This is a genomic window from Streptomyces sp. CA2R106, from assembly GCF_037034245.1.
GTDB lineage: Bacteria > Actinomycetota > Actinomycetes > Streptomycetales > Streptomycetaceae > Actinacidiphila.
In genome coordinates this window covers 227,284-284,954 of sequence record NZ_JBAGKC010000007.1, presented here as the reverse complement: position 1 = coordinate 284,954, position 57,671 = coordinate 227,284, and the positions used below count along the sequence as shown (strand labels likewise).

Genomic DNA, 57,671 nt, shown 5'->3' with positions numbered 1-57,671 from the left:
ATTCCCCGGCACGGCGAGCACAGGACCGGCGCCCGCGGCCGAGACGGCGGGCGCGGTGGGAGTCGGAGCGGCGGACGGCCGGCCCTTCCGGCTCGGCTTCCTGCTCCACCTCGACTCCGATCTCGCCCCCGCCGCGGCGTACCGCCAGGCCATCGACCTGTTCGTCGCCGCCGAACGGCTCGGGTACGACTCGGGCTGGGTCATCCACCGCCACTTCCGCCAGGGGAACGAGCATGTCTCCGCCCCGCTCGTCCTGCTGGCCGCGATCGCCGAGCACACCACCCGGATCAGGCTCGGCACCGGCGTGCTGGTCCTGCCGCTCGCGGACCCCTTGACCGTCGCCGAGGACGCCGCCGTGGTCGACGAGCTCAGCGGCGGGAGGCTCGAACTCGGGGTCGGCTCGGGTCCGTTCCCGACCGCCTGGGAGGCGTTCGGCCGCGACCTGGAGGACCGGTACCGGCTGTTCGAGGAGAGCGTGGCGAGGCTGCACGGGGTCCTCGAAGGGCATCCGGTCAACAGTGCCGGAGAGGTGCTGCACCCCCCGGGGGCCGGTGTGCGGCGGCGGCTGTGGCAGGCGACCACGAGCGAGCCGACGCGGGCCGTCGGCGCGGCCGTCGCCGCCGCGCGGGCCGGCGACGGCTTGCAGCTGTCCCGGGCCGGCGACTGGCCCGGACGGCAGAGCGTCCAGCGGCAGGCGGAGATCGTCGCCGCGTACCGCGCCGCCGCCGCCGAGGCGGGGTACGACCCGCGCGTGCAGATCTCGCGCGCGGTCTACCCGCATCCCGACCGCGCCGCGGCGATCCGCGCCGTCGCACCAGGCGTGCGCCGCTGGCAGTCCTGGGCATCCCCGGGCGGTGGCGTCGCCGAACTCGGCATCGAGGAGTACCTGGAGCGCGACCGGTCACTGCTCGGGCCGTCCGAGGCCGTCGCCGAGTCCCTCGCCGCCGACCCGTCCCTCGCCGGGGCCACCGAACTGCTCGTCAGTTTCGTCCCCGGCGTGCCCGAGTACGGCGAGCACCTCCGCCTGCTCGCCGCCACCGCCCGGGAGGTCGCGCCGCTGCTCGGCTGGCGCCCCCGTAGGTGAACGGCGGTGGCCGGCACTGTCGCGACGGACCCGGTCCCGGGAGCGCAGGCTGCCGCCCCCCGTTGCGGAATCAGGCGGCGACGACGGTGTGCTGACGTGCGGTCAGCGCGGCGGAGAAGGCGTCGGCGACCCGGTAGACCTCGCCGGCGGTGTCCTCCTGCACGGTGACGGTGCCGTCCGCCGCGACGGTGATGTGCTTGTCGACCACGAACCAGCCGGGCAGCACATGGTCCGCGCCCATGGAGGTGAGCACCGGCCGCAGGGCGTAGTCCAGGGACAGGACGTGGGCGGGGCTGCCGCCGGTGGCCAGCGGAAGCACCGCCTTGCCGGCGAGCGCGTACTGGGGCAGCAGGTCCAGGAGGGTCTTGAGCAGACCGGAGTACGCGGACTTGTAGATGGGCGTGCCGATCAGCACGCCGTCGGCCTCTTCGAACAGCCGGGCCGCGGCCTGGATCGCGGGGTGCCCGGGGTCGGCGCCCAACAGCGCCTCGGCGGGCAGCGTGCGCACGTCGAGCGGGACCACGTGGTGGCCCTGCCGGGTCAGGCGCGCGTCGAGGTGGCGCAGCAGGCGGCCGGTGCGCGAGGTCGGGGACGGGCTTCCCGAGACGGAGAGCACGGTGGGCATGGGAGCTCCTTCACAGCGGGCAGGGCAGAGCAGGGCGGCGGCCCGCGCCGGAACACCGGACACGGGCGATGGCGATTGAGCGGAGGAGGAAGGCCGGACCGACGGGACGTCAGGAGGAGAGCCGGGCAGCCGGCACCTGAGAGTCACTCACGACGGGTCGCGACGAAGGAGAACGCGCGGAGGAAGGCCCGCTCAGCGGGCGGCGCGGGACGAACAGAGACCGCTGGACACACGCACGAGATCGACGTGGCGTCGACGCGTGAGGCCCTTGCGCTGGTTCATGTACAGGATTCAATCAGCTAGCGGGCCATCGGTCGAGTGCGCCCCCGCCGTGATCTCGACCACGTCGCCGCCGACCGCGGGGACGTGTACGGGTTGGCGGGGCGCTGGGGCGATCATGCCTCCAGGTTATCGTTGGGTGCCGAACCGGTCTTGGACGCCGGCGTCGTACGGCGCGAGCATGGACCCATGAACCTTGATCCACGGGTCGGTTGTCACGACCTCATCGAATCATCCGCATCGGTCGGCCACGCCGACCAGTACCCTGTGGGCATCGAAACGACGGGGGCGTCGTGGTGAGCGGCATGTCCGGGAAGGTCGGGCTGGTCACCGGCGCGGGCAGCGGGATCGGCCGTGCGACGGCGATCGAGCTGGCCCGGTGCGGCGCGTCGGTCGCCGTACTCGACATCGACGAGAACACCGCGGCCGAGACCGCCGAGATGATCGCCGCCGAGGGCGGGACCGCGTTCGCCGCCAGCGTCGACATCGCCGACGAGGACTCCGTACGGGCCGCCGTCGAGCGCACGACCGCCGCGTTCGGCGGTCTCGACTTCGCCGTGAACAACGCCGGCATGTCCTCGCACCAGAAGCTCGACCGGACGAGCCTGGCCGAGTTCGAGCGGGTGGTCCGCGTCAACCTGGCGGGCACCTTCCTGTGCATGAAGTACGAGCTGCCCGCACTCGGCGGCGGAGGGTCGGTCGTCAACATCGCCTCCAACGGCGGCCTGTACGCGATCCCGCAGGCCACCGCCTACGTGGCTGCCAAGCACGGCATCGTCGGCCTCACCAAGGTCGCCGCGGTCGACTACGCGAACGAGGGCATCCGGGTCAACGCCGTCTGCCCCGGGCCGACCCGCACGCCGGGGTTCGAGCAGTTCGCGGGCGAGACCGACATGATCGCGCGTCAGGAGGCGATCACGCCGCTCGGCCGGCTGGCGACGCCGGACGAGGTCGCCGCGGCGGCGGTCTGGCTGTGCTCGGACGCCGCGTCCTACGTCACCGGGATCGCCTTGTCGGTCGACGGAGGGCGGCGCGCGTGAGGGTCATCGCGATGGAGGAGGCGTTCGCCATCCCCCGGCTCCAGGCCAGGTTCCCGGTGCCCAGGACCGGGACCGCCGCGGGCTGGATCAGGGACTGGGGACAGCGGCTGGCCGACTTCACCGCCTACCGGCTGCCCGACATGGACGAGCACGGCATCGACATCCAGGTGCTGTCCCTGACCGCCCCCGGCATCCAGGGCCTGACGGACGCCCGGCAGGCGGTCGCCGATGCCCGGGCGGCCAACGACCAGTTGGCCGAGGTGATCGCCGGACACCCCGACCGCTTCCGCGGCCTGGCCGCCCTGCCCTTGCAGGAACCCGAGGCGGCGGTGGCCGAACTCCACCGCGCCGTGGCCGGACTCGGGCTCAGCGGGGCCCTCGTCAACGACCACACCGCGGGCACGTACCTCGACGATCCGCGCCACGAACCGGTGTGGGCGGCACTCGAGGAGCTGGACGTGCCGCTCTACCTGCACCCGGGCGCACCCCCGGCCGAGCCGTGGCGCGTGCTCCAGGGTCGCCCCGAGCTCCAGGGGCCCTTGTGGAGCTGGGGCGCGGAGACCGGCGGACACGCCCTGCGGATCGTCCTCGGCGGGGTCTTCGACCGGCATCCGCGCGCCCGGCTCATCCTCGGCCACATGGGGGAGTTCCTGCCCTTCCAGCTCGCACGCCTCGACTCCCGCTACGCCCGGCAGGAACACCGGCCGCTCGCCCGGAAGCCGTCGGCGTACTTCGGCGGCAACATCCTGATCACCACCAGCGGGGTCTGCTCCCCGGCCGCGCTCGCCGGCGCGGTTCTCGCCATCGGCGCCGACGCCGTGATGTTCGCCGTCGACTACCCCTTCGAAGACACCGCCGAGGCCGTCCGGTTCCTCGAGCAGGCGCCGGTCAGCGACGCCGACCGGGCCAAGATCAGCCACGGCAACGCGGAACGGCTGCTGCGTCTGGAGCCGTGACCCGGCCTGCGCTTTCCGGCCCCCGGCCCGGCTCAGCCACCGCCTCGACGCGAGCCGGGAACGGGGGAGCGGGGGAGCGGAACGAGCGGTCCCGGGCCGGCCATCGCCCAGGAGATCGCCACCCCGCACGGCCGGCGCAGCACTCTGCCGCGCGCCCGACCGGCTGACCGGCGCCGGCCGCTGTCCTTGCCGCGAGGACCCGCCGCCGCCCCGGTTCGGTTGCCCCGGCTCAGCCGCTGCCGGGGCGGGCGAGCCCCTGGTCGTAGGCGAAGATCACCGCCTGGACGCGGTCGCGGGCGCCGATCTTGGCGAGGACCCGGCCGACGTGCGTCTTCACGGTGGACTCGCTGACCACGAAGCGGGTGGCGATCTCGCCGTTGGTCCAGCCCTTGCCGATGGCCACGAGGATCTCCCGCTCGCGTTCGGTGAGTGCCGCCAGTCGCGGGTCCTCGCCCTGGCCGGGCGTTCTGAACGGCACATGCCGGGTGTACTCGTCCAGGATGCGGCGGGTGAGGGCCGGCGCGATCACCGCGTCGCCCTCGGCGACGGCCCGGATGCCGGCGAGGAGTTCCTCGGGGCGGGCGTCCTTGAGGAGGAAACCGCTGGCGCCGGCCCGCAGCGCGGCGTGCACGTACTCGTCGACGTCGAAGGTGGTCAGCACCAGGACCCGGGAACGCCCCCCGGCCTCGGCGATCCGCCGCGTCGCCTCGATGCCGTCCATTCCGGGCATCCGCACGTCCATCAGCACCACGTCAGGACGCAGTTCGGCGGTCCTGCGGACGGCCTCGACCCCGTTCGCGGCCTCGCCGACCACCTCCGTCTCGGGGAGGGAGTCGAGGAGCACCCGGAAGCCGTAGCGCTGCAACTGCTGGTCGTCGACGACGAGCACCGTGGTCACGCGGCGCCTCCCTGGGGTGCCACGTCGAGCGTGGCCTCCACGACCCATCCCCCGTCGGATGCGGGACCGGCGTCGACGGTCCCTCCGTACAGCGCCGCCCGCTCGCGCATGCCCACCAGTCCGTGTCCTTCCTCGTTGCCCGGTCCTGGGTTTTCGGCTTGGCCGTTGTCCCGGATGCGCAGGACGAGCCGTTCGTCGTCCACGATGACCGACAAGGCCACCCGGGTGCCGGTCCCGGCGTGCTTCAGGGTGTTCGTCAGGGCTTCCTGGACGATCCGGTAGACGGTCAGCTGCACGCCCCGGTCCAGCGTCCCCGTCTCGCCGACCGTCCGGTAGACGACCTCCAGGCCGGCGCCGCGCACGCTGTCGCACAGCGCCTCGACGTCCGCCAGACCCGGCTGCGGGCTGAGCTCGACCACCTGGCGGGCGCCGTCCGACGCCTCCCGCAGGACGCCCAGCACCCGGCGCAGCTCGCTCAGGGCCGTCCGCCCGGTGTCGCCGATCAGCCGGAGCGCCTCCTTCCCGCGTGCGGGAGCCGTCTCGGCGGCGTACATGCCGGCATCGGCGAGGGTGATGATGACGGACAGGTTGTGGCCCACGATGTCGTGCATCTCCCGTGCCACCCGGGCGCGTTCCGTCGCGGTCGCGAGCCTGATGCGCTGGTCGCGTTCCGTCTCCAGCCGCGCTGCCCGCTCCCGCAGCCCCGCGAGCTGTGCGCGGCGGGTCCGCACCATCAGGCCGACGGCGAGGGCCGCGATCACCGTGCTCAGCAGGAAGAACAGGGTGTCCCACACGGACACCGCCGGCGAGATCCGCACCGCCACCAGCACCATCCCCGCCGCCATGCCCCCGCAGGCCCAGGGCAGCAGCCGCAGCCGCCCGTGCAGGGCCAGGCTGTACAGGGCCACGAACAGGGCGACGTCCGCGCGCAGCGCGGCATCCAGCGACCACTGGAGGACGAAGACGACGCCGATGGCGACGAAGGCCGCCATGGGCCGGCGCCGCCGCCACAGGAGCGGCAGCACCAGACCGGCCTGCAGGAGCAGCACCGCCGCCAGCGGCAGCTGGGTGAAGGAGAACTGGAACCGGTGCTGCTCGTCCCCGTCGCCGTCCCCCGCGCCGCCGTGGTGCAGCAGGTCCGGCAGGCAGAACACGAGGTAGACGACCACCACCACCGCGGTGTCCAGGACCCACGGGTGCGCCCGGTCCGCCTGCCGGAGCCGCTGGCCGGCCCGGGCGAACCGGGCGGCCAGCGGTCCCATCCCGCCGAGGTCGCCGGTGTCCGTGGTGGTGGTCAAGGTCGTCACCTGCCCATGGTGCAGGTGGTCAGACGTCGCTGCGCACCAGCCGGTACGCCGCCCCCGCGAGCGCGAGCGCCGTCCAGCCGAGGAAGACCAGCAACCCGGCGCCCGGTGACAGGGCGGTCGCGTCGTGGGTCAATGCGAACATCGACTCGCCCGCGTTGCTCGGGAGGTAGGGGCTGATGTTGTCCTGCCAGGAGCTGGGCAGGAGGGAGATCAGCCCCGGGACCAGCATCAGGGAGGCCACCAGGACCGAGATGCCGCCGGCCACCGAGCGCAGCAGCGCGCCCAGCGCGGTCCCGATCACGCCGACCAGCCCGAGGTAGAGGCCGGCGCCCAGCAGGCTGCGGAGGACCCCGGTGTGCGTGAAGCCCATGGCGGCGGGGGTGCCGGAGACGATGCCGCTGCCGAACCCGAAAGCGACGAACGCGCCGAGGGTGGCGACCACCAGGGCGACCAGTCCGAACACGGCCGCCTTGGACCACAGCACGGGCAGGCGGCGGGGCACGGCCGCGAGCGTCGAGCGGATCATCCCGGTGGAGTACTCACCCGCGGTGACCAGGACCCCGAGCACACCGAGGGCCAGCTGGGCGAAGTTGGTGCCGAAGAGGGACAGGCTCACCGCCGTCGCGGTGGCGAAGTCCTTGTCCTGGTGCGGGGAGCCGACGCCGGACTTGTAGTGCTCCGCGGCGATGAGCCCGAAGGCGACGAGGAAGAGCAGGCCGAGGCCCAGGGTGATCCAGGTGGAACGCAGGGACCACAGTTTGGCCCACTCCGAGGCGAGCACGCGCCGCCCGGTCACCCGGTAGGCGGGGCGGGCCGGAACCGACGTGGGCGCCTCGACGGTCGTGGTGAGCGTGCTCATGCGGGCCTCCCGACGGTGGCAAGGGACTCGACGGTCGTGGTGCCGTGGTACTCCACGGCATCCCGGGTCAGGTTCATGAACGCCTCCTCCAGCGACACCGTCCGTGCCGTCAGTTCGAACAGCGCGATCCCGTGCTCGGCCGCCTTCAGGCCGATCTCGCGGGCACTCGCCCCCGTCACCCGCAGTTCCTCGGAGCCGGCCCGGCCGGTGATGTCGACCCCGGGCCCGGCCAGGACCTCCCGCAGCCGCGCCGGCTCCGGGGTGGCCACTTGCACCGTGTCCCCGCCGGCATCGCGTACGAGGTCCGCCACCGTGGTGTCGGCCAGCAGGCGCCCGCGCCCCACGATGATCAGGTGGTCCGCGACCAGGGCCATCTCGCTCATCAGATGGGACGACACGAACACGGTCCGGCCCTCGGCGGCGAGGCCCTTCAGCAGGTTGCGGATCCACAGGACGCCCTCCGGGTCGAGCCCGTTGACCGGTTCGTCCAGCATCACCGTCTGCGGATCACCCAGCAGCGCCGCCGCGATGCCGAGCCGCTGCCCCATCCCGAGGGAGAAGGCCCCCGCCCGGTTCCTCGCCGCGCTGCCCAGCCCCGCCATCTCGATGACCTCGTCGACCCGGCGGCGGGGAATCCCGTGCGTCAGGGCGAGCGCCAGCAGGTGGTTGTAGGCCGAGCGGCCCGGGTGGATGGACTTCGCCTCCAGCAGCGCCCCCACCTCCTGGAGCGGCGCCTCGTGACGGGCGTACTGCTTCCCGTTCACCGTCACGGAGCCGGCCGTCGGTGCGTCGAGCCCGACGATCATGCGCATGGTCGTGGACTTTCCCGCGCCGTTGGGCCCGAGGAAGCCGGTCACCGTACCCGGCCGCACGGCGAAGTCCAGCCCGCCCACAGCCGTCTTCTCGCCGTACCTCTTGGTCAACTGCTGTGCGTCGATCATGCGCGTCTCTTCCTGTTCGGAGCCGGCGCCCGCCGGCCGCTCTGGACGCCTCACCGACAACGCTAGAAGCCCGAACCCCCTGATCCGGTGGTACCGCGGACCGATCCGCGCCCCCCGGGTCGTACCGCGGTACTACGCGCTACTGCGACCCCGGTCGCACCGTCCGGGCCGCGTCCGCGTCCGGGCCCGGCCTGCCGACGCGGTGGGCTTCCGCATCACCGACGACGGCGCGCCGCCGCCCTCTTCGCCGGCCGGCAGCGGCCTCACCGGCATGCGGGAACGCGTCGCGATGTTCGACGGCGACCTGGGCGCCGCGACCGGTATCCGTGCGGTCGAGGCCGCGCCCGCAGGCAACGCCCCGACGTGGTCCTGATGGACGCGCGCACGTCCGGCATGGACGGGATCGAGGCGACCGCCTCACTGTTGAGGCGACCTCCTCCCGCGTCCTCCTCCCGACCACGTTCGACATGGACGCCTACGCGTTCGCGGAGCTGCGCGCGGGCGTAGCTGGAGGTAGCTGCGGGGCAGGGTTCGGGCGGGCCGACGAGCCGGGCAAGGGGCGTGCTCCCCATGGTCCTCGGTGCCGCACTGGCAGTCGCCCTACCGGCACTTCGCCCTGACGGCGTCGGCGACTTCGTCCGCCTCGGCGCTACCTCGGGGGTACGACAACGCCGTTCGCGGTTCGCCGCGCCCGTCGAGCGCGCGTTCGGCCTCCTGCCGGGGATGGCGGCGTCACACAGAGACCGTATTGACAGGTCCATGACCGTCGAAGATTCTGAATTGCCGCGCCACGTCCCGCGCACGACCAAAGGCCGGCGGTTTGAGCATCCTGCACCCCCCACGAAGGAGCCAGCATGCGCAGATTCCTGATAGGCGTCGCCACCCTCGCGGCTGCGGCGGCCTTTGCCGCTCCGGCCGCGCCGGCCACCGCGGCGGCGGCCGCACCGGGACTGTCCTTCCGCCCCTTGCACTACAACATCAACGGCTACAACTGGGGCGGATACGCCGCCACCGGCAGCGGCTTCACCTCGGTGTCGGCCGCCTGGACCGAAGCGAACGCGACCTGCAACTCCACCAACGACCTCTACGCCCCCTGGGTCGGCATCGACGGGTACGGCTCGTCCACCGTGGAGCAGACAGGCGTGGAGACCGACTGCTCCAGCGGCAGCCCCGTTCACCAAGCCTGGTACGAGATGTACCCCGCCAACCCGGTCTACCTCAGCCGCACTTCGTACCCGGTCTCGGCCGGTGACCACATCACCGCCTCGGTGACCAACACCAGCGGCAGCACGTACGCCCTGAAGCTGACCGACTCCACGCGCGGCTGGACCTACAGCACGAACAAGTCCCTCTCCTCCCAACGGGCCAGCGCCGAGGTCATCATCGAGTCGCCGACCGGGGCCTACCCGAACTTCGGCACCCTCAACTTCACCTCGGCCACCGTCAACGGGAACTCCCTCGGCTCCTACGGCCCGACCGCGCTCGACCCGTCGAACGGCGCGTACGAGGCCCGGACCAGCGCGCTCGGCTCCAGCGGCACCAGCTTCAGCGAAACGTACCTGCGGGAGTAGCCGCGCCGGCGCTGGGGCGGCACCCCGCCCCAGCGCACCCGCCTGGCCGCGGTCCCGGACGCCCCCACCGCGGCACCCGGCCACCGTGCAGCGGTCCGGAGTGAACGGGCGGTTCGACCCCCGAGGGGCGCACGGTGGACTTGTCGCAGCATGACCTACCTCGCCTGCTTGAGTCACCACTGCTTCCGGCTGCGCGCCTCCGCTTGGTGATCTCGTTCAGGAATCGGGCGATTGATCAACCATCCCGTCTTCTGCCTCCCCGCGCCACCGAGTGAGGTTTTCACGGACCGTGAGACTCGCCGGATGATCGGGGCCGAGGACGCGTTCGACATCGGTCAGCAGTTCGGCGAGCGTGGTGGCGGCGCCGGCCGCGTCCCCCGCCTCCCCTTGCGAGGTTGCGAGGCCGATGCGGGTGGCGAGGGTATCGACGTGGTCGGGCCCGAGGACCCGTTCCTGGTCGGTCAGTAGGTCGGCGAACGCGGTAACGGCGCCGCGGGCGTCCCCCGTCCTTCCTCGCCATAAGGCGAGGTTGCTGCGGACGGTGAGGGTGGTGGGGTGGTCCGGGCCGAGGATTCGCTCGACGTCGGTCAGGAGGCCGGCGAACGCCGTAACGGCGCCGGGGGCGTCTCCCGCTGCCCCTCGCCAGGTGGCGAGGTTGTTGCGGCTGGTCAGGGTGTCGGGGTGGTCGGGTCCGAGGAGCCGTTCGCGGTCGGTCAGCAGTTCGGCGAACGCTCTGGCGGCGCCGGCCGCGTCGCCGGCCTCCCCTCGCCAGGTGGCGAGGCTGTTGCGGCTGGACAAGGTGTCCGGGTGATCCGGGCCAAGGACGTGCAGAGCGTGCTGCAGCAGTTCGGCGAAGGCTCCGGCGGCGCCGGCCGCGTCGCCCGCCTTGCCACGCCACAGGGCGGCGTTGTTCCGAATGGCCAAAGTGTCGGGGTGGTCAGGACCGAAGGTCCGTTCGACATCGGGCAGCAGGTCGTCGTAGGCGGTGGCGGCGCCGGCCGCGTCGCCGGCCTCCCCCAACCACCGAGCCACGTTGTTCCGGACGTTGATGGTCATCCGGTGCTCGGGCCCCAGCACCCGCAACGCGCGCTCCAGCAACTCTTGGTGGGCGGTGGCGGCGCCGACCGGGTCCCCCGCCTGCCCTCGCCATAGGGCAAGGTTGTGCTGGACGGTGAGGGTGGTGGGGTGGTCGGGGCCGAGGATTCGCTCGACGTCGGTCAGTAGCTCGGCGAACGTGGTGGCGGCGCCGGCCGCGTCCCCCGCCTCTCCCAGGTAACTGGCGAGGTTGTTCCGGGTGGCCAGGGTGTCGGGGTGGCGCTTTCCGAGAACCCGTTCCCGGTCGGCCAGCAGTTCGGCGAAGGCGGTGGCAGCGCCCGCCGCGTCACCTGCTTTCCCTCGACAGGTGGCGAGGTTTGCCCGTGCGGCCAGCGTCGTGGGGTTGCCCGGGCCCAGGCGATCCGTCGCAGTGCTGACTACATGCTCGAAGTGGTCCACGGCGGCTGCTACTTGGCCGGTGCGGGCGAGGCTGAGGCCGAGGTGGTGGAGCACAGGATGCGTCCTGTCCTTCTGGTACAGGGTGTCTTCGCTGTGGTGGGTGAGTGCGGCGGCGTTCATGCGCAGGGCCCGCGCCAGGACGATGTCGCGCTCGTCTTCGGGCCAGACCGTGGTGAGGGCGTCAGCGGTGGCACTGCCCAGTTGACTGCGCTGTCGCGAGGTGAGGGCGTCGCGGGTTGTGCGCTGGATGAGTTGGTGGACGCGAACTTCTCCAGCGGTGGGGGCGTGGTCGATCAGGCTCAGCCGGTGCAGGGCCTGCAGCGTGCTGACTGCCTCGTCGGCCGTGGCCGCTACCGGCTTGCGGTGCTGCCGTGCTGTCCACCAGCGCGCCCTGCGCGGCGTTGCGAGGTGGGCTTGACTGCGGTGTTCGGTGAGATAGGCCAGTGCGGGTGTGCTGGTGAGAACCGAAGTGGGGATGCCGTTGGGGTCGAGGAAGGCGGCCAGTTCGAGCATGGGGCGGGCCAGGCCCACCGGGCGGGCCTGGTTGGCGCGTTCGATGGACAGGGACCAGGTGGCAGCAACGGTGGCGGTCTGGTCGTCGGGTAGTGCGCCGGGCTCCGGCAGCAAGTCGGCCAGCTTCCTGATTCGGTCGGCCAGCAGCTCGCGGTAGGAGGCACAGGTCAGGTCCGCGTCGATGATGTAGGCGGCAGCCTGGGCCAAGGCGAGGGGCAGGTGTCCCAGGCCGGCGGCGAGACCGGTGATCTGGTCGGTTGGCTCGTGGCGGTCGTGCGCGGCGAGTACGGCGGTGACGTAGGCGGCGGCTTCCTGCGGGGTGAATGAGCCCACGGCCACCAGGCGTCGGCCAGCCCCGGTCAGTGCGGCCTCGCGGCGGCGCGTGGTGGCCAGGACACGGCCGTGCGGGCTGGCGGGCGGCCACCAGCCGCGGATGTCGGCAGGGTCTGCGACGTCATCCAGTACGATCAGCCACCGGCACGGCTGCTGGCCGGCTTTGGGCTCCAGCCAGGCCAGGAACGCCCGGGCGGCGCGATCCGGGTCGCTGGGGTCGGCGGCAAGAACCTCCACGCCGGCCTGCGCGTACCCGGCTGTGATCGCTGAGCGGCTGCTCGCACTGATCCACACCAATACGTCGACCTCGCCGCCGTGCCAAGCGGTGCGGGCGTAGTCGGCCGCCAGCTGCGTCTTGCCCACCCCGCCGGTGCCGGCCAGGACCTGGCCGAGCACCGTGGCACCCCCGCCGTCGGCCGCCATCCGCAATTGGTCCACCTCGGACCGGTGCTGGAAGGACAAGGCGCGAGGCGGGAGCACGCCGACCTGGTGCGGCCAGGCGGCTGGTGTGCGCGGTGCAGCGTGGTGGTGGACTTGCCCGGCGTAGCCGACGGCGATGCTGCCGTGGTCGGCGAAGATGCCGCTGATGTGGTGAGGCGGCGCGGCCGGGACGGCACCGGGTGCGCTCAGTCCTGGTACGGACCCGGCTGCGAAGGGTTTCCCAGGGTCACATGCCCCATGGTCACTGCGGCAGCGGACCCGTGGTCGGCCCGGACGTCCACGTCTCCGCCGATGGCCAGACCGCTCGGGCCGGCCGACACACTGCTGTGGGAGGCCTGCTGGGCCAGCAGGGTGCGCAGCTCATCCGCGACCCGGGCCCGCTCAATGTCCTCAAGACTCTCCAGCAACGCCTCGATCCGGCCCTGCCACGCCGCCTCCTGACGGATACGCACCCGCTCCACCTCGGTCGGCCGAGCCGCCTGCAGCTCGCCCGCGGTCTGATCGAGGCGCTCCAGCTCGGCGTGCTCGCGCTGCGGATTCCCCCGGCCGAACCAACGGGCCACCTGTTGGCGTACCGCTGTCCAAGCGTCTGTGCCTGCGGCCTGCACCACCGCAGTGCCTCCCGCCGCGGCCAGCGCAGCCATTGCCTCCGGCAGCATCCTCGCCCTTCCCCCCCTGAGACATCAGTCCGGAACTGGGGCACGCACTACACCAGTGCCTTCACCACGTCCACTCCATCAGACACCGCCGCAGTTGTCTCTGGTTCCGGCAGGAGAACGTCTGGCTCTGTGGGTGAGTTCCGTTCGGGAAACGTCTGGGTCGGCACCCACGTCATCCCGGCCTTCAGCCGCTGACGCCGTCTCGGTCACCGGCGGGAACACGGCTCGCCGGGGCGCCGTGCAGGGGGGCGGCGGTGCGGGCGGCGACCTCGGCCGCGCTGACGCCCGGGGCCGTCTCGACCAGGGCGAAACCGGCCGGTGTGACGTCCAGGACACCGAGGTCGGTGATGACGCGGTGCACGCACGCCCGGCCGGTCAGCGGCAGGGTGCAGTGGTCGAGGAGCTTGGGGCCGCCGTCCTTCGCGGTGTGCCGCATGAGCACGATCACCCGCCGGGCGCCGTGCACCAGGTCCATGGCGCCGCCCATGCCCTTGACCAGCCTGCCGGGGACGGCCCAGTTGGCGAGGTCGCCGCCGGCGGAGACCTGCATGGCGCCGAGCACCGCGGTGTCGATGTGGCCGCCGCGGATCATGCCGAAGGAGAGCGCCGAGTCGAAGAAGGAGGCGCCGGGCAGCGCGGTGACGGTCTCCTTGCCGGCGTTGATCAGGTCCGGGTCGACCTCGTGCTCGCGCGGGTAGGGGCCGGTGCCGAGGATGCCGTTCTCGGAGTGGAGGGTGACGCGCACGCCCGGCGGCAGGTGGCCGGGGATCGTGGTGGGCAGGCCGATGCCGAGGTTGACGTAGGAGCCGTCGGCCAGTTCCGCGGCCGCGCGGGCCGCCATCTCGTCGCGGGTCCAGGCCATCAGCGTCGTACCGTCCTCTTCTCGATCGTCTTGGCGGCCGCCTGCTCGCGGGTGAGGGCGACGACCCGCTGCACGAACACGCCGGGCAGGTGCACCTGTCCGGGGGCCAACTCGCCCGGCTCGACCAGCTCCTCGACCTCCGCGACGGTGATCCGGCCGGCCATCGCGGCCGGCGGATTGAAGTTGGCGGCCGCCTGCCGGAAGACCAGGTTGCCGTCGCGGTCCCCGCGCCAGGCCCGGACCAGCGCGAAGTCGGTGGTGATGCCGTGCTCCAGGACGCAGGTGCGGTCGCCGAAGGTCCGGCGCTCCTTGACCGGCGAGGCGAGCGCGACGGCACCGTCCGGGCCGTAGCGCCAGGGCAGCCCGCCGTCGGCGACCTGCGTGCCCACGCCCGCCGGGGTGTAGAACGCCGGAATGCCGCAGCCGCCGGCCCTCAGCCGCTCGGCGAGGGTGCCCTGCGGCACGAGTTCGACTTCCAGTTCCCCGGCGAGGTACTGCCGGGCGAACTCCTTGTTCTCACCGACGTAGGAGCCGGTGACCCGGGCGATGCGGTGGGCGGCGAGCAGGACGCCGAGCCCGGCTCCGTCGACGCCGCAGTTGTTGGAGACGACCGACAGCCCGGTGGCGCCCTGGTCGTACAGCGCGTCGATCACCACGTTCGGCACGCCGCTGAGACCGAAGCCGCCGACCGCCAGGGACGAGCCGTCGGTGATGTCGTGGACCGCCGCGGCGGCGTCGGCGCAGACCTTGTTCACGGTGCGGGCTCCCTGTCCGGGACGGGCGCGCTCGGCGCGGGGACGGCGAAGAGGCGTAGTTGGAGGGCCAGCAGGGCGTAGTAGCCGACCAGGGTGGACAGTTCGAACAGGGCCCGTTCGCCGAGGGCGGCGCGGGCGGCGGCGTACCAGGCGTCGTCCAGCGGCCGCGGGGGTGCGGCCAGGGTGCGGGCGGCCTGCCAGGCGGCGCGTTCGAAGGGGTCGGTGAAGCCCGGGTCGCCCTCCTCGCGCAGCGCGCGCAGTTCGTCCCCGGTCAGTCCGGCGGCCCGGCCGACCGCCTCGTGGGCGTACCGCTCGAAGTCGCTGTCCCAGACGGCGGCCACGACCAGGATCGCGGTCTCGCGCACCCGGGGCGGAAGGGAGGTGGCGAAGCGGATCGCCGCACCGAGGGCTTGGACGGCGCCGCCCAGCCGGGGGCTGGCCAGCAGGGCGTTGAACGGCCCGTTGAGGCGGCCGTCGGTGTCGGTGAGGGCGAAGAGCTGGGGGCCGTCGGCGCGCGGACCGCCGGTGATCTCGTCGTACAGGGCGCGCTGTTCGGGGGAGAGGCGGTCCGGGGTGGGGCGGGGCAGCCGGCCGCCGTGGACGGGGGCGGCGGTCATCGCTGCGGGCCCGCCTCGTCCGCGGCCTCGCGGGCCAGCGCGGCGAGGTCGGCGTCGGTGAGCAGCCGGCCCTCGCGCGCCATGGCGGCGCGGGCCCGTCGCAGTACCTCGTCCACCAGGGCGGGTGTGGTGTCGACACCCAGCGCGGCGAGCTTGTCGGCGAGGGTGTAGGGCCCGCTGTCGGGGGTGAAGGGCACCACGCGGGTGTTGCCGACGAGGGTGGGCTCCAGGCAGTTGTGCAGCAGCGGGTCGACGGCCGTCTCCTGGGTGATGATGTCCAGGCCGCCCCAGCAGAAGGCGCTGGTGCCGGTCACCGGGTGGTTCCAGCCGACGCGGTAGCCGGTCAGCTCCTCGCCGGCGCGCGCGAGTCCGGTCAGCTGCCGGGTCTCGATGCCGGTGTCCACGCCGTACAGGGTCTCGAACGCCATGGCGGTGGCGGCCAGGTCGGCGTTGCCGGGGCCGCCGCAGTAGCCGTTGACGGACAGCTCGACGACGTCCGCGCCGGCCTTGACCGCGGCGACCGCGCAACCGACCGCCAGCCCGAAGGTGTTGTGCGGGTGCAGGCCGACCTCGACGCCGGGGGCCGCCTCCTTGGTGCGGGCGACGAGGTGGCCGTACGCTTCGGGGCTCAGCGCGCCCGGGCCGTCGAAAAGCGTGAGTTCGGCGGCGCCGGCTTCCGTGAGCACGGCGACCGACTCCTGGAGCACCTCCTCGGTCAGGTAGGAGACCATCAGCATCGGCACGACCACGTGCAGGCCGCGGTCGCGGGCGTGGCGGATCAGCGGGACGGCGCGGGCCAGCACCTCGGCGCGGCTGCGGGCCGGGCCCGCGGTGCGCCAGTCCTGCCCGCGCCACGCCTGCTGGTAGACGAGCGGCTGGTAGATGAGCGACGCCTCGCCCAGGCCCTGCACCCAGATCTGCACGCCGTCGTAGCCGGCGTCGGCGGCCCGGTCGATGTCCTCGGTGGTGCGCAGCAGCGGCAGTAGGGCGCGGCAGTCGGCGTTCTCGCCCTTGATGACCTCGACCTCGGTGCGCAGTGCCTTGTCGTCCCGGCCGGCCAGCCCCGCGGTGACGACCTCGCGGACGCCCGCGCCGACGAGTTGCCGCAGGTACGCCTCCTTGGCCGCGGTGGAGGCGACGACGCCGGGCAGTGTCTCCACCGACCGCAGGGTGGCGTCGCGCAGCCGCACCGACGGCGGCATCGGCCCGCGCACGTCCGGGCGGCGGTTGAGCGGGCTCACCGACCAGCGCCCGGGCGCATGGGCGCCGGGGACGCGTTTTCCGGCCAACTCGGCACGGAAACGGGCGATCTCCTCGTCGGTGAACACGGCCGGCTTGTCCATGGGCCCTCCGGGCGGCTGTCTGCGCGGGCGGTTTCCTGCACCGTCATTGAACCATCACCACCCGTTCTCTGTCGACACTAGAGACGTCGCCGCTCAGAGGAAGGCGGGTCGAAGTGCAAATATTTCGAACGGTGTTTACTTTCTGTCGACACTAAGTGAAACTCTCCGGCAGTCGGCACGCACCACCCGAACCGAGGGAGACCAACCGTGACCCACGATGAGCCCCCTGCGCGGCCCGGCCGCCTGGCCGGGCGGACCGCCGTCATCAGCGGTGCCGGCAGTGTCGGCCCCGGCTGGGGCAACGGGCGCGCCACCGCCGTGATCTTCGCCCGCGAGGGCGCCACCGTGTACCTGACCGACCGGGACGAGGAGTCCCTTGAGGTCACCGCCCGGCAGGTCCGGGAGGAGGGCGGTACCGCGCACACCCGCCTGCTGGACGTCACCGAACCGGACGCCGTACGGGCCTGCTTCGCGCGCGTCGCGCAGGCCGCCGGCCGGATCGACGTCCTGGTCAACAACGTCGGCGGCTCCCGCGCCGGGGGAGTGGCCGAACTGCCCCTGGCGGACTGGGAGGACCAGCTGCGGACCAACCTCACCAGTGCCTTCCTCGCCTGCAAGGAGGTGGTGCCGGTGATGCGCCGCGGCGGCGGGGGAGTCATCGTCAACACCGCCTCGGCGTCCGGGCTGCGCTGGACCGGGGCCGCACAGGTCGGCTACGCGGCGGCCAAGGCCGCGGTCATCCAGCTCTCCCGGGTCACCGCCGTCCAGTACGCGCCCGACGGCATCCGGGTCAACACCGTGGTGCCCGGCCAGCTGCACACCCCGATGGTCGAGGCGCGGCTGGCCGGCCAGCGGGCGGGCGGCGACGTGGCGAAGCTGCTCGCCCAGCGGCAGGCGCGCATCCCGCTGGGGTTCATGGGCGACGGCCGGGACGCGGCGTACGCGGCGCTGTTCCTGGCGTCGGACGAGGCGCGCTTCGTCACCGGCACCGAGATCGTCGTCGACGGCGGAATGACGGCCCGCTGTGACTGAGCCCGTCCTCCACCCCGCCGCCGCCCGGCCCTCGCCCGGCTGTCCGCCGCCGCACCCCGCGCCCCGCCGGCCCGCCCTGCCGCTGCCGCCCGGCGCCTGCGACGCGCACTGCCACATCCTCGGCCCGGCCGGGGTCTTCCCCTACGCGCCCGAGCGCACCTTCACTCCGGTCGACGCCCCCAAGGAGCAGGTGGCCGCCCTCCACGCGCACCTGGGCCTGAGCCGGGCCGTGGTCGTGCAGTCCTCCTGCAACGGCTCCGACCACCGCACGCTGCTGGACGCGCTGGCCGCGGCCGGCGGCCGGATGCGGGGGGTCGCGCTGGTCGGCGAGACGACCACCAGAGCGCAGATCGAGGAGCTGCACCGGGCGGGGGTGCGCGGCTTCCGGCTCAACTTCCTGCCGCACCTGCGGGCCGCGCCCACCCGCGAGGAGATCGACTCCGTGCTGGAGCGCGTCGACGGCCTGGGCTGGAGCGTGGAACTCCACGTCACCGGCAGCGAGGTCGCCGACTACGAGTCCCTCATCCGCGCACTGCCCGGCCCGGTGGTGGTCGACCACCTGGCGCGGGTCGACCTCGCCGACGGCCCGCACAGCCCGGCGCTGCGGGCCCTGCGCCGTCTGCTGGACTCCGGGAACGTCTGGCTGAAGGTCAGCGGCGTGGACCGGGTCTCCCGGCAGGGGCCGCCCTACGCCGACGCGGTCGGCCTCGCCGCGTCCCTGGTGGCGCAGGCGCCCGAGCGGGTCGTGTGGGGCACCGACTACCCGCACGTGAACATCGACGGCGCCGCCCCCGACGACGGCCTGCTGGTCGACCTGCTGGCCGAGATCGCCCCCGAACCCGCCCTGCTGCGCCGGCTGATGGTCGACAACCCGGCGGAGCTGTTCGACTTCCCGGCGCTGCCCGCGCCGGAATAGTGTCGACAGAATGCCGAAATTAAGGCCATACGGACCCTTGACCTTCAATTTCTGTCGACAGTAACGTCACCTCAGTCCACACCACCGAAGGAGCCGCAGTTGTCCAGGCCATCCGATCAGCGCCCTGCCCAGAGTATGCGCGCCCGTGTGATCCGCCGCGGTGACGCGGACTACGAGCAGGCCCGCCTCGACGCGGTGTGGAACGCCCGCAAGCCCGACCGCTACCCCGACGCCATCGTCCTGGCCGAGAACGGGCAGCAGGTCGCGGCCGCCGTACGCCAGGCCCGCGCGGAGGGCCAACGGGTCTCGGTCCGCTCCGGCGGACACAGCTGGGTCGGCAACGGGGTGCGCGACGGCGGCCTGCTCATCGACCTCTCCCGGCTCCAGGAGATCACCGTCGACCCCGGGGCCCGCACGGTGGCCGTCGGACCGTCCGCCAAGGGCCCGGCCCTCCAGCAGGCCCTCGCCGGACACGGGCTGTTCTTCCCCACCGGCCACGCCCCGACCGTCGGCATCGGAGGGTTCATCCTCGGCGGCGGCTACGGCTGGAACTCCCGGCACCTGGGCCCCGCCTGCCTGAGCATCCGCGCGATCGACGTCGTCCTCGCCGACGGCACCCTCGTGCACGCCACCGACGCGACCCACCCCGACCTGCTGTGGGCCGCGCGGGGCGCCGGCCCCGGCTTCTTCGGCATCGTCACCCGCTTCCACCTCACCGCCCACCCCCGCCCCGAGGCGATCGTGCGGACGGTGCACAGCTACCCGGTCGACCTGCGCGACGAGGTGCTGGCCTGGTCCTACGACACCCTCCCCGCGCTGCCGACGAACGTCGAGTTCTCCGCCAAGGTCGGCTTCACCCCCGGCCTGGACACCCACACCGTCTCGCTGACCGCCACCGCCTTCTGCACCCCCGAGCACGGCGCGGAAGCGCTCGCCGTACTGGAGCAGGCGCCCTTCCGGGACCGGGCCGTGCGCGCGGTGGTCGGCCAGCAGACCACCATGGACGAGCTGTACGACGTCGCCGACCGGCTCAACCCGGCCGGGCTGCGCTGGGCCGTGGACGGGGTGTGGGTCGAGGGCCCGGCCGAGGAGATCCTCACCGCCGCGGCGCCGGTCCTCGACACCATCCCGGACGGCAACAGCTTCGTGCTGTGGATGCTCTGGGGCCACTACCCGACGCGCGACGACGCCTGCTGGTCCACCCAGGCCGCCGCGTACCTCTCGCCCAACGCGGGCTGGCGCGACCCGGACCAGGACCTCGCCCGCGAGAACTGGGCGCACGGCTTGCTGGCCGCGGTGCAGCACCTCTCCAAGGGCCTGCAGTTCTCCGACAACAACCTCGCCGACCGCTACGACCTGGGCCTGAGCGCCGAGAACGCCGAACGCCTGGAGGCGGTCCGCGCCGCCTACGACCCCGACGGGCTCTTCCGCAGCTACATGGCCCCCGCCGAGTCCACCACCGCCTACGCCGCCGCCCGCCGCTGATCGCTCCGCCCGCCGATCCCGCCGCTGATCGGTCCGCCGTCCCCGCGCCACCACTTCAGGCATCCCGAGCCGCAGACACCGTGCAAAGGAGCACAACCCCTCATGCCGAAGCACACCAGAACCACGCTGCGCCGTACCCCCGTCGCCCTGGTGATCCTCGCCGTCGCCGCCCCGGTCGCCGCCTGCGGCTCGAACTCCTCCTCCGCGTCCAGCGACGGCAAGGCCGAGATCACCGTGCTCCGCTCCAACAGCGCCCTGTTCGAACCGCTGTACATCGCCCAGCAGCAGGGCTACTTCACCGCCGCCGGACTCGACGTCACCATCAAGGCCGGCGCGCAGGACACCTCCCAGAACGCGCCCTCCGTCCTCAACGGCGAGGCGCAGTTCGCGATGACGGACTGCTCCGGGTTCCTCAAGGGCGCCGCCAAGAACATGCCGATCCGGATCGCCACCGGCCTGGAGTCCGCCACCACCAGGACCGAGCCCACCGACGGGCTGCTGGTGAAGGACAACAGCGCCATCAAGTCCTTCGCCGACCTGGAGGGCAAGACCGTCGGGCTGACCGCGCTGGGCGGCACCATCCAGTTCATCGTGGAGTACCTGATCGAGAAGGAGGGCGGCGACCCGACCAAGGTCAAGTACGTCGCGCTGCCGACCAGTTCCCTCACCGACGCCGCCACCAGCGGCAAGACCGACGCCGTCTACTCCTTCGGCGCCTTCTACTCGGCCGGCAAGCAGGCCGGGCTGCGCTCCATCGGCAACGGCATGAACGACCTGCCCGGCATCGCCCAGGGCGTCCTCTTCTCCAGCAAGAAGTACCTGTCCGCCAACGCCGCCACCGCCCAGAAGTTCACCGCCGCGATCGCCAAGGCCATCACCTACGCCGACGCGCACCCCGAAGCCGTGCGGGCCGTGGACAAGAAGTACACGCAGCTGTCGGCGGACTACATCGACAAGGCACCGGTCTCCTACTACGACAAGAACATCAACACGTCCGTCATGCGCACCGTCATCACCAAGATGCACGCGTACGGCCTGCTCAGCGCGACACCCCAGGACGACGCCATCTACTGGGACAAGGCCCCGACCGTCAGCGGCAGCTGACCGGACGGAAGAGGTGACAACCATGGCTACTTCCACCACCGGCCGCCGCCCGCCCCCGACCCGCACCCGCCCGGCCCGCAGGGCCGCCCCCGGGCGGGTGCACGGCCGCGGACTGCTCCTGCTGCGGCTGGCCGCGTTCGCCGCCGTGCTGCTGGTGTGGGCCGGCGCCGCCGCGTCCGGCGCCGTCAGCGCCACCGCGCTGCCCGGCCCGGTGTCGGTGGGCAGGGCGTTCCCGGGCCTGTTCGGCAGCGGCGCGTACTGGCAGGCGGTGGGTGACACGCTGCGCGGCGCCGTGACCGGATTCGTCGTCGCCGGCGTCGTCGGGGTGCCGCTGGGGCTCGCGACCGGCACGTACGCCGCCGCCGAGCAGTCCTCGCGGCTGCTGGTGGACGTGCTGCGCTCGTTCCCCGTGATCGCACTGCTGCCGGTGTTCCTGCTGGTCCAGGGGTCCACACCGACGATGAAGTCCACCGTGGTCTTCCTCGCCTGCGTCTTCCCGGTCTTCCTCCAGGCCCAGTACGGCGCCCGGTCGGTCACCCCGATGATCGCGGAGACCGTGCACAGCTACCGGATACCGCGCCTCCTGCGCTTCTGGCGGGTGATCCTGCCCAGCGCCACGCCCTCGATCATGACCGGGATACGACTGGCGGCCACCACGTCGGTGCTCGTGGCGATCGGCGTCGAGGTGCTCACCACGCTGCCCGGCATCGGCCACGAGGTGGTGCAGGCGCAGCAGGGCGGGGCGTCCGCCCGGGCGTACGCCTACATCCTCACCGCGGGCGCGATCGGCTACGCGATCACCCTGCTGTCCCAGTTCGCCGAGCGACGGCTGCTGCGCTGGCGCCCGCCGGCGCAGACCGACTGAAGGGGGCGGACCGACCATGTCCCTGAACCGCAAGGGCCCGCGGGCCTTCTGGACCTCCGCGCTGCGGCAGCTGTGGCTGCCCGTCGTGGTGCTCGCCGTGCTGCTGCTGGCCACCGCCGGCAGCACCAGCTTCTACTTCCCGCCGGCCACCGAGGTCCTGGCCACCCTGTGGCGGCAGCTCGTCCACGAGGGCCTGGCGGGCGACCTGCTGTACTCCCTGAAGAACATCGTGCTGGGCCTGCTCGCCGCCACCGCGGTCGGCGTCGGCGCCGGACTGCTCATCGGCGAGGTGCCGCTGCTGCGGCAGGCGGTCGGCCCGCTGCTCGACTTCGCCCGCGCCACCCCGACGGTGGCGTTCGTCCCCGTCATCATCCTCACCCTCGGCATCGGCTCGGGCCCCAAGATCTTCCTGATCGCCCTCGGCTCGCTGTGGCCGATCCTGCTCAACACCGTCAGCGGCGTGCAGTCCGTCAACCCGGCCGTCCACGAGACCGCCCGCAGCTACCGGGTGCCGCTGCGACTGCGCCTGCTGAAGGTGGTGCTGCCCGGGGCGCTGCCGCAGATCTTCGCCGGGGTCCGCGTGGCGCTGTCGATCGCGGTGGTCCTCATGGTCGTCAGCGAGATCTACGGCTCGCCGGTGGGCCTGGGCCACTTCATCCTGCAGTCCGGTTCGGACTTCGCCGTGCCCGAGACCTGGGCCGGCACCGTACTCATCGGCATCCTCGGGTACGGCCTGAGCGTGTTGCTCCTCGCGGCCGAGTACGCGCTGCTCGGCTGGTACCACCAGCGCCCGCCCCGCACCCGGCGGGCCACGCCCCAGCCCCGGAACGAGGTCACACCGTGAACACACGTGGATACAGCCTGATCGTCGAGGACGTCTGCAAGTCGTTCGGCCACGGCGCGGACGAGCACCGGGTGATCGAGGGCCTGTCGCTGCGGGTCGACCCGGGCGAGTTCGTCTGCGTGGTCGGACCCTCCGGAGCGGGCAAGACCACCCTGCTGCGCTGCCTGTCCGGCCTGGCCCGCCCGACCTCCGGCACCGTGCGCTACGGCGACGAGCAGGTCACCCGGCCGCTCGCCGACATCGCGGTGGTCTTCCAGGACTACCGCGGCTCCCTCATGCCCTGGATGCGGGTGCGGGAGAACGTGGCGTTCCCGCTCCAGGGGACCGGGGTGCGCAAGGCGGAGCGGACCGAGCGCGCCGAGGAGTGCCTGGCCGCCGTCGGCCTGGACGGCGTCGGCGACAAGTACCCGTGGCAGCTGTCGGGCGGTATGCAGCAGCGGGTGGCCATCGCCCGCGGCCTGGCCTACAACGCGCCGGTGCTGCTGATGGACGAGCCGTTCGGGTCGGTCGACGCGCAGTCCCGCTTCGACCTGGAGGACCTGACGCTGTCGCTGCGCGCACGGCTCGGCATCACCGTCGTCGTGGTCACCCACGACATCGACGAGGCCGTCTACCTCGGCGACCGCGTCGTCGTCCTCGGCGGCAGCCCCACCACGGTCGTGGACAACCTCACCGTCGGCCTCGGCGCCGAACGCGACCAGATCACCACTCGCGCCGACGCCCGCTTCACCGAACTGCGCAGCCGCGTCCTGACCTTGATCCGCGCGGCCCAGCACCCGGCCCCAGGAGAGCAGGCCGGGGGCGCGGGGCCCGCGAAGCGCCGGGGCACCCGGGCGGTGCTCCGCGGATGACGACGCGCTTCGACCACGTGGGCGTCTCGGTGCCGGACCTGGCGGCGGCCACCGCCTGGTACTGCGCGACGCTCGGCCTCAGCGCCGCCCCGCCGTTCGCGGTCCCGGGCACCGACCTGAGCGGGGTGATGCTGCTGCACCCCAGCGGCTACCGCATTGAGTTGCTGCACCGCCCCTCCGCGCGCCCGGGCGCCGCCGCGCCCACCGCGCTGGAGGCGGCCGGCACCCACGGCTACGGGCACATCTGCCTGTGCGTCCCGGACGTGGACGCGGAGTTCGCCCGGCTGGTGGCGGCCGGCGCCGCGCAGAGCATGCCGCCGTGCGCCTCGCCGCGCCCCGGTGCGCGGATGGCGTTCGTGGCCGACCCGTTCGGCAACCTGATCGAGCTGCTGGACCGCGCGTAGCGCCGGCCGGTAGCGGCGAAGCGGCCCCGGGGACGTCCCCGGGGCCGCTTCGCCGCTACCGGCCGCGGTCAGGCGCCGATCATGTTGTAGCCGCCGTCGGCGACCAGGAACCCGCCGGTGATGTGGTGGGCGTCCTGCGTGGCCAGGAACAGCGCGGCGCCGGCCAGTTCGGCCGGCCCCGGGATACGGCCCATGGGCGTCATCTTCCGCAGCTGGTCGCCGCGCCCGCTCCGCCAGTCCTCGCGGCCCAGCGTGGCCTCGGTCTCGATGAACCCCGGGGCGAAGACGTTCACGCGCACCGCGGGGGCCAGTGCGTGGGCGTAGGACTTGGTGAGGCCGATGATGCCGTATTTGGCGGCGGCGTACTGGGGCGCGCGGGCGCTGCCGCGGGCCACCACGGTGGAGCCGATGTTGACGATGGCGCCGCCGCCGTCCTGCTCCAGCATCCGCGCGCCGAACTCGTGCGTGCACAGCAGTGTGCCCTTCACGTCGACGGCCAGGACGTGGTCGACGGACTCCTCGGTGACGTCGCGCCAGGACATCTGCTCGCGCGCCTCGCCGACGTTGTTGACCGCGACGTCGAGCCGGCCGAAGCGGCTCCACACCTCGTCGGCCAGGTGCTTGATCTGGTCGTGCTCGGCGATGTCGGCCCGGACCACGAACGCCTTGCGGCCCAGGGCCGTGACGCGCTCCGCGGTCGCCTCGGCGCCGGCGCGGGAACTGCGGTAGTGGACGGCGACGTCGGCGCCCTCCTGGGCGGCGCGCACCGCGATCTCGGCGCCGAAGCCGGTGCCGGCCCCGGTGACGAGCACCGTCTTTCCGGTGAATCGCTGGAACACGGTCATGGGAACTCCGTTTCTGTGCTGCGGGCTGTGCTGCGGGCTGCGGTTCGGGTCGTGCCTGGGCCGTGCGGGTCAGACGAGAGTGCGGCCGCCGTCCGCGTAGAGCACCTGGCCGGTGACGAAGGCGGACGCGTCCGAGGCGAGGAAGAGGGTGGGGCCGACCAGGTCCTCCGGTGTGCCGAGGCGGCCGGCCGGGACCAGCGCCTCCATGGACGCGCGCACGCCCGGCCGGGCCAGGTAGGCGCGGGTGAGGCCGGTCTCGGTGTAGCCGGGGGCGACGGCGTTGACGGTGACGCCGTGTGGCGCCCACTCGCGGGCCATCACCCGCATCAGCTGGTTGACGCCGCCCTTGGTGGCCGCGTAGGGCGCGTGGTCGCGGTGGGCGAGCAGGCCCGACACGGACGACAGGTAGACGATCCGGCCGTGTCCGGCGGGCACCATGAGGGCGCCCACCGCCCTCCCGAGCCAGAACGCGCTGCCGAGGTTGACCGCGGCGATCCGGTCCCACAGCTCGTCCGGGGTCTCCAGCACCGGGCGGCGGTCGTTCATGCCGACGGCGTGCACGAACACCTCGATCCGGCCGCCGAGCAGCTCCGCGGCGCCGGCGACAGCCTCTCGGCAGGCGCTCGCGGAGGTGAGATCGGCGCTGTGCCCGCGGACCCGTCCGGCAGTGGCGGTGCCGGCCAGTTCGTCCAGGCGGACGGGGTCCCGGTCCAGGGCGATCACGTCGGCCCCGGCATGTGCCAGCGCCCGGGCCACGGCGCCGCCGATACCGCCGGCGCCGGCTACCAGCGCCCGGGCGCCGGCGAAGTTCCACATCGTCTCCATGCGGGGGACCGTAGCCGACACGGATTCAAGGTGTCCACACTTTGCCAGGGTGTTGACGCGGATATCGGATAGAGGCAGGCTGAGTGTCGACAGTTAATGACTTGTTGTCGGGCGCTGAAGGCCCGGAGGACGCGGAGGACCTGATGAAGCTGGTGACGTTCGACGACGGCCCGGAGGCCGGACTCGTGGGCCGCCTGGACGGCGACACCGTGGTCGGACTCGACGTGCCGACCACCCAGGAGTACTTCGCACGCGCGGGCCGCGTCGCCGAGACCGGCCGCACCCACGCCCTCGCCGACGTACGGCTGCGCGCCCCGATCGTGCCGAAGAAGTTCTTCCACACCGCCGGCAACTTCCGGGAGCACCACGAGGACCTGGCCCGCGTGGACTGGTCCCACCCGGTCAACAAGGGCATCGTGTTCTTCCAGAACGTCGACGCGGTCATCGGCCCCGAGGACGACATCGTCTACCCGGCCAACCTGACCCGGGAGCTGGACTACGAGCTCGAACTCGCGGTGGTCATCGGCACCCCCGGCAAGTTCTTCACCGCCGAGCAGGCCGCCGAGCACATCGCCGGATACCTGGTCTTCAACGACATCACCGCCCGCGACATCCAGCGCAAGGAGATGGAGTCCGGCGTCTTCTCCTTCTCCAAGGCCATCGACACCTTCTGCCCGATCGGCCCGTGGATCGTCACCGCCGACGAGGTCGGCGACCCGCACGACCTGGACATGGAACTGCGCGTCAACGGCGATGTCCGGCAGAAGTCGAACACCTCCCGCATGTCGGTGTCGATCCCGCAACTGGTCGCCTACCACTCGCCGCAGACCTACAGCGCCGGCGACATCATCACCACCGGCACCATCGCGGGCGTGGCTGCCAGCACCGCGGACCCGTTCACGAACTACCTCAAGCCCGGCGACGTCGTGGAGGCCGAGATCGAGAAGCTCGGCGTCCTCCGCAACCGGGTCGTCTCCTGGCAGGACGCGTACGGCACCCCCGAACCCCCGGCCGGCTGGTCGCCCGCCCCCGGCGCCGGGGCCTGACGGCATGCGCATCGCCAACCTCGCGGGCCGGCTCGCCCTGCTGACCGGGAACGGCGCCGTCGACGTGGCCGACGGCGGCTTCGACCCGGACCCGGCCGCCGTCTTCGACCAGTGGGACGCCCTGCTGCGCTGGTCCGCCGGCGTCGACCCGGCCGCTGCCGCCCCGTACGACGAGGCCGACCTGCGCGCACCGGTGCCCGAGCCCCGGCAGGTCTTCGCCGTCGCGCTCAACTACCGGCCGCACGCCGCCGAGGCCGGCTACGAGGACCCGGACCAGCCGCTGGTCTTCACCAAGTTCCCCAGCTGCGTCACCGGGCCCGGCGGCACCGTCGACCTGCCGCCCGGCCACGTCGACTGGGAGGTCGAACTGGTCGCCGTCATCGGCAGGCCCGCCCACCGCGTCCCGGAGGAGCACGGCTGGGACCCGGTCGTCGCCCTCACCGTGGGACAGGACCTGTCCGAGCGGATCACCCAACTCGCCGGCCGTCCCGCGCAGTTCTCCCTGGGAAAGTCCTTCCCCGGCTTCGGCCCGACCGGACCGGCACTGGTCTCCCTCGACGACCTCCCCGACCCCGGCGACCTCGAACTCACCTGCACCCTCGACGGGGAGGTCGTCCAGCACGACCGCACCTCCCGCATGATCTTCCCCGTGCCGCGGCTGGTCGCCCACCTCAGCGCGATCTGCCCGCTGCGCCCCGGCGACCTGGTCTTCACCGGCACCCCCGCAGGCGTGGGCAACCGCCGCACCCCGCAGCGCTTCATAGGTCCCGGTGACACCCTCGTGAGCAGGATCGAGGGACTGGGCGAGATGCGGCACACCTTCAGGAGCGCACCATGAGCAACCACGGCGAAGCCACCGTCTTCACCGACGTCCAGGTCTTCGACGGCACCGGCAGCGACCCGTTCCCCGCCGAGGTCCTGGTGGAGGGCAACCGGATCACCAAGGTCGCCGACCGCATCCCCCTGGCCCGGCTCACCCGGGCCCGCGTGATCGACGGAGGCGGCGGCACCCTCATCCCCGGCCTGGTCGACGCGCACACCCACCTCGGCTTCGGCTCGACCACCGAGCACACCTCCCGCCGCCGGGACGAACCCGACGAGGAGAAGGCGCTGCTCGTCGCGCACGCCGGCCGCGTCATGCTCGACCACGGCTTCACCAGTGCCTACTCCGGCGGCAACCGGCTGCCGCGCACCGAGGTCGCCGCCCGCAAGGCGTTCGCCGAGGGCTGGATGCCCGGGCCGCGCTACAAGGCCGCCTCATGGGAGGGCACCGCCGGCATGCGCGAGCCGGGCGTCTACACCTTCCCCGGCACCGAGGGCCGCCCCTCCGACCCGCGGTCGGTTAGCCGGTTCGTCGACGAGATGGCCGACGTCGGCGTGGACATCGTCAAACTCTCGCTGTCCGGCGAGAGCGCCGTCGTGCAGGGCACCTCGCGGATCGTGCAGTTCACCGACGAGGAGGTGGCCGCCGCCGCGGCCACCGCCCGCGCCCGCGGGGTCTGGCTCACCGCCCACGCGCACGCCGCCGAGTCCGTGAAGATGGCGGTACGCCACGGCATCCGGGCGGTCTACCACTGCACCTTCGCCGACGAGGAGGCCCTCGACCTGCTCGCCGCGGCCCGCGACCGGCTGTTCGTCGCCCCGACTCCCGGCATCATCCACGCCAACCTGTACGAGGCCGGCAGCGAACCCGAACCCGGCATGGAGGTCGAGGCCACCGCGAAGGCGGTCCGGCAGGTCGTGCCCGAACTGGTCTCGCGCGGCATCCGCGTCGTCCCGGGCGGCGACTACGGCTTCGCCTGGAACCCGGTCGGCCGCAACGCCCGCGACCTCGAACTGTTCGTCGACTGGTTCGGCTTCACCCCGGCCGAGGCACTGCGCGCAGCGACGTACCTCGGCGGCCAGGTGATGGACATGGGCGGCGAACTCGGCCTGGTCCGCGAGGGTTTCCTCGCCGACCTGGTGCTGGTCGACGGCGACCCGCTCGAGGACATCCGCATCCTCCAGCACGCCGACCGGCTCACGGCCGTCATGAAGGACGGCGCCTTGCACAAGGCGCCCGCGTGAGCCGCCGGCCGCCGCCCCGCGCCCGGACCCGCGGCGGGCGGCTGGTGGGGGAGTGGGACCGCGGCCCGACGCCCCGGCCCCGCGTCCCGGTCGCCGCCTTCCGCGGCATCCCCTTCGCCGCGCCCCCGGTCGGCGACCTGCGGTGGCGCCCGCCGCGACCGGCCGAACCCTGGGACGGGGAGCGCCGCGCGACCGACTTCGGGCCCGCGCCCCTCCAGCCGCAGCCACCCGCCGACTCGGTCATGTACCGCGCCAACTTCGCCGACCGGCGGGCCCTGGTGATGAGCGAGGACTGCCTCTACCTCAACGTGTGGACCCCCGAGCCGACTCCCGGCAGCGGACTGCCGGTCATGGTGTGGGTGCACGGCGGCGGCAACCGCTACGGCCACGGCTCCCAGGACATCCACGACGGCCGCGCCATGGCCGCCCGCGGCCTGGTCGTCGTCACCCTCAACCACCGCCTGGGCGCCCTCGGCTTCCTCGCCCACCCCGGACTGGCCGCCGAGGACGCGTCCGGCGCGTCGGGCAACTACGGGCTGTACGACATCGCCGCCGCGCTCGCCTGGGTGCACGGCAACATCGCGGCCCTCGGCGGCGACCCCGGGCGGATCACCCTCGCGGGCAACTCCGCCGGCGCCGCCCACATCTGCCACCTGATGGCCGCCCGCGCCGCCCGCGGCCACTTCCGCGCCGCCATCGGGCAGAGCGCCTCGGGCGTCGGCCGCGCCGAGGGCCCGCTGCCCGCCCAGGACGACGCCCAGCGGCTCGGCGTCGCCTACGCGGACGCGTTCGGCGCGAAGGACCCCGCAGCGCTGCGCCGCATCTCAGGGGTCGAACTGGTCGTCCGCGGCCACTTCGGGCCGGTCGTCGACGGCCGGCTGCTCACCGAGCCCACCGACGACGTCTTCGCCGCCGGCCGCCAGCACGCGGTCCCGCTGCTGCTCGGCACCAACCGGGACGAGGGCACCGTGTACGCCCGGCCCGGCGAGGACCCCGCGGCGGTCGGCGACGCCCGCTTCGTGGGCCCGGTGTGGCAGTGGGCCCGGCAGCACCACGCGGCCGGCGCGCCCACCTGGGTGTACCGCTTCGAGCACCGGCCGCCACTGCCGCCCGGCCTGCCCGACCTCGGCGTCCACCACACCGCCGAACTCCCCTACGCACTGGACAACCTGGCCCAGCGCCCCGGCTGGCCGTGGCGGGACGCCGACCGCCGGCTGGCCGCCGCCATGGCCGGCGCCTGGGCCCGCTTCGTCGCCTCCGGCGACCCGGCCGGCCCCGGAGAACCGCCCTGGCCGCGCTTCAGCGGACCCGGCACCACGCGCGCCATGGTCTTCGGCGACACCGTGCACGAGGACGCGCTGACCGCGCCCGCCCACCCCTCCTGACAGACCAGAAAGGACGACCCGTGGCACGACTGACGGGTACCGACGGCAGCGGCCAGGTCGCGGACCGCATCCGCGCCCGGCGCGGCGGCACGCTGCGCCCCCTGGACCGCATGCTCCTGCACAGCCCGCCCGTCGCGGACGGCTGGAACAGCCTGCTCGGCGCGATCCGGCAGCGCACCGCGCTGCCCGCCGACATCCGGGAGCTGGCGATCCTGCGGATCGCCGTGCTCAACCGGGCCAGGTACGAGTGGGTCGCCCACGAGGGCGAGGCCCGCGCCGCCGGACTGACCGGCGCCCACCTCGACGCACTGCGCGACGAGCACGCCGCGGACCACCGCGCCCTGGACGAGCGGCAGCGCCGGGCGGTCGCCTACACCGACGCCATGACCCGGCACGTGCACGTGCCCGACGCGGTGTTCGACGCGCTGCACGGCCACTTCACGCCGGCGGAGGTGGTGGAGCTGACCGCCACGATCGCCGCCTACGGCATGGTGTCCCGGTTCCTGGTCGCGCTCCAGGTGGAACTGCCCGCACCGGCCGCCGACCCTGTCGCCGAACCCGCCGCCGGTCCCGCGGCAACCGATCCCGAAGCCGGCCCCGAACCCGCCGCCGGCCTCGCCACCGAACCCGCCGCCGAACCCGCCCCCAGGAGGACGACATGACGACCCCCAGCCGTACCCGTACCGGCCGGCTGGCCGGCAAGGTGGTCCTGGTCACCGGCGCGGGCGCCGGCATCGGGCAGGGCTGCGCGCTGCTCTGCGCCGAGCAGGGCGCCACCGTGGCCGGCTGCGACATCGACCCCGCGGCGGCCGAACGCACCCGCACGCTCGCCGCCGAGCGCGGACTCGACCTCGACGTCGCCGCCCCGCTCGACATGACCGACCCGGCCGACGCCCGGCGCTTCGCCGACGAGGCGCGGCAGCGGCACGGCCGGATCGACGCGCTGGTCACCGCGGGCGCCATCGCCCCGCACATGGCCACCGCCGCCGAGATGGACTTCCGGCACGAGTGGACCCCGACCATGCGGGGGGAGGTCGACGTGGTCTTCCTGCCCGTGCAGGCGGCCTGGCCGCACCTGGTGGCGTCCGGGGGCGGCTCGATCGTCAACTTCGCCTCGGTGAACGCCTTCCGCGGCAGCGGGAACTTCGGCATGGTCGCGCACTGCGCCGGAAAGGCCGCGGTGCTCGGTCTGACCCGGCAGCTCGCGGTGGAGGGCGGCCCCCGGGGCATCCGGGCGAACACCATCTCACCGGGCATGGTCCGCACACCGGCCACCGAGTCGGCCGGCGCGCACGAGGGCGCCACGCAGCGGGCGCTGCTGGACCGCATCCCGCTGGGGCGGGTCGGACGGCCCGAGGACATCGCCTGGTGCGCGGTCTACCTGATATCGGACGAGTCCACCTGGGTCACCGGCGGCAACTTCCCCGTGGACGGCGGGGTGCTCGCCAAGTAGCCGCGCGCCCGCGGGCGTCGGGGCCGGCGCGGGCCGGTCAGGCGCTCGCGCGGCGCTTGCGCGGCGGTTTCCGGCCGGCCCCCGCCTCCTGCGCGATCTGCTCCTCCACCGCGCGCAGGGCCCGTACGGTCGCGCCCGCGATCAGTGCGGAGGCCAGCTCGCCGTCCCGTTCCTCGCACGCCTGGATCAGCCGTTCCTGGTCGTCGACGCTGAAGGCGAGCCGGCCCGGGCGGGTCAGGCTCAGGTGCCGCAGCATGAGCGTCCGCAGCGCCAGGGAGTCCAGGATCTGCTTGAGCGTGCTGTTGCCGACGATCTCGGTCATCCGCTCCTGGAGCTGCACATGGCCCCAGAAGTACGCGTCCACATCACCGGCGTCGGCCAGCTCGCGCATCGCGGCGACCCGCGCGCGCAGCTCGGCGAGCTCGTCGTCGGTGGCCCGCTCGACCAGCAGCCCGGCCAGCATCGACAGCAGGTGTCGGCGTACCTGGTAGGTGTCCCGGATGTCGCCGAGGGTGGGCGCGGCGACCCTCGGGCGGCGCCGGGCCTTCATCTCGACCAGGCCCTCCTGCTCCAGGAGCATCAGCGCCTCGCGCACGGGGGTGCGGCTGGTGTCGAAGCGCCGGGACAGCTCGACGCTGTTGAGGTCCTGCCCCGGCTCCAGCCGGCCTTCGATGATGCCGCCGGCGACCCACCCGGCGATCTGCGCGACCAGCGGTTCGCGCCGGTCCTTCAGCCGCAGCAGGCGTTCGAGCACCAGGTCCATGTCCTGACCGGCCATGCGCCGTGTCCCCTTGATCGGTCCGAGTCCCACAGACTTTGGAACGGTGTCGACACTATCGCATGTGTGCTCGATCCAGCGCCCGGATGCTCGGTCCATTGTCGACACCTTGCCGAGCGAACGAGTCGGCCCGGGGCGTTGCTACCCGCCCCGGGCCGACTCACGCACAGGTCATCCCACGGTCAGGGTGAGGGCGCCGGTGTAGGTGGTGCCGGCCTTGATCGCGGTGGGCGTGCCGTCGACGGTCAGCCGCACCTTCTTGCCGCGCGGCGCCGTGACGGCGGCGTCGGCGGCCAGGGTCAGCGAGCTGAGGTACGACGTGCCGGTGACCGTCCAGGTGGAGCGGGCGCCGAGGGTGACGATGACGCCGTTGTTGACGACGTCGCCCGGGGTGTTGGCGACCTCGCTGATCTGGCGGTACTCGTCGATGGTGATGGTGGCCACGCGGTGCCGGGTGCTGGTCGCGGAGATGACGCCCCTGACGGTGGAGCGGGTGAAGTCCAGCACCAGGTTCTGGCCCTGCAGGCTCGCGTTGCCGCCGCCGCGGACGGCGTTGTAGAAGTCGCCCGCCAGGTCGATGTCGGTGAACGCGGCCCTGGCGTCGGTGCTCTGGGCGGTGGTGGTGTCCCAGGTCGCGGACCTGGTGGGGGCGGTGGTCGGCTCGGTGTAGGTGCCGAGCATCTCGGTCGACCACGGCTTGCCGGTCACCGCCACGCTGCTGGGCCGGTCGGTGTCCATCAGCTGGAAGATGACGCCGTTGCCCGGGGTGAGGCGGGCGCCGCGGGAGCCGTCGACGGTGACGTTCGCGGCGACCGCCTTGCACATGAACGTCGTCTCGCCGGTGTCGACCTGGGTTCCGCCGTCGACGAGGACCGAGCCGGCGGCGTACCACAGCACCATGAACCGGCCGGCCCTGATGGTCGTCGCCCGCTCCGGCAGGCGGCGCAACTCGCTCGCGGTCAGGCCGAGTTCCAGCGACTCGTTGAGCGCGGCGACCGCCGCCCGGGTGCTGTCGCCGTAGTGCGCGGAGGCGCCCCAGTGGATCAGCGCGTAGTCGCCGACGTCGTAGGTGCAGCCGAGGATGTTCTCGGTGACGTTGCCGATCGCGTAGGAGCCGTAGCCCTGGCCGCCGGTGTTCGCGACGCGGCTGTTGATCGCCGTCAGGGTGCAGTTGCTGCCGCCGTCGACGGACAGCGCGCCCCATTTCTCCGAGGAGATCGAGGAGTTGATGTACGACGCGCGGGTGCTCGCGCCGAGCAGGTTGGTGGCCCGGACGTTGCCCGAGATGCCCAGCATCCAGGGGACGGTGATCATGTAGCGGGTGTCGCCGCTGCCGCTGGCCGGGTACTCGGCGGGCACGTGGTCGCCGTCGGCGCAGTGGATGGTGGAGTTCTTCACGACGACGTTGGCGGTGGCGTCGGCGATCACCGCGGTGCGGACGACGCCCTCGTTCCTGATGGTGGCGCCGTCGATGACGAGGTTGGTGCCCGCGCCGGTGCCGACCACGGCGGCGCCGTACCCGACGAAGTCGCAGCGGCCGTTGCCCTGGAAGGCGATGTCCGGCCGGGTGAGCCGGTAGGTGGCGCCGCCGGTGACGTAGACGCCGTTGAACGCCTCGCCGTTCGACCGCAGGGTGATGTCGCGGGCCTCGTCGTCGGTGACGGTGCCGCCGCGTACGTCGGAGGGCACGGAGCGGCTCTCGTCGACGCCGTCGGCGTCCACGTAGACGGCCTGCCGGAACGGGAAGGACATCGCGTCGTAGGTGACGTCGTTGGCCGCGGCGACGTCGAGGACCACCGTGCCGCGGTAGGTGCCCGCCGTGATGGCGGTGGCCACGCCCCCGTCGCCGTCGGTGAGCCGGCCCAGCTTGCTGCCGGTCTCCACGCCGTTGACGGTAAGGGTGAGGCGGGTGCCGTCCGGGGCGGAGATGGCGCCGCCCTCGGCGATGGTGAGTTCGGTGACGGTGGTCGTGGCGGTGAGCTCCAGGGTCTCCCCGGACCGCACCGTGAGGGTCCGGCCGCTGCCGCCGCGGCCCCCGCCTTTGTGTGCGCTCTCGGCGACGGCGGGGGTGGCCAGCGCCGGTGCGAGCACCAGGCCGCCGACCGCGACCAGCAGTGCCCGGTTGCGGGCCCGGTAGCTGACCTCGCGGTCCAATGTGCCGGTGCCGGCGGGGCGGTCGGTGTCCGTACTGCGTGTGCGTACCACTGCGAACTCCCTTGTCTTCCAGTGCATTCGGGCATGGCCGACCGGCACCGCCACGACCTGGGTGCGGCGGAGGAGGACGGCGGGCTGGTGGACTGAAGGGACTTTACTGTCGACACTTACTGCGCCTCAAGAGGTCGTGCGTGCCCATTTATCGCAACTCTGCCGACACTCCTGAGTGGACCGCGCATGCGTCGACCGTGTGTGCACGATCGCGGCGCGGCAACCGAGGCGCGGGTCGCGTCAAGCCGGGCCGTGTCAGCGCGCAACACGTCCGCTGCGTGGGAGGGTTCCGCGATCCACCGTGTCGGACCGGACCAGCACAACGACAACGATGAGCGGACCCGAAATCCGACCGAGTCCTACCGTTCGCTTCGCGGTCCCGGGCCGCCGAGGAACAGCCGCGATTCGGGCAGATGGATATGCGAGCGTCGCTCATCATCGGGCGCGGCGTGTGCTCCGCGGTCGGTCCCCAGAACTTCCGTCCGACGGTGCACTGGGCGTTGGCTGTTCGCCGTGTGTGGGTCGTCGAAACCTTATATCTGCGTGCTGCGTTTCGGGTGCCCCAGAGGTCGGTGGCCGGGTGGTCGCCGTCAGTTGGCTCCACGCAAGCGGTTGCGGATGCGGCGGATCTGGGGGTTGTCGGTGAGGGAGTGCAGGATGCGCCGGCCGGTGCCGGTTTCGTGGGCGGGCCCTTCGGTGCGGAGTACGGTGCCGTCGCGGACGACGACATACGCGAGGGGGGCGTCCGTTTTGGGGAGGGTGACGGGGTGGCGGCCGGCGGGGAGTGCGAGGCGGGCGGGCAGCCGCAGGTGGGCGGTGGTCCCGTCGGGAGCGGGGACCAGGTGGGCGGTGACTGTCACCGTGGCCACTGTGACCTTGAGGGGGACCGGCGTCGCGGACGCGGTCGCCGCGACGTACGGCAGCGGGAACCACCGGCCGCCGCGCGCGTCGTTGGCGGCGGCGGCCTTCGCTGTGTCCGGGCCGAGCTTGCGCAGCCGCTCGCCTAGGTCGAGGGTGAGCTGGCCCGGGCCCTTCGTCCAGTACGGCAGCGCGATCCGCCCGCCGGTCAGGGCGGGGCCCGCGGCGGGGGCGCCGGGGGCGGCCGGGTCGGTGAGCCGGACCATCCGGTCGATGCCCAGGAACTGGACGAACGCCCACGCCTCGTAGACTCCGCGGTCGAGCGGCCGGCCGCCTGCCAGCCGTTCCGGGTCGATACGCAGCCGGCCCGAGGCGACGATGCGGGAGCGCCCTGGGCCGGTTGGCAGGAGCCGCAGGTCGAGGTCCCCCTCCGGGTACCACCAGTCGTCGCGGTCGCGGTCCTTCACGACCAGTTCCGCGGACGCCAGCCGGAACGGGTCGCGGATCTCCCAACCGTCCTCCGTGCCCGGCACGCCGGCCAGCAGGGCGGGGTCCAGGTACTGCCTGCCGTCGCGTTCGACCAGGGCGAGCGGTTCGCCGTCGCCGCGCCGCAGTTCCAGGGTGACGTCGGTGACCAGACAGCCGTCCTCCCAGCGGGGCGGGCTCACCTCGCCGTGGGCCTTGACGTCCCGGACGCGCTCGGCGAAGGCGAGTGCCCCGTCGTAGTCGCCGCGTTCCAGCAGTTCGGCCCTGAGCCGGGATACCGCGGGCAGCCCCTCGCGTACGGCCGGGGGGAATTCCTCCAGCGCTGCCTGGCGGGCGGCCTCGAATCGGGGGCGCTGCCGGTCCGGATCTTCCCGCAGGATCTCGGGCTCGCGGGCCCGGGAGAGGACCTCCACGTGGTAGAGGCGGTGCAGCAGCCGGTTCTGGAGTGCGTCGATGTCGTCGGAGGGGGCGGTGCCGTCCTTGATCTGGCGCACTATGGTGCGCAGGTTGCCCCAGAAGTCGTGCCGCGGGTCGAACCGCTGACCGGTGTTGTTACCGCCGTCGTCCCGCTTGAGCCAGTAGTAGCAGGGGTAGTCCGCGAGGACGGATATGCGGTCGGCTTTGAGGTAGGCGGCGCTGACGAAGGCGATGTCCTCCATGATCCACGGCCCTTCCGGAAACCGCAGCCCGTGCTCCTCTATGAAGGCGCGCCGGAACATCTTGTGCGGGGCCAGGGCCTGCATCAGCTCGTCGTTCTCGACGGTGCAGACATCCACGGTGTGCCGGAACAGGCGCCTGGGGCGCGCCATCGTGGTGGACAGCTTGCCTATGACGATGTCCGAGTTGTTGCGCCGGGCGTGCGCGTACAACCGCTCCAGTGCCTGGCTGCCGAGCATGTCGTCGTGATCGACGAACTGGACGTACTCGCCGCGGGCGTGCCGGATGCCGAGGTTGCGGGGGCCACCCGGCCAGCCCGAGTTGGGCTGGGTGTGCACCTGCACGTTGGGGTGGGCCGCCGCGATCTCCTTCAGGCGGTTCGGTGTGTCGTCGGTCGAACCATCGTCGACGTAGATGACCTCGTACTCGTCCTCGGGCAGACTCTGCCCGAGGAGTGAGGGCGCGCACTCGGCGAGGTACTTCCCGGTGTTGTACACGGGGACGATGACGCTGACCTTGACCTTCGACATGTCACGGACACTACCCCGCCCCATCGGATGCCGGCCGCGCCCGGTGATTCCTCACCTGGGTGCGGTGCTATGCCAGCGGCCTACCAATCAGCGACTACATTTCCTGACTGCACGGTTTCGGTGCGCGTTTGGAGTTCTGGCAGGAATTCACTTATGGCGGCGGCGTCGGGGTGCCCCGAGGTGCGCTCCATGAGCTCGGTTCGGCTGATGATCGCGCCGTAGTGGGACACTTCGCAGGGGCAAACGGCGATCTGTTCGGTTCCGTCGTCGTCGGTGACGATGTACAAGCCTGGGTTGTCCGCGGGCTCGGCCTGTATGAGGCGCCGTACGTCTTCTGCGGTGATGTGCAGGGGCATGCCCGCACGCTAGGCGATGCTGGTTTCGCTTGTCGAGGCGATCGGTCGCCGAGGGTTCCTCGCTATCGCGTGCGCATGTCCGGGTGGTGCCGGCGGGCGCTCGTCCAGACGGCCTGGCGCGCCCTGTTCACCTCTTCCTTCCCCGTCGCCAGGGGTGTCGGGTTCCACGGCTCGCTTCGCGGCTCGCCGATCGTGCCAGGACCTGGCCGAACGCCCGTACGCCAGGACTGTGCGGAGTTGCTGCAGGGCGCCGGCCTGCGTGCGATGGGTGGCCCTGTGCGGTGGGCGCCTCCGCGGGGCCTGCTTCCGGGCGGTTCACGTGCGTGAGCGGGCGGGCGGGGCGTCCCTACCTGCTGCGATGCGGGGTGCGGCTCTTTCAGTTCTCGTGGCGGTTTTCGGTACTGCGCTTGGGTGTTGGAAGACTGGCTCTTGACTTGTACACGCGTGGTGACTGTAAGCTCCATCGACTTGTGAAGATCCTGTGACTCCGGGGTGGGGGCTTTGGAGCGGGGCGGGGACGGGAGTTGAACGCGGTGCTGCGCGGACGTGTACGCGGTGTGTTGGTCGCAGGGGTGGTCGCCGCCGTTCTGGCTGGTGTCGGTGTTCCGGTGGGCCTGGGAAGTGCGGCGGTCGCCGCGCCGAGAACGGCGCCGGCCGACGGGACCGGAGCGGCGAAGGCCGGAACGGGCAAGCCGACGGCGCTGACGGAGGACGCCGCGGTGTCCAAGGCCGTATCGACCGGTCAGGACGTGGAGATCACCTCGCTGCGTGCGGAGTCGAGCGAGACGTACGCGACCGCGGACGGCCGGCTGGAGACCGTGCAGCATCTGCGGCCGGTGCGGGCCCGCGTGGATGGCGGCTGGAAGGACGTCGACAACACCCTCGCGGCCGGCGCCGGCGGGCGGGTCGCGCCGAAGGTGTCCACGGTCGGCATGACGTTCTCCGGCGGGGGCAGCGGTCCGTTGGTGTCCCTGGAGACCGCGGGCAAGGAGCTCTCCTACACGTGGCCGACGGCGCTGCCTGCGCCCCAGCTGGACGGCGACACCGCCACGTACAAGGACGTGCTGCCCGATGTGGACCTGCAGATGCGGTCCGACACCGACGGGTTCCACCAGTTGCTGGTGGTCAACACCGCGACCGCGGCACAGAACCCGGCGCTGGCGCAGCTCAAGCTCGCGGTCTCGGGCACGGGGCTGAAGCTGGCCGAGTCCCCGGACGGCGGGCTTCAGGCCCGGGACGAGGCCGGCGGCGGTCTGGCCTTCGAAGCCCCCACGCCGGTGATGTGGGACTCCGGCACGGACACCGCCACCACAGAGTCCGCGACCACGGCGAAAACACGGTCGGCGCAGGCGCAGACGGAGGCCGCCGCGGCCGACGGCCAGGGACCCGGTGACGCCTCGAAGATCGTCCCGATCGGGGTGGACGTCAGTAGCGACGGCAGCCAACTCCAGCTGACGCCCGATCAGGAGATGCTGTCCGCGGCGGATACCCGCTTCCCGGTGTACCTCGACCCCGAGACGTACACGCCGAAGGCGTCGTCCTGGACGATGGCCTCCCGCTACTGGGCCTCCACCCCGCAGTGGCGGTTCAACGGCGACGCGGACGCGGGCGTCGGCTACTGCGGGTGGGACTACTGCGCCCCCTACGACCTGAAGCGGCTGTTCTACCAGTTCCCCGCCTCGACGTTCGCGGGCAAGACCATCCTGAGCGCGACGTTCGTGGCGCACGAGACGCACTCGGCCAGCTGTGACGCCCGGCCGGTCGAGCTGTGGCGGACGAAGGCCATCTCGTCGTCGACGACGTGGAACTCGCAGAACAACGACGCGTTCTGGCTGAACAAGCTCTCGACCGCGAACGTCGCCCACGGGGGCGGGACGTCGTGCCCGGCCGGTGACGTGGAGTTCGACGCGAAGTCGGCCGTCCAGGTCGCCGCGAACGTCGGCTCCTCCACGGCGACGTTCGGGCTCAGGGCGAGCGACGAGGACGACAAGTACGGGTGGAAGCGGTTCTCCGACGACGCCTACCTGCGGGTGAAGTACAACCGCCCGCCCGGGCAGATCCCGATGGCGCACCTGTCGATGAACCCGGGCGGGCTGTGCAAGAAGCCCGCCGACAAGGTGTCGGTGCGTATCCGGCCCTCGGTGAGCGCGGTCGACGTCACCGACCCGGACAAGGACCAGGTCAGTGTCCAGTTCCAGGCGTACTGGGACGCCGGTGACGGCAAGGGCATGGTCGCGCACTGGACGTCGGCGAAGATCGGTCCGAAGGCGTCCGGCTCCGACTTCTCCACCACGCTGCCCACCAGCGTGCCGGAAGGCAAGACCGTCGCGTGGGCCGCCCGCTCGGTCGACTACGACCAGGGCGCCTACTACAGCTACTCGCCGTGGTCCCAGACCGGTTCAGCCACCGCCTGCTACTTCGTCTACGACAGCCACGTCCCGGCCAGCCCGCAGCTTGCCTCCGACGAGTACCCCGCAGTCGACGACACCGACCCCGACGACCCCTCCTACGACGGTGTCGGCCGCTACGGCACCTTCACGATCACCTCCGGCGACTCGTCCGTCACCGGCTACGAGTACGGCGTCAACGCCGATCCGTCCTCGGGCAACACGGTTACCACCACCGCCGGTGCGGCGAAGACGATCCGGTTCCGCCCGACGAGGTCGGGCACGAACTTCATCACGGCGCTGACCATGACCGCCTCCGGTGTGCGGAGCGCCCCCGCCACCTACGAGTTCAAGGTGAAGGCGGGCCAGCCGGCGCGCGCCGAGTGGAACCTCGACGACGCCGAAGGATCAGCCGCGGCTGCCGGGACCGCGGGGGAGCGGACCTTGGACATCCACGGCAACCCGGTCCTGGGCGACCCCGGAGCGGTGGGCAGCGCCGTCACGTTCGACGGCTCGGACGACTACCTGCAGTCCGACCTGCCGACCGTGGACACCTCGCTGGGCTTCTCCGTCGCCGCGTGGGTGAAGCTTTCGGCCATGCCGTCCGCGGCGGCGGTCGTCGCCACCCAGCCCGGCAACAACAGCCCCGGCTTCGAGCTGTACTACTCCAAGGCACTGGACCGGTGGGCGTTCAACCAGTACACCGCCGACACCGCCACCGCCACCCCGGTCCGGGCCATGCAGGCATCCGCCGGCGGCGTCCAGGCCGGCCAGTGGGTCCACCTCACCGGCACCTACAGCGCGGCGGCCGGACAGCTCTCGCTGTACGTCAACGGCACGTTGGCCGGTACGGCGGCGTACACCAACGCCTGGGACGCCCGCCGGGGGCTGCAGATCGGCGCCGGACTGTACGAGGGGGTGCCGGCCTCGTACTTCCCCGGTTCCATCGACGACGTCCGCATCTACGACAAGCCCCTCGTCGCCGCAGACGTGACGCGCCTGTACAACAAGCAGCCCATCGGCACGGGCCGCCCGGCCCGCGCGGTCTTCCCGCTCGACGAGCCGGCCACCGACGACGCCAGCAACCCCACCACCCAGCTCTCCGGCCGCGCCGACGTCGAGGACGCCACACTGAAGAACGGGGCCGAACTCGGGCAGCCGGGCGTCGACCACCACGCACTCACCCTCGACGGCGTCGACGACTACGCCACCACCACCTCACCGCACGTCAACAACCAGGCGAGCTTCTCCGTCGTGGCCTGGGCGAAGCTGAGCGAGAAACCCAACCACGCAGCGATCATCGCCACCCAGACCGGCACCAACCGGCCCGGCTTCGAGCTGTACTACTCCGCCACCTACGGCTGGACGTTCAACCAGTACGTCTCCGACAGCGACGACTCGACCGCCGTGCGCGCCACCCAGGGCAACACGACCCAGTCACCAGCCGGCGTATGGACCCAGCTCATCGGCTCCTACGACGCCGTCGCCGATCAGCTGCAACTGTTCGTCAACGGCTCGCTCGTGCAGACCACCGCATTCGCCGCGCCCTTCTACGGCGGCGGACCGGTCCAGATCGGAGCTGGCTCCTACGACGGCGCCCCCGACTCCTTCTTCCCCGGCCAGATCGACCAGGTCCAGCTCTACGACCGGGCCCTATCCGCACCGGAAGCCTCCGACCTGTACCAGGCCCGGCCGCTCGTCGAGGGCCGCTGGCGACTGGACACGTCCACTGGCACCACCCCGGCCGTCTCACCGGACGACATCGCAGCCACCACCGACCAGCACCCGATGATCCTCGGCCCCGGCGCCGCCATCGACACCACCGGCAACAGCAACCTCGTCGGCACCGGCGGCCTGTCCCTCACCGGAGACGGCAGCTACGCCGCCACTGCCACCTCCCCGATCCGCACCGACACCAGCTTCACCGCCAGCGCATGGGTCACCACCCCCGGTCGGCCCACCAGACCCATGACGGTCATGAGCCAAGCCGGAACCAACACCAGCAGCTTCGCCGTCCGCTACGTCCCCGACCCGGACGACCCGGACAATGCCGGCGCCTGGCAACTGGACCTGGCAGGTACGGACAGCGCCACCGCCACGCACACCATGGCCGAACACACCAATTTCCAGGACAACGGCTACTGGAACAACATCACCGTTGTCTACGACGCCTTCGCCACCCAGATGCGCCTGTACGTCGACGGTGATCTCCGTGAGACCTTGTGCGCCGACGACGATGACGACGGCACCCCCAACGACCCGAACTGCACCGAAAAGGTCTCCTGGAACTCCGACGCCCACGCATTCGACGCGACCGGCGGCCTCCAACTGGGCCGCTCCCGTACCGCGGCGGGCAGCTTCGGCGACTACCTGTCCGGGGCGATCGACGACGTATGGGTCTTCCAGGGCGCAGCCACCGACGAGCAGGTCAAGCAACTCAGTCGTGGGGATGATCTGCCCACTAACCCCGGTCCCTGAACTGCGCTGATCCACCGCTACGAGATCCCCGCAGCCCAGCCTGTGGGGAAGTCGATCGCGCCCACTCAGGTATCCCACCCGCTAAACGGCATCACGCCCCGTCGCGACGGGGCACCGACCGCATCCCTCACGCCGGTACCGCCCCGGGCATGACGATGGAGCAGGCAATGGCAACCAGGACTAACGGCTTGGCACGGACACGGCGCAGAATCGCGCTCGCGCTCTCCGCGGCGCTGATCGGCACGCTACTTCAGAGCGCCGCGGTGCCGACCGCCCGCGCAGACGACATGCCGGCCGTACCTGCATCGGAAAAGCCCCTCAGCGGACACGACCTCAAGATTTCGCCCCGCACTACAAAGGGGGCTCCCTCGCTGCCGCGCACACAACCGAGAAAGACGTGGCCTGCGGCGAGTACGACTACGGTGCCCCTCCAACCCGGCGCAGCCGGCAGTGCTGTCAGGGTGGGCAAGAGCCCGGTCTCTCTCAAGGCCGCCGTGTCGCCGAAAGGGTCCAAGGCCAAGGCGTCCTCGTCCGGCTCGACCATGACAGGAAGCTCGTCGGGCGAGGCCACCGTAGGGGTCTGGGACCACAAGAGCGCACAGCGCGTCGGGGTAGACGGCATGGTGTTCTCCCTGGCGCGGACCGCAGACACGACCGGTCGCAGTGTGCAAGTCAGCGTCGATTACAGCGCATTCGCCCAGGTGTACGGCGGGAGTTACGCCTCCCGGGTGCGGTTGGTGAGCCTTCCCGCTTGTGCGGCCACGAGCCCGCAGAAGCAGTCTTGCACCGAGCAGACCCTCGTTGCCGCAACCAACGACACCGCAGCTCATACGCTGACTGCCGCCAGCGTCGCCGTGCCGGCCACGACCGGCCAGGCCGTCCTCCTCGGTGTCTCGGCCGGGACCGACAGCGATCAGGGCGACTACAAGGCGACCGCTCTCTCGCCGTCGGCGGCATGGAACACCAACCTCAACACCGGCGACTTCTCCTGGTCGTACGACATGTCCGTGCCAGGAGTTCCCGGTAAGTTCGCTCCCTCCGTGAAACTGGCATATTCCTCGGGTTCCGTCGACGGTAGAACCTCCAACACCAACAATCAGGCATCGTGGGTCGGCGACGGATTCAGCCTGTGGTCAGGATCCATCGAGCGCTCCTACAAGTCCTGCGCCGCTGACGACGTGACCAACGCGAATGGTAACAAGCCCGGTGATATGTGCTGGGCCTACGACAACGCGACGCTGTCGTTCAACGGTCACGCCGGTGAACTCATCGCCACCGGCACCAACTCCTTCCGCCTCAAGGACGACGACGGCACCAAGATCGACCGGATCTACGGTTCCGCCAGCGACGTCCGCTCCAACGGAGCCCACAACGACGAATACTGGCGTGTCACAACGACGGACGGCACCCAGTACTACTTCGGATACAACCGTCTGCCGGGCTGGACAGCGAGCAGCCCCACGACGAACTCGACCTGGACCGTCCCCGTCTACGGTGACGACGCCGGCGAGCCCTGCCACGCATCGACGTTCGCCGACTCGTGGTGCCAGCAGGCATGGCAGTGGAACCTGGACTACGCCGTCGACGTACACGGCAACGCCATCGCGTACTACTACAACAAGGAAACGAACACCTACGCCCGCAACCTCACGGCCGCGGACGAGACCTCCTACGACCGCGGCGGAACGCTCGACCACATTGACTACGGCCTGCGCGACAACACCGTCTACAGCGCCAAGGCGCTGGGACGCGTGGACTTCACCTCCGCCGAACGATGCATACCCGAAACCGGTGTCACCTGTGACCCGGGGACAATCGACGACAAGTCGTTCTACTGGTACGACACACCCTGGGACCTGAACTGCAAGGTCGGCGCAGACTGCAACGCCGCAGGATCTCCCACCTTCTGGACCCGGAAGCGGCTCACCGACGTCACCACCAGCGTCCTGAAGACCGACAGCTCCGGATACAGCCCCATCGACACCTGGCACTTGGAACAGGGCTGGGGCATGGCCGACATCGACTACCAGCTTGAGCTGAAGTCCGTCAAGCACACGGGCGAATCGACCACTCCAACCGTTCCTCTGCCCCCCGTCACGTTCGGATACGACCAGCGCACCAACCGCCTGAAGCTCTCCGGCGACGACACCGCACCGTTCATCAAGGACCGTTTGGCCACGGTCGTTGACGAGTCAGGCGGTCAACTGGACGTCACCTACTCCACCGCGACATGTGACGCCGCACATCTGCCCACCCCATCGTCCAACACCACGCGCTGCTTCCCGGTGTACTTCACCAAGCAAGGTGACAAAGACCCGACGCTGCAGTGGTTCAACAAATACGTTGTCGATGCGGTGACACAAACAGACCGCACCAACTCCTCGCCCGACATGGTGACTCGCTACTCCTATCTCGACGGAGCCGCCTGGCACTACGACGACGATGACGGGCTGACCAAGGAGAAGTACAAGACCTGGTCGACATGGCGCGGCTACGGGCACGTACAGGTCGAGACCGGCGGCCAGGATCCCGTCGGGATGGAAACCCGAACCGACCACTACTTCCTGCGCGGCATGGACGGGGACAAGGGCAGCACCGACCCGGTCACCGTCTCCGACGACCACGGCGGGACGATCACCGACGACGACGCCTTCGCCGGTTTCGAGTACAAGACCGAGCAGTACAGCGGACCCACCGGGAAAGTCCTCTACAAGACGGTCAACACGCCCTGGGAGCACACCACCGCGACCCGGACGCGCAGCTGGGGAACCACCAAGGCCAACCTGACGGGAACCGCCGGCACGCGCACCTGGACCTCACTGGACGATGGTGTGGGAACCAAGTGGCGTACCACCAACAAGGTCAACAGCTTCGAGAACACCGCCGGCCGCATCACAGCGACCGACGACTTCGGTGACGAGTCGGTTGCCGGCGACGATCAGTGCACCCGCACCACTTACGTTGACAACACGACGGCCTGGATCCTGACAACCGTCTCGCGAGTCGAGACCGTGGCCGTCAAGTGCGCGTCCGACCCTGATCGGCCGGACGACGTGATCTCCGATGTCCGCACCGCGTACGACGGCCAGGCATACGGGGCCGCGCCCGCCAAGGGTGACATCACCCACGTCGCCACCCTCGCTTCCTATGCGGGCAGTACAGCCCACTACACCGAGGCCGGTGCGACCTTCGACGCCGTAGGACGACAGCTCACCGCCACGGACATCACCGGCACGGTCACCGCGACCGAGACCACCGACCCGGTGCGGACCGACCGCTCCGACGGACGCACCACGACGACGGCATACAGCCCGAGCACTGGCTTCCCAAAGACACTGACGACGACCACCCCGCCCGCCACCCCCGGCGTGGCCGGCACCGCACAGAGCAGCACCACGACCTACGACGCCTTGCGCGGCCTCGCACTGACGGTGGTGGACACCAACGGCAAGCACACGGACATGACGTATGACGCGCTGGGCCGGAATCTGCGCGTGTGGCTGCCCAACCGCTCCAAGGCGAACAACGACATCCCGAACTACCAGTTCGTCTACACCACCACCGAAAACAGCGCTGTCTCCGTCGCCACCAAAACCCTCAAGAGCGACTCCGCACAACAGACCGCCTACACGATCTACGACGGATTCCTGCGCCCCCGGCAGACCCAGGCTCCAGGCCCTGACGGCGGGCGGCTGCTCACCGACACGCTTTACGACGAACGCGGGCTGGTGGCAGAGAGCTTCGCCCCGTACTACAACACCGCTCCACCCTCCGGAACTCTGCTGACGCTGGATGACGCACAGGGCGTCGAGACCCAGACCTGGAACACCTACGACGCCCTGAACCGCAACATCTCCACCCGACAGATCGCCGGCAACAGCGATGGCGGAGCCGTCCTCGCAACCACACTCACCACGTACGGAGGCGACCGGACGAGCGTCACCCCTCCCCAAGGGGCAACGCCGACCACAACGATCACCGACGCACGCGGCAACACCACCGACCTGCTCCAATACCACGGATCGACGCCGACCGGAACCGCCGACACCACGCACTACACCTACACGCCCGATGGAAAACTGCACACCCTCACCGATCCCGCAGGCAGCGCGTGGACCTATACGTATGACCTGCGTGGCAACCAGGTCATTGCCGATGACCCTGACAAGGGCGAACTGACTTCGGTCTATGACGACCGCAATCTGCTCCAGTCCACCACCGACGCTCGCAAGCAAACCATCACCCATGTCTACGACGGTCTCGGCCGCGAAACCGAGACCCACGACGGTACAGCCACCGGTCCCCTGCTGACCAAGCACGTATGGGACCCAGCCGGATACAAGGGCCAACTCGCATCTGCCACCCGCTACGTCGGCGGCGCCGACGGATACGCCTACACCACCACCTACAACCTCTACGACACCCTCTACCGACCGAACCGAACCACGACCACAATTCCCTCGGTTCCCGGCGAGGAAGCGCTGGCCGGCTCCTACCAGTTCAACACCAAGTACAACGCCAACGGAACCGTCCAATCCATCGGCTATCCCGCCGCCGGCTCCCTTCCCGCAGACGGCCTCGTTCCGGGCTACGACGACACTCTGCGCCCCACCACCCTGACCGGAACCGGCGGCACCACTTACGTCACCGGCACCACCTACAGCTACACCGGCAAGCCACTTCAATACACGTATCAGAGCGGTGGCAAGAAGACTCAGGTCACCAACACCTACCAGTGGGGCACCCAGCGCCTGGACAACTCCCGGGTCGACCGCGAGGACGTTCCCGGCACAGACAAGTCCTCCACGTACGGGTACGACGAAGCAGGCAACGTCACCTCCATCAGCGACGTTTCCCGCGACGGCACTGATGACCAGTGCTTCCAGTACGACTACCTCGGCCGACTTACCGAAGCATGGGCGCAAGGGACCACGGGCTGCACCGCCCCAAGCCCGACGCTCCTGGGCGGCCCGGCGTCGTACTGGCAGTCGTACACCTACGACCTGAGCGGAAACCGCAAGACCGAGACCCTGCATGACCCGGCCGGCAACGAAGCCAACGACGTCCACCGCACCTACAAGACGCCCGGCCCGACTGAGGCCCACCCCCACTCCCTGAACGAGGTCGACACCACCGCACCCACCGGGACCTCGGCCGACTACTACGGATACGACGCCGCGGGCAACACCCAAACCCGCACCATCGGGGGCGACCAGCAGACCCTCTCCTGGGACTCCGAAGGGCACCTCACCAAGATCACCGCAGACGACGGCAACGGCGGCACCAAGACCGTCGCCTCCTACGTCTACGACGCCGACGGCAACCGCCTGATCAGCCGCACAGCAGACACCAGCACTCTCTACCTTGGTGCCACTCAACTGACCATCACCAACGGTGATGTCAAGCCCAAGGCAACCCGCTACTACGACCTCGGCGGCGGTAACCAGGCAATCCGCACCGATGACGGAACCCTCAGCTTCCTCATCAGCGACCACCTGGGAACCGCCCAACTCGCTATCAACGCCACAGACCTGACCATGGAGCAGCGCCGCTCCACCCCGTTCGGGACCGCACGCGGCGACGCACCAGCCAGTTGGCCAGGAAACAAGGGGTTCATTGGTGGAGTTGAGGACGACGGGTCGGGACTGACTCACCTGGGCGCGCGGGACTACGACCCGGCAACCGGCCGCTTCATCAGCGTCGACCCCGTACTGGACACGTCCGACCCGCAGCAGATCAACGGATACAGCTACAGCGACAACAGCCCCGTCACCAACAGCGACCCCACCGGGCTACGCGTCGAATGCGGCGGGAACAACGGCGGCGGCGTCGCCTGCCCCACGGACGATAAAAACGGCGATGGAATCAAGGACTACCAGCCGACCAAGGACGATAAGAAAACCAGCGACACAAAGACCGGCACAACGCTGACAAAGAAGCAGAAGGAGCAACTCCAAGAGGTATACGACTACTTCTACACGACAGCCAAATGCTTCGGTAACCCCGTAGACCCCTCGCCCAAGTGGGATGTGTGCTACACCCAGGCGGAATTGGACGCCTACAAGGCACAGGACAAAGCCCTGCTGTCCGCACTGGGCGACATGACCTTCGCTGTGCCCTACCTTAGGTGCCTCGCTTCCGGCGGCAAGAACGAGCACGAATGCGATGTCACCGGCGAAGCGCTCTCATCCGGCGACCTCGCCACACTGAGTGTCTACGGTGGACGCTTCATCCACGAACTTACCGTGGCCCGCCGAATCCTGTGCAGCTTCACCCCCGACACACCCGTCCTCATGAAGGACGGCAAAACCAAGCCCATCGGCAAGGTAAAGCCCGGTGACAAGGTCGCGACAGCAAACCCCAAAACCGGAAAACGCCAAGGTGACCGCCGGGTCACGGCACAGCTCGTTCACCACGACAACGACCTGCTCGACCTCGCGATCCGCGAGCCCTCCGGTCGGTCGGCAACCCTCCACACCACAACGAATCACCCCTTCTGGGACAACACCCTCCAATCCTGGGTTCCCGCCGGAGAACTGGCTCCCGGCCACACGCTCAACACCGCCACCAACGATCACGTTCGTCTGCTCGCTGCCCGCACCCGCGCGGGCGCCGAGGACATGTACAACCTGACCGTCCAGCAGCTGCACACGTACTATGTCCTGGCAGGTAATGCGCCTGTGTTGGTGCATAATTCGTCCTGTGGATCAAGTGTAGATAGAATTTTGGGGGAGCTTGCAGGCAAGCGCGTCACAACCGGGCGCATAATTGATTCTTCTGGGAACGCTATTTCTGATGACATAGAGGCTGGCGGATCGAGTGACTTGGTTTCAGACACTGATTCCTATTTGAGAGAGCATGGAAACCCAATAAATCCCCGCGCGGCGGTGTATCCGGCAGCTCAGCATGTTGAGGCGCAGTATGCTATGTGGATGAGGCAGAATGGCGTCACTTCAGCTACGGTTGTCATGAATAACTCCGCTGGCGTGTGTGGGGGGCCTTATGGATGCCAAGGGGCGATTCGAGAAATTCTCCCAGTCGGTTCTTCGATGACCGTATGGTACCCTGGCGCGGAAAATCCGACCGTGATACGTGGAGAGGCCCTTGCGCCATGATCTTGAATGCGATTATTCATGGCAGATATCGCTATGCCGAGAGCCGTGCGGAGATGGGTTCTCTAGTGATGGAGGTCACAGAGGGGCTGCGGTCTGAGCGCCTAGACACGCCATGGATTAGCGCCGGAGAGAATGCATTCTTCATGTTTGCCGACAGGCGACATTCCGAAAATGTGCGGGACTGGTGGCCTGACAACACTCTTCAGATCTCGACCAATCCGACCACTGGCTACGGGGGATTGATTTGGTTTGCGACGCAGGATCGAGTTTCGAGAGATGAAATCTCTGAATACATCTGGATTTCGGACGGCGAAGTCGCTCCAAATTTCGATCCGCGCGTAGTTGCCGATCCGGGAATTCCTCGATTCTTTGATCCCAGGAGCACTCTGCCGATCTCGAAAATTCGCATTGCGATTGAAGAATTTTGCCATCGGGGAACTGGGGATCGTCCGGAGTGTATTCGTTGGGTTAAAGGGGAGATGGATGGGCGGCGCTGTGAGTAAGAATTTCGCGTATAGGCGGAGGTGGCGGGGCATGCCTGTCGATTCTTGAAGTGTGTGATGAAATGCTCGACCCGGACGCAGCACGATGAGTGTGCCTGCTCTCGCGCTCGTGGATCTCCGCCTACCAGCCTAGAGCGTTCGTCCTGACCTCGATCTTTCTTGATGGTCCGCCGACGGATTCGGCGGACCATCTTGTAGTGGGGGCGGAAGCTGGGCAGGTTGAGGGCCCGAGTGTCGTCTCGGGGTGGCGCCGGCCTCGGGGTGGCGCCGCATTCCACTGAGCCTCTTCAGCGTTGCCTTTCCAGAGTGAGTACGGCGTTGGCGATTGACGTCATTGGGTTGGGGCTGCACCGTGATCGGCGGAGGATCCGTCATGTCGCCGACGCGGTCGCATTCTGCGAGCGTGGCGTCCAGGAGGACGAAGTCGGGGTCATGCGCGCAGCGTCTTCAGCAGGCCGGGTGCCTGCTCGGCGAGCAGGGCGGTGACGGAGGCGGCGTAGGCGTGGGCGGTGCCGACGGATATCCCGAACCCTGCGGCGATGCGGGCGAGGCGTTGTGGCGGTGCAGGTACACGAGTGCGACGAGCGCAAGGCGGTGCGGCGGTGCGGCGGTGCGAGGGGAGTTTGCACCGCCGGCCACCCTGACGGGTGACGACGATCATCGTGACCCATTCGACCAGGGCGTGGGGGAGGCCGAGTGCGGCAGGATACGGAACCAACAGGGCTTCTGTGACGCTGAGTTGAGACGGCGAACACCTACCTCAACGGCACGGGAGCCCTGCCCGTTGCGCGCCCCGGCCCCCGCAGCCGCCCCGTCACCCGATCAGTGGCCACGCTGAAAAGGCTCCCTACGCTTTCCTGCGGGATGCGGTGAGCCCTTCGTATGGTTGACCCGCCCAGGGGTGCCGGGTGTGGTTCAAAAGGCTCTGCCCCAGGTGGCTCGCACTGATTGGCCGCCCGGCACCCCACGACGACTCGGCTGCCAATGAGGAATTGCGAATGATCGCTGAGTAGGGAATCGACAGCGAGGTCGTCCGTGGCAGGGACCAGCACCACACCGCGCGGAGGCACCATATGACATCCATCTGGGCCGGCATCGACGCAGGAAAGACTCACCACCACTGCGTCGCGATCAACGAGGACGGCCACCGGCTGCTGTCGCGTCGCGTCGCCAACGACGAACCCGAGCTCCTCGAACTCCTCGCCGACGTCCTGGACTTGGGTGACGAGGTGATCTGGGGTATCGACCTGGCTGACGGGGGAGCCGCCCTGGCGATCGCAATCCTCGTCAACTACACGCAGCCGGTGCACTACATCTCCGGGCGGGCCATCCACCGTGCCTCGGAGAGTTACCGCGGTGAGGGCAAGACGGATGCCAAGGACGCTGCCGTCATCGCCGACCAGGTCCGTATCCGCCGCGACCTTCACCCCTTACGGACCGGCGACGAAGCGGTCACCGACCTCAAGATCCTCACCGGCCGGCGCATGGACTTGGTCGCCGACCGCACCCGCACGGTCAACCGCCTCCGCGCCCAACTCACGAGCATCTTCCCCGGCCTGGAACGGTCCCTGGACCTCACCAACACCGGGCCACTCGTGCTCCTGACCGGCTACCAGACCCCCGCAGCCCTCCGCCGGACCGGCAAGAAGCGGCTGGAGACCTGGCTGCGCAACCGCAAGGTCCTGCGGGCCGACCGGCTCACCGAGACCGCGCTGGAAGCAGCCGGACGACAGCACACCAGCCTGGCCGGAGAGAAGCTCACCGCCCAGATGGTGCACACCCTGGCGGCGGAGGTGCTGGCTCTCAACCAGCAGGTCAACGAGGTCGACAAGGCGATCGAGGCCCGGTTTCGCGACCACCGGGACTTCGAGGTAATCACCAGCATGCCGGGGCTGGGCGTCATCCTCGGCGCCGAGTTCCTGGCTGCCACCGGCGGCGACATGACCGCCTTCGGAACCGCCGACCGGCTCGCGGGCTTCGGCGGCGTCGCACCCGTTCCCCGAGACTCCGGCAAGATCAGCGGAAACCTTCGCAGGTCACGGCGCTACAACCGCCGCCTCCAACGCGTCTTCTACATCTCCGCGTTGTTCAGCATCCGCCACTGCGAGCAGTCCCGCCAGTTTTACGAACGCAAGCGCGCCGAGGGCAAGCGTCACATCCAGGCTGTCCTGGCCCTGGCCCGCCGCCGGGTCAACGTCCTCTGGGCCCTCCTACGCGACGGACGCACCTACGAGGCCGTGCCACCCACCGTGCTCGCGGCTTGACAGACCGCATTAGGAATCAATGCGTCCTAGGGTTCGGAGGCGGAGGTGGGGCAGTGTCGGCACAGGCCCTGGGGGTGGTGTCATGGTTGGGAGTTCTGTGAGAAATTGTTCGATATCGGGCATGTGGGATCCGGTCTCGAGGGCTGGTGAACATTGAGCGTAGAGGCCTGTGCTGACATGAACATGAGCGCGGAGATCGCCGCCAGGGTGACCACGTCCCGGAAGGCGGTCAGGAATGTCCTGACGATCTCTTCGCTAATGCCGACCTCGTGCACGTATGCGGTGGCCAGGTGTTTGACTGTCGGGCGAGGGCTTTGTCCTGCAAGGCGGGTGTCGGTACGTCCGAGGACCGGCCGACCGGCGAGGACTGCAGCGGCCCCTGCGACAGCAGGGGAGGCGAGGAGGCACGACGCACCGCAGCGCGATGATCGGCCAGCGAGGGCATGAACACATCAGCGGATTTCGCGACTGCAGCGGCTGTGAGCCCGAGGGAGACTGTGGCCAAGGCGCCGGCGCGGTTCCGGATGCGTTTCAGATCTGCGCTCTGGCGGTCGAGCTGTCGGCGCCCCTCCTCCACCAAGCACCCGCGCTCTATACCGGGAATCTGGATCACTTCGAAGAATCCGATCACGTTCACCTGATAGTGGGAAGGTTGCGGTCGGGATGCAGAAGTGCTGAACAGCGGAGCAGGTAGAGGCGTGCCTCCGCGCATTTGCCAGCAATAGCGGCCAAGTCAGTTGCCCGCAGCCATTGGGCAAGAAATGTATGCCCCCAGACCCTGACACCCCCGTGACGCATGCCGAAGTGGCTTCGCATGCCGCTGATGCCGCAATGCCCTGCCCGTCGGCCTCGCGGCTCCTGACTACCGAGGAGGTAGCCTGGCTGCCACGTGTTGATCCCCCGTCCCTTCGTCGTTGGAGCGGGCAACGACCGCCGCAGGGACCGCCGTTCATCCGGCTGTCCGAGCGAGTCGTCCTCTACGGTGCTGACGATCTGCGGACGTGGCTGGACGGCCGTCACACCGCACCCGGTCCCCGGCGAAGGGCGGCCTGATTGGCCTACCGCCACCAACTGCCCATCGCGGTCGCCCTCTCCGAGGACATCGAACACCGTCCCGGTCGCAAGCTCCCCTACAAGCCCCGTGTTTGCTGGACCGATCCCCAGACCGAGCGCCGCCGCTCGGTCGCCCGGATGCACCTGACGCAGGAGTCCGCGCAGGAGTGGATCGACTCCCTACTCACGTCGGCCGCCCGCGGGGTCAACCCGGCCTCGGCGACCGGGACCCTCGCGGAGTACGGCAACGCTCACACGACGCTGGCTCTGCGTGGCCTGGAGCCCAAAACGGTCGACCCCTACATGAACGGCTAGCGGCTGCGCGTCGTCCCCGCACTGGAGCACCTGCCCATCACCATGGTCAGCCAACGGCGGCGTCGACCGCACCGTCTACGCCTGGATCGCCGACGGCGTGGGTTGCTCCACGGTCAAGAACACCCTCGCGGTCCTCGCTCGTGTAATGGAGCATGCCGTCCGCGACGGCCTGCTCAGTACCAACCCCGCCCGCACCGGCGAGGTCTCCGGCGTCCGCGTCAAGGACATCGACCTCAGCCACTGGATCTGGGCGGTGCGCCGCCGCCAGACCACCCCGTTCCCGGGAGGGCTCGCCGTCATGCCGGAAGTCCGCCAGATGGTTGCCCAGCTCGGCTACGGGCACCTGCGCCGGCATGACCTTCGATATACCGGTCTGACGTGGATGGCGGATGCTGGTGTGTCCCTGCACGTGCTGCGGTCGATCGCTCTTGCCGGGGCCGCCTTGTCCGCACACCTCAGTGGGAGCAAGGTCAACTCACCCTCAACGCCTGCTGGTCCCAAAATGGTCCCAAGGAGCGGTCCGGGGCCGCGGCTGCGGATTGTTCGCTGAAGACGTCGGCGGACGTGAAGAAGCCCGCTGAGCTGGAGCGATGTGCTCCGCCAGCGGGCTTCCCCGGCTGTCGGGACGACAGGATTTGAACCTGCGACCCCCTGACCCCCAGTCAGGTGCGCTACCAAGCTGCGCCACGTCCCGATGCTTGATCTTCCGGGCTGGGCCCGGGGTGATCGCGCAAGAGAACTATATCGCACTCGGGGGGAGGCTCTGCCGCACATTGAGGGCGGCGCGGGGTGGGCGCTGAGTAGGGGTACTCATGTGGGGCGGGGCCGGCCGGGGCGAGGGTGGGGGCATGACCAAGGTGATTCCGCAGCAGCAGACGACTGCTGCGTATGCCGCGCAGGCCGCGATCTCGTTCGGGCTGGCGCTGGGGGCGATGGTGGTGGGGGTGGCGTACCTGCCGGTGGACGCTTGGGTACGGGCGTTCCTGGCGGTGGGGCTGCTCTATGTGGTGACGGCGACGTTCACCTTGTCGAAGGTGGTCCGGGACCGTCAGCAGGAGGGGCAGGTCACGAGCCGGGTGGACCAGGCCCGGCTGGACAAGCTGCTCGCCGAGCACGACCCGTTCAAGGTCGAGGGGATGTAGCGCGGCCCCGACAAGGCGCGCAGGGCTGAGGGCAGGGCTGAGGGGCGCCCCGGGGGAGGGGGCCGGGGCGCCCCCGGCTCGCGTACGTACGGCCCCGGCCCCCGGCGACGGCTCAGCCCGCCGGGGGCCTGTCGCCCAGCAGATACCGCGCCCCCGGACCCTGCCCCGCGGCGCGATCCCCGGGGTTGTACAACCCGCACCGGCTCAACGACAGGCACCCGCACCCCACACACCCCCCGAGCTGTTCCTTCAGCTGCTGCAACTCGGCGATCTGCGCGTCGATCCGCTGCTGCCACGCCCGGGCGACCCGGCTCCAGTCGGCCGAGCTGGGCACGTGGTCGACGGGCAGGTGCGCGAGGGCGTCGCGCACCTCCTCCAGGCTCAGCCCGATCCGCTGGGCGGCCCGGACGAAGGCGAGGCGGCGCAGCGTGGCGCGGCGGTAGCGGCGCTGGCCGCCGGCGGTGCGCTCGGCGCGGATGAGGCCGATCTCCTCGTAGTAGCGCAGCGCGGACGTGGCGTTGCCGCTGCGGGCGGCCAGTTCGCCGATGGTCAGGCGGTCACGGCTGGAAAGGCTCACGTCCTCCACGGTAGCGCTTGACTTCAAGCGAGCTTGAAGTTGCACAGTCGGGGCATGACGACGACGCGAACAGCCGCGCCGGCCGCGGCGGGCCACCCCGACGGGCGGCCGTACGGCTACCAGGACCTCCAACCGCTGATGTCGCTGATGAGCGGCGACGAGAAGCACGGCCCGGCGGCCACCTCCACCCTCGACGTGCTGTGGGTGCTGTACGACCGGGTGCTGCGGGTTCGGCCGGACACCGCGGACGACCCCGGGCGGGACCGCTTCCTGCTGTCGAAGGGGCACGGCCCGATGGCGTACTACGCGGTGCTCGCCGCGAAGGGCTTCGTGCCGCGCGCGTGGCTGCCGGGCTTCGGGACGTACGACTCGCCGCTCGGGTACCACCCGGACCGGACGCTGGTGCCGGGGGTGGAGATCGGCTCGGGCTCGCTCGGGCACGGGCTGCCGCTGGCGGTCGGCAGCGCGCTCGGCCTGCGCGCGCAGGGGCGGACCGGCCCCGCGGTGTGGGCGCTGGTCGGCGACGCGGAGATGGACGAGGGCAGCAACCATGAGGCGGTGCAGTTCGCCGGGGCGGTCGGCCTGGACCGGCTGCACGTGGTGGCCGTGGACAACCAGTCGGCGACCTACGGCTGGCCCGGCGGGCTCGCCGCCCGCTTCACGATGGAGGGCTGGTCCGCGGTGACCGTGGACGGACGCGACCACGAAGCGCTGTACGAGGCGTTCACCGCGCCGCACCCGGGCCGCCCGCACGCGGTGGTCGCCCGGGTGGAACCCAAGAGCTGAGCCCGAGCGCCGATCCCGGCGCCGAGCCCGCAGCCCCCATCCCGCAGCGCCGAGCCCGCAGCGCCGCCCCCGCAGCGCCCCATCCCGCAGCGCCGACCCCGCCCGGCACCCCGCCCCCTTTCCCATCGGAGCCACCCCATGGACACCATGCGTGACCGCTTCTGCACGGTCGCCGGCACCCTCCTCGACGAGGACCCGCGCCTCGCGGTCGTACTCGCCGTGATCTCCGGCGACCGCTTCAAGGACGCCGCCCAAGCCCACCCCGACCGCGTGATCGACGTCGGCATCAGGGAACAGCTCCTGGTCAGCGCGGCCGGCGGCATCGCACTGACCGGCCTGCGCCCGATCGTCCACACCTTCGCGAGCTTCCTGGTGGAGCGCCCCTTCGAACAGGTCAAGCTCGACCTGAACCACCAGGGCGTCGGCGCCGTCCTGGTGAGCGCCGGCGCCTCCTACGACGTCGCGGCGGGCGGCCGCACCCACCAGGCGCCCGGCGACGTCGCGCTGCTGGACACCCTGGACGGCTGGACCGTCCACGTGCCCGGCCACCCCGACGAGGCCGAGGCGCTGGTGCGGCACGCCGCGGCCGACGGCGACCGGCTGGTCTACGTACGCCTCAGCGAGCAGGCGAACCGCGCGCCGCGCCCGGTCGCCCCGGGCCGCTTCGAGACGGTGCGCGAGGGCCGCGCCGGCGTCGTGCTGGCGGTCGGGCCGATGCTGGACGCGGTGCTGGCGGCGACCGAGGGCCGCGACGTCACGGTGCTCTACGCCTCGACGGTACGGCCCTTCGACGCGGCGGCGGTGCGCGCGGCCGTGGGGCGTACGGCCGCCGCCGACCTGGTGCTGGTCGAGCCGTACCTCGCGGGGACCTCCGCGCCGTTCGCGGCCGACGCGCTCGCGGACCGGCCGCACCGGGTGCTGGCGCTCGGCACCCGCCGCGAGGAGCTGCGGCGCTACGGTTCCGCGCAGGAGCACATCGCCGCGCACGGCCTGGACCCGGCCGGTCTGCGCGCGCGGATCGACGGCTTCCTCCACGCGTGAGGACCCCGCGGGCCTGACCGGATCGGTCCGCTTCCCGACCCGATGGGGCCTGTCACCGCCGGGCGCCGCGCGGCCAGGATCAGCACATGACCCGTGCACTGATCGTCATCGACGTCCAGGAGTCCTTCCGCGCCCGCCCGCTGTGGCAGGCGGTCTCCGACCCGCGGATCGCCGACCGGGTGGACCGGCTGGTCGAGCTCGCCCGGCAGGCGGGCGACCTCGTGGTGTGGGTGCTGCACACCGAGCCCGGCAGCGGCGGCGTCTTCGACCCGGCGCTGGGCCACGTCCGCCTGATGGACGGGCTGCGGCGCCGGGACGACGAGCCGCTGCTCCACAAGACCGCGCACAACGCCTTCACCACCACCAACCTCCAGCAGATCCTCACCGGGCGCGGCGTGCGCGAGGTGGCCGTGTGCGGCATCCGCACCGAGCAGTGCGTGG

General features: G+C 70.9%; 48 protein-coding genes, 1 tRNA gene and 1 pseudogene (2 of these 50 only partly in view). 28 read left to right on the top strand and 22 right to left on the bottom strand.

Annotation, left to right across the window (positions count from 1 at the left end; genetic code table 11):
- On the top strand, window positions 1–1,084 hold the 3' portion of the coding sequence (locus WA788_RS13715) for an LLM class flavin-dependent oxidoreductase (protein ID WP_335976823.1). It extends 20 nt beyond the left edge of the window; only the last 1,084 of its 1,104 coding nucleotides appear in the window; the start codon falls outside the window, past its left edge; its stop codon occupies window positions 1,082–1,084.
- Between the two features lie 70 nt (window positions 1,085–1,154).
- On the opposite strand, the gene ssuE is transcribed toward WA788_RS13715, so the two are convergent.
- Both ssuE and WA788_RS36060 read right to left on the bottom strand, forming a co-directional pair.
- Complete coding sequence (ssuE, locus tag WA788_RS13710) at window positions 1,155–1,709, bottom strand: NADPH-dependent FMN reductase (protein WP_335976820.1); 555 nt, start codon at window positions 1,707–1,709, stop codon at window positions 1,155–1,157.
- A 192-nt stretch (window positions 1,710–1,901) separates the two neighbouring features.
- The gene (locus WA788_RS36060; protein ID WP_435131052.1) at window positions 1,902–1,991 is read right to left on the bottom strand and encodes a putative leader peptide; all 90 of its coding nucleotides are present in this window, start codon (window positions 1,989–1,991) and stop codon (window positions 1,902–1,904) included.
- A 293-nt stretch (window positions 1,992–2,284) separates the two neighbouring features.
- Here WA788_RS36060 and WA788_RS13705 point away from each other — a divergent pair, with 293 nt between their 5' ends.
- Window positions 2,285–3,028 (top strand): SDR family NAD(P)-dependent oxidoreductase, encoded by a 744-nt coding sequence (locus WA788_RS13705; RefSeq protein WP_335976818.1) that lies wholly within the window; start codon window positions 2,285–2,287, stop codon window positions 3,026–3,028.
- Window positions 3,025–3,984 carry an amidohydrolase family protein gene (locus WA788_RS13700; RefSeq protein WP_335976817.1) on the top strand — a complete coding sequence of 320 codons (960 nt, stop codon included), beginning with the start codon at window positions 3,025–3,027 and terminating at the stop codon, window positions 3,982–3,984. Before WA788_RS13705 ends, WA788_RS13700 begins: the two co-directional genes overlap by 4 nt.
- Before the next feature lie 229 nt (window positions 3,985–4,213).
- Here the strand turns inward: WA788_RS13700 and WA788_RS13695 are convergent, their stop codons facing one another.
- From WA788_RS13695 to WA788_RS13680, 4 genes are all read right to left on the bottom strand, one after another.
- Entirely contained in the window at window positions 4,214–4,882 is a 669-nt protein-coding gene (locus WA788_RS13695; RefSeq protein ID WP_335976816.1) for a response regulator transcription factor, read from the bottom strand.
- Complete coding sequence (locus tag WA788_RS13690) at window positions 4,879–6,144, bottom strand: sensor histidine kinase (protein WP_335976937.1); 1,266 nt, start codon at window positions 6,142–6,144, stop codon at window positions 4,879–4,881. Before WA788_RS13690 ends, WA788_RS13695 begins: the two co-directional genes overlap by 4 nt.
- 64 nt (window positions 6,145–6,208) lie before the next feature.
- The gene (locus WA788_RS13685) at window positions 6,209–7,048 is read right to left on the bottom strand and encodes an ABC transporter permease (protein ID WP_335976813.1); all 840 of its coding nucleotides are present in this window, start codon (window positions 7,046–7,048) and stop codon (window positions 6,209–6,211) included.
- Entirely contained in the window at window positions 7,045–7,989 is a 945-nt protein-coding gene (locus WA788_RS13680) for an ATP-binding cassette domain-containing protein (protein WP_335976810.1), read from the bottom strand. The genes WA788_RS13685 and WA788_RS13680 overlap by 4 nt, the downstream gene beginning before the upstream one ends.
- 202 nt (window positions 7,990–8,191) lie before the next feature.
- Between WA788_RS13680 and WA788_RS13675 the strand changes: the two genes are divergently transcribed.
- Both WA788_RS13675 and WA788_RS13670 read left to right on the top strand, forming a co-directional pair.
- Entirely contained in the window at window positions 8,192–8,362 is a 171-nt protein-coding gene (locus WA788_RS13675) for a hypothetical protein (RefSeq protein ID WP_335976808.1), read from the top strand.
- 481 nt (window positions 8,363–8,843) lie between these two features.
- Complete coding sequence (locus WA788_RS13670) at window positions 8,844–9,560, top strand: G1 family glutamic endopeptidase (protein ID WP_335976807.1); 717 nt, start codon at window positions 8,844–8,846, stop codon at window positions 9,558–9,560.
- A 216-nt stretch (window positions 9,561–9,776) separates the two neighbouring features.
- Here the strand turns inward: WA788_RS13670 and WA788_RS13665 are convergent, their stop codons facing one another.
- The 6 genes from WA788_RS13665 to WA788_RS13640 all read right to left on the bottom strand — a co-directional run bounded on the left by WA788_RS13665 (window position 9,777) and on the right by WA788_RS13640 (window position 16,577).
- The gene (locus WA788_RS13665; protein ID WP_335976805.1) at window positions 9,777–12,362 is read right to left on the bottom strand and encodes a tetratricopeptide repeat protein; all 2,586 of its coding nucleotides are present in this window, start codon (window positions 12,360–12,362) and stop codon (window positions 9,777–9,779) included.
- Between the two features lie 164 nt (window positions 12,363–12,526).
- On the bottom strand, window positions 12,527–12,985 hold the full coding sequence (locus WA788_RS13660; RefSeq protein ID WP_443034024.1) for a hypothetical protein: 459 nt from the start codon (window positions 12,983–12,985) through the stop codon (window positions 12,527–12,529).
- A gap of 199 nt (window positions 12,986–13,184) precedes the next feature.
- On the bottom strand, window positions 13,185–13,862 hold the full coding sequence (locus tag WA788_RS13655; protein ID WP_335976802.1) for a 3-oxoacid CoA-transferase subunit B: 678 nt from the start codon (window positions 13,860–13,862) through the stop codon (window positions 13,185–13,187).
- On the bottom strand, window positions 13,862–14,617 hold the full coding sequence (locus WA788_RS13650) for a CoA transferase subunit A (protein ID WP_335976799.1): 756 nt from the start codon (window positions 14,615–14,617) through the stop codon (window positions 13,862–13,864). Before WA788_RS13650 ends, WA788_RS13655 begins: the two co-directional genes overlap by 1 nt.
- Window positions 14,614–15,234, bottom strand: a complete 621-nt coding sequence (locus tag WA788_RS13645; RefSeq protein WP_335976797.1) for a carboxymuconolactone decarboxylase family protein — start codon at window positions 15,232–15,234, stop codon at window positions 14,614–14,616. The genes WA788_RS13650 and WA788_RS13645 overlap by 4 nt, the downstream gene beginning before the upstream one ends.
- Window positions 15,231–16,577: a hypothetical protein gene (locus WA788_RS13640; RefSeq protein WP_335976795.1), complete on the bottom strand. Its 1,347-nt coding sequence runs from the start codon at window positions 16,575–16,577 to the stop codon at window positions 15,231–15,233. The genes WA788_RS13645 and WA788_RS13640 overlap by 4 nt, the downstream gene beginning before the upstream one ends.
- 207 nt (window positions 16,578–16,784) lie before the next feature.
- Between WA788_RS13640 and WA788_RS13635 the strand changes: the two genes are divergently transcribed.
- The 8 genes from WA788_RS13635 to WA788_RS13600 all read left to right on the top strand — a co-directional run bounded on the left by WA788_RS13635 (window position 16,785) and on the right by WA788_RS13600 (window position 24,078).
- Window positions 16,785–17,609, top strand: a complete 825-nt coding sequence (locus WA788_RS13635) for an SDR family NAD(P)-dependent oxidoreductase (RefSeq protein ID WP_335976793.1) — start codon at window positions 16,785–16,787, stop codon at window positions 17,607–17,609.
- The gene (locus WA788_RS13630) at window positions 17,602–18,525 is read left to right on the top strand and encodes an amidohydrolase family protein (protein ID WP_335976790.1); all 924 of its coding nucleotides are present in this window, start codon (window positions 17,602–17,604) and stop codon (window positions 18,523–18,525) included. Before WA788_RS13635 ends, WA788_RS13630 begins: the two co-directional genes overlap by 8 nt.
- Window positions 18,526–18,672: 147 nt before the next feature.
- Window positions 18,673–20,010, top strand: a complete 1,338-nt coding sequence (locus WA788_RS13625; RefSeq protein ID WP_335976788.1) for an FAD-binding oxidoreductase — start codon at window positions 18,673–18,675, stop codon at window positions 20,008–20,010.
- Between the two features lie 102 nt (window positions 20,011–20,112).
- The gene (locus WA788_RS13620; protein WP_335976787.1) at window positions 20,113–21,114 is read left to right on the top strand and encodes an ABC transporter substrate-binding protein; all 1,002 of its coding nucleotides are present in this window, start codon (window positions 20,113–20,115) and stop codon (window positions 21,112–21,114) included.
- A gap of 22 nt (window positions 21,115–21,136) precedes the next feature.
- Window positions 21,137–21,979 carry an ABC transporter permease gene (locus WA788_RS13615; protein WP_335976785.1) on the top strand — a complete coding sequence of 281 codons (843 nt, stop codon included), beginning with the start codon at window positions 21,137–21,139 and terminating at the stop codon, window positions 21,977–21,979.
- Window positions 21,980–21,995: 16 nt separating this feature from the next.
- Window positions 21,996–22,823, top strand: a complete 828-nt coding sequence (locus WA788_RS13610; protein WP_335976783.1) for an ABC transporter permease — start codon at window positions 21,996–21,998, stop codon at window positions 22,821–22,823.
- Window positions 22,820–23,674 (top strand): ABC transporter ATP-binding protein, encoded by an 855-nt coding sequence (locus tag WA788_RS13605; protein ID WP_335976781.1) that lies wholly within the window; start codon window positions 22,820–22,822, stop codon window positions 23,672–23,674. The genes WA788_RS13610 and WA788_RS13605 overlap by 4 nt, the downstream gene beginning before the upstream one ends.
- Entirely contained in the window at window positions 23,671–24,078 is a 408-nt protein-coding gene (locus WA788_RS13600; protein WP_335976780.1) for a VOC family protein, read from the top strand. The genes WA788_RS13605 and WA788_RS13600 overlap by 4 nt, the downstream gene beginning before the upstream one ends.
- Window positions 24,079–24,146: 68 nt before the next feature.
- Here the strand turns inward: WA788_RS13600 and WA788_RS13595 are convergent, their stop codons facing one another.
- A complete protein-coding gene (locus WA788_RS13595; protein WP_335976778.1) occupies window positions 24,147–24,923 on the bottom strand; it encodes an SDR family NAD(P)-dependent oxidoreductase in 777 nt (258 codons plus the stop codon).
- 69 nt (window positions 24,924–24,992) lie between these two features.
- Window positions 24,993–25,748 (bottom strand): SDR family NAD(P)-dependent oxidoreductase, encoded by a 756-nt coding sequence (locus WA788_RS13590; protein WP_335976776.1) that lies wholly within the window; start codon window positions 25,746–25,748, stop codon window positions 24,993–24,995.
- Window positions 25,749–25,852: 104 nt separating this feature from the next.
- Between WA788_RS13590 and WA788_RS13585 the strand changes: the two genes are divergently transcribed.
- Genes WA788_RS13585 through WA788_RS13560 form a run of 6 tightly spaced genes read left to right on the top strand, consistent with a single transcriptional unit; the run spans window position 25,853 to window position 31,699 of the window.
- Window positions 25,853–26,794, top strand: coding sequence for a fumarylacetoacetate hydrolase family protein (locus tag WA788_RS13585; RefSeq protein ID WP_335976773.1), 942 nt, complete (start codon window positions 25,853–25,855; stop codon window positions 26,792–26,794).
- A gap of 4 nt (window positions 26,795–26,798) precedes the next feature.
- Window positions 26,799–27,632 carry a fumarylacetoacetate hydrolase family protein gene (locus WA788_RS13580; protein WP_335976772.1) on the top strand — a complete coding sequence of 278 codons (834 nt, stop codon included), beginning with the start codon at window positions 26,799–26,801 and terminating at the stop codon, window positions 27,630–27,632.
- On the top strand, window positions 27,629–28,861 hold the full coding sequence (locus WA788_RS13575) for an amidohydrolase family protein (protein WP_335976769.1): 1,233 nt from the start codon (window positions 27,629–27,631) through the stop codon (window positions 28,859–28,861). Before WA788_RS13580 ends, WA788_RS13575 begins: the two co-directional genes overlap by 4 nt.
- Window positions 28,858–30,246, top strand: coding sequence for a carboxylesterase/lipase family protein (locus WA788_RS13570; protein WP_335976766.1), 1,389 nt, complete (start codon window positions 28,858–28,860; stop codon window positions 30,244–30,246). Before WA788_RS13575 ends, WA788_RS13570 begins: the two co-directional genes overlap by 4 nt.
- 20 nt (window positions 30,247–30,266) lie before the next feature.
- Entirely contained in the window at window positions 30,267–30,908 is a 642-nt protein-coding gene (locus WA788_RS13565; RefSeq protein ID WP_335976762.1) for a carboxymuconolactone decarboxylase family protein, read from the top strand.
- On the top strand, window positions 30,905–31,699 hold the full coding sequence (locus WA788_RS13560) for an SDR family NAD(P)-dependent oxidoreductase (protein ID WP_335976759.1): 795 nt from the start codon (window positions 30,905–30,907) through the stop codon (window positions 31,697–31,699). The genes WA788_RS13565 and WA788_RS13560 overlap by 4 nt, the downstream gene beginning before the upstream one ends.
- 37 nt (window positions 31,700–31,736) lie before the next feature.
- Here the strand turns inward: WA788_RS13560 and WA788_RS13555 are convergent, their stop codons facing one another.
- The 4 genes from WA788_RS13555 to WA788_RS13540 all read right to left on the bottom strand — a co-directional run bounded on the left by WA788_RS13555 (window position 31,737) and on the right by WA788_RS13540 (window position 37,569).
- Entirely contained in the window at window positions 31,737–32,477 is a 741-nt protein-coding gene (locus tag WA788_RS13555; protein WP_335976756.1) for a GntR family transcriptional regulator, read from the bottom strand.
- A 171-nt stretch (window positions 32,478–32,648) separates the two neighbouring features.
- Complete coding sequence (locus tag WA788_RS13550; RefSeq protein WP_335976752.1) at window positions 32,649–34,682, bottom strand: hypothetical protein; 2,034 nt, start codon at window positions 34,680–34,682, stop codon at window positions 32,649–32,651.
- 590 nt (window positions 34,683–35,272) lie between these two features.
- Window positions 35,273–37,213, bottom strand: a complete 1,941-nt coding sequence (locus WA788_RS13545) for a glycosyltransferase family 2 protein (RefSeq protein WP_335976748.1) — start codon at window positions 37,211–37,213, stop codon at window positions 35,273–35,275.
- Between the two features lie 80 nt (window positions 37,214–37,293).
- Entirely contained in the window at window positions 37,294–37,569 is a 276-nt protein-coding gene (locus tag WA788_RS13540) for a hypothetical protein (protein ID WP_335976746.1), read from the bottom strand.
- Between the two features lie 719 nt (window positions 37,570–38,288).
- Between WA788_RS13540 and WA788_RS13535 the strand changes: the two genes are divergently transcribed.
- From WA788_RS13535 to WA788_RS13525, 3 genes are all read left to right on the top strand, one after another.
- Window positions 38,289–42,434, top strand: a complete 4,146-nt coding sequence (locus WA788_RS13535; RefSeq protein ID WP_335976744.1) for a LamG-like jellyroll fold domain-containing protein — start codon at window positions 38,289–38,291, stop codon at window positions 42,432–42,434.
- 149 nt (window positions 42,435–42,583) lie between these two features.
- The gene (locus WA788_RS13530) at window positions 42,584–49,549 is read left to right on the top strand and encodes a DddA-like double-stranded DNA deaminase toxin (protein ID WP_335976742.1); all 6,966 of its coding nucleotides are present in this window, start codon (window positions 42,584–42,586) and stop codon (window positions 49,547–49,549) included.
- Entirely contained in the window at window positions 49,546–50,052 is a 507-nt protein-coding gene (locus WA788_RS13525; RefSeq protein ID WP_335976740.1) for an Imm1 family immunity protein, read from the top strand. The genes WA788_RS13530 and WA788_RS13525 overlap by 4 nt, the downstream gene beginning before the upstream one ends.
- 375 nt (window positions 50,053–50,427) lie before the next feature.
- Here WA788_RS13525 and WA788_RS13520 read toward each other — a convergent pair.
- Window positions 50,428–50,770 (bottom strand): annotated as a pseudogene (locus tag WA788_RS13520) (transposase family protein); the annotation flags it as partial.
- A 355-nt stretch (window positions 50,771–51,125) separates the two neighbouring features.
- On the opposite strand from WA788_RS13520, the gene WA788_RS13515 reads away from it, so the two are divergent.
- Window positions 51,126–52,316, top strand: a complete 1,191-nt coding sequence (locus WA788_RS13515) for an IS110 family transposase (protein ID WP_335976737.1) — start codon at window positions 51,126–51,128, stop codon at window positions 52,314–52,316.
- Between the two features lie 1,053 nt (window positions 52,317–53,369).
- Entirely contained in the window at window positions 53,370–53,684 is a 315-nt protein-coding gene (locus tag WA788_RS13510) for a hypothetical protein (protein ID WP_335976735.1), read from the top strand.
- Between the two features lie 46 nt (window positions 53,685–53,730).
- Here the strand turns inward: WA788_RS13510 and WA788_RS13505 are convergent, their stop codons facing one another.
- Both WA788_RS13505 and WA788_RS13500 read right to left on the bottom strand, forming a co-directional pair.
- Window positions 53,731–54,039, bottom strand: a complete 309-nt coding sequence (locus WA788_RS13505) for a hypothetical protein (protein ID WP_335976732.1) — start codon at window positions 54,037–54,039, stop codon at window positions 53,731–53,733.
- Window positions 54,040–54,304: 265 nt separating this feature from the next.
- A tRNA-Pro gene (locus tag WA788_RS13500) sits at window positions 54,305–54,378 on the bottom strand.
- A gap of 154 nt (window positions 54,379–54,532) precedes the next feature.
- Between WA788_RS13500 and WA788_RS13495 the strand changes: the two genes are divergently transcribed.
- Entirely contained in the window at window positions 54,533–54,826 is a 294-nt protein-coding gene (locus tag WA788_RS13495) for a YiaA/YiaB family inner membrane protein (protein ID WP_335976729.1), read from the top strand.
- Window positions 54,827–54,938: 112 nt separating this feature from the next.
- On the opposite strand, the gene soxR is transcribed toward WA788_RS13495, so the two are convergent.
- Window positions 54,939–55,403, bottom strand: a complete 465-nt coding sequence (gene soxR / locus WA788_RS13490; RefSeq protein ID WP_335976727.1) for a redox-sensitive transcriptional activator SoxR — start codon at window positions 55,401–55,403, stop codon at window positions 54,939–54,941.
- A gap of 54 nt (window positions 55,404–55,457) precedes the next feature.
- On the opposite strand from soxR, the gene WA788_RS13485 reads away from it, so the two are divergent.
- The 3 genes from WA788_RS13485 to WA788_RS13475 form a co-directional block, all read left to right on the top strand.
- A complete protein-coding gene (locus WA788_RS13485; RefSeq protein ID WP_335976724.1) occupies window positions 55,458–56,189 on the top strand; it encodes a transketolase in 732 nt (243 codons plus the stop codon).
- A 138-nt stretch (window positions 56,190–56,327) separates the two neighbouring features.
- Complete coding sequence (locus WA788_RS13480; RefSeq protein WP_335976722.1) at window positions 56,328–57,230, top strand: transketolase family protein; 903 nt, start codon at window positions 56,328–56,330, stop codon at window positions 57,228–57,230.
- Between the two features lie 86 nt (window positions 57,231–57,316).
- Window positions 57,317–57,671 carry the 5' portion of a cysteine hydrolase family protein gene (locus tag WA788_RS13475; RefSeq protein ID WP_335976719.1) on the top strand. 287 nt of this gene lie beyond the right edge of the window, so 355 of the gene's 642 nt are visible here — the first part of the coding sequence; its start codon is at window positions 57,317–57,319; the stop codon falls past the right edge of the window.

Coding starts and splice junctions, on each gene's coding strand:
- ssuE (WP_335976820.1), bottom strand. CDS start 1,709: ATGCCCACCGTGCTCTCCGTCTCGGGAAGCCCGTCCCCGACCTCGCGC.
- WA788_RS36060 (WP_435131052.1), bottom strand. CDS start 1,991: ATGAACCAGCGCAAGGGCCTCACGCGTCGACGCCACGTCGATCTCGTG.
- WA788_RS13690 (WP_335976937.1), bottom strand. CDS start 6,144: ATGGGACCGCTGGCCGCCCGGTTCGCCCGGGCCGGCCAGCGGCTCCGG.
- WA788_RS13685 (WP_335976813.1), bottom strand. CDS start 7,048: ATGAGCACGCTCACCACGACCGTCGAGGCGCCCACGTCGGTTCCGGCC.
- WA788_RS13680 (WP_335976810.1), bottom strand. CDS start 7,989: ATGATCGACGCACAGCAGTTGACCAAGAGGTACGGCGAGAAGACGGCT.
- WA788_RS13670 (WP_335976807.1), top strand. CDS start 8,844: ATGCGCAGATTCCTGATAGGCGTCGCCACCCTCGCGGCTGCGGCGGCC.
- WA788_RS13660 (WP_443034024.1), bottom strand. CDS start 12,985: ATGGCTGCGCTGGCCGCGGCGGGAGGCACTGCGGTGGTGCAGGCCGCA.
- WA788_RS13655 (WP_335976802.1), bottom strand. CDS start 13,862: ATGGCCTGGACCCGCGACGAGATGGCGGCCCGCGCGGCCGCGGAACTG.
- WA788_RS13645 (WP_335976797.1), bottom strand. CDS start 15,234: ATGACCGCCGCCCCCGTCCACGGCGGCCGGCTGCCCCGCCCCACCCCG.
- WA788_RS13640 (WP_335976795.1), bottom strand. CDS start 16,577: ATGGACAAGCCGGCCGTGTTCACCGACGAGGAGATCGCCCGTTTCCGT.
- WA788_RS13620 (WP_335976787.1), top strand. CDS start 20,113: ATGCCGAAGCACACCAGAACCACGCTGCGCCGTACCCCCGTCGCCCTG.
- WA788_RS13615 (WP_335976785.1), top strand. CDS start 21,137: ATGGCTACTTCCACCACCGGCCGCCGCCCGCCCCCGACCCGCACCCGC.
- WA788_RS13610 (WP_335976783.1), top strand. CDS start 21,996: ATGTCCCTGAACCGCAAGGGCCCGCGGGCCTTCTGGACCTCCGCGCTG.
- WA788_RS13600 (WP_335976780.1), top strand. CDS start 23,671: ATGACGACGCGCTTCGACCACGTGGGCGTCTCGGTGCCGGACCTGGCG.
- WA788_RS13595 (WP_335976778.1), bottom strand. CDS start 24,923: ATGACCGTGTTCCAGCGATTCACCGGAAAGACGGTGCTCGTCACCGGG.
- WA788_RS13590 (WP_335976776.1), bottom strand. CDS start 25,748: ATGGAGACGATGTGGAACTTCGCCGGCGCCCGGGCGCTGGTAGCCGGC.
- WA788_RS13580 (WP_335976772.1), top strand. CDS start 26,799: ATGCGCATCGCCAACCTCGCGGGCCGGCTCGCCCTGCTGACCGGGAAC.
- WA788_RS13575 (WP_335976769.1), top strand. CDS start 27,629: ATGAGCAACCACGGCGAAGCCACCGTCTTCACCGACGTCCAGGTCTTC.
- WA788_RS13560 (WP_335976759.1), top strand. CDS start 30,905: ATGACGACCCCCAGCCGTACCCGTACCGGCCGGCTGGCCGGCAAGGTG.
- WA788_RS13555 (WP_335976756.1), bottom strand. CDS start 32,477: ATGGCCGGTCAGGACATGGACCTGGTGCTCGAACGCCTGCTGCGGCTG.
- WA788_RS13545 (WP_335976748.1), bottom strand. CDS start 37,213: ATGTCGAAGGTCAAGGTCAGCGTCATCGTCCCCGTGTACAACACCGGG.
- WA788_RS13540 (WP_335976746.1), bottom strand. CDS start 37,569: ATGCCCCTGCACATCACCGCAGAAGACGTACGGCGCCTCATACAGGCC.
- WA788_RS13530 (WP_335976742.1), top strand. CDS start 42,584: ATGACGATGGAGCAGGCAATGGCAACCAGGACTAACGGCTTGGCACGG.
- WA788_RS13525 (WP_335976740.1), top strand. CDS start 49,546: ATGATCTTGAATGCGATTATTCATGGCAGATATCGCTATGCCGAGAGC.
- WA788_RS13515 (WP_335976737.1), top strand. CDS start 51,126: ATGACATCCATCTGGGCCGGCATCGACGCAGGAAAGACTCACCACCAC.
- WA788_RS13505 (WP_335976732.1), bottom strand. CDS start 54,039: ATGCCGGCGCAGGTGCCCGTAGCCGAGCTGGGCAACCATCTGGCGGAC.
- WA788_RS13495 (WP_335976729.1), top strand. CDS start 54,533: ATGACCAAGGTGATTCCGCAGCAGCAGACGACTGCTGCGTATGCCGCG.
- WA788_RS13485 (WP_335976724.1), top strand. CDS start 55,458: ATGACGACGACGCGAACAGCCGCGCCGGCCGCGGCGGGCCACCCCGAC.
- WA788_RS13480 (WP_335976722.1), top strand. CDS start 56,328: ATGGACACCATGCGTGACCGCTTCTGCACGGTCGCCGGCACCCTCCTC.